The 55,827-nt window shown below is 66.7% G+C and carries 52 protein-coding genes, 2 tRNA genes and 1 pseudogene (1 of these 55 only partly in view); 25 read left to right on the top strand and 30 right to left on the bottom strand.

Going from position 1 to position 55,827, the window contains the following annotated elements; translation table 11 throughout:
* The 8 genes in view from ACU0BR_RS03730 to ACU0BR_RS03695 are tightly spaced (each overlapping or abutting the next) and all read right to left on the bottom strand, a layout consistent with a single transcriptional unit that may run on beyond the window.
* Positions 1-501 carry the 5' portion of a TIGR04290 family methyltransferase gene (locus tag ACU0BR_RS03730; RefSeq protein WP_446155499.1) on the bottom strand. 255 nt of this gene lie to the left of the window's left edge, so 501 of the gene's 756 nt are visible here — the first part of the coding sequence; its start codon is at positions 499-501; its stop codon lies beyond the left edge, outside the window.
* A complete protein-coding gene (locus ACU0BR_RS03725) occupies positions 498-1,496 on the bottom strand; it encodes a UDP-glucuronic acid decarboxylase family protein (protein ID WP_446155498.1) in 999 nt (332 codons plus the stop codon). The genes ACU0BR_RS03730 and ACU0BR_RS03725 overlap by 4 nt, the downstream gene beginning before the upstream one ends.
* The gene (locus ACU0BR_RS03720; protein WP_446155497.1) at positions 1,493-2,578 is read right to left on the bottom strand and encodes a CgeB family protein; all 1,086 of its coding nucleotides are present in this window, start codon (positions 2,576-2,578) and stop codon (positions 1,493-1,495) included. The genes ACU0BR_RS03725 and ACU0BR_RS03720 overlap by 4 nt, the downstream gene beginning before the upstream one ends.
* Positions 2,575-3,663 (bottom strand): CgeB family protein, encoded by a 1,089-nt coding sequence (locus tag ACU0BR_RS03715; protein WP_446155496.1) that lies wholly within the window; start codon positions 3,661-3,663, stop codon positions 2,575-2,577. The genes ACU0BR_RS03720 and ACU0BR_RS03715 overlap by 4 nt, the downstream gene beginning before the upstream one ends.
* The gene (locus ACU0BR_RS03710; RefSeq protein WP_446155495.1) at positions 3,663-4,769 is read right to left on the bottom strand and encodes a CgeB family protein; all 1,107 of its coding nucleotides are present in this window, start codon (positions 4,767-4,769) and stop codon (positions 3,663-3,665) included. Before ACU0BR_RS03710 ends, ACU0BR_RS03715 begins: the two co-directional genes overlap by 1 nt.
* Complete coding sequence (locus tag ACU0BR_RS03705) at positions 4,766-5,962, bottom strand: glycosyltransferase (RefSeq protein ID WP_446155494.1); 1,197 nt, start codon at positions 5,960-5,962, stop codon at positions 4,766-4,768. The genes ACU0BR_RS03710 and ACU0BR_RS03705 overlap by 4 nt, the downstream gene beginning before the upstream one ends.
* Complete coding sequence (locus tag ACU0BR_RS03700) at positions 5,959-7,947, bottom strand: NAD-dependent epimerase/dehydratase family protein (protein WP_446155518.1); 1,989 nt, start codon at positions 7,945-7,947, stop codon at positions 5,959-5,961. Before ACU0BR_RS03700 ends, ACU0BR_RS03705 begins: the two co-directional genes overlap by 4 nt.
* Positions 7,941-9,056, bottom strand: a complete 1,116-nt coding sequence (locus ACU0BR_RS03695) for an NAD-dependent epimerase/dehydratase family protein (RefSeq protein WP_446155493.1) — start codon at positions 9,054-9,056, stop codon at positions 7,941-7,943. The genes ACU0BR_RS03700 and ACU0BR_RS03695 overlap by 7 nt, the downstream gene beginning before the upstream one ends.
* Before the next feature lie 384 nt (positions 9,057-9,440).
* On the opposite strand from ACU0BR_RS03695, the gene ACU0BR_RS03690 reads away from it, so the two are divergent.
* Positions 9,441-10,424 carry an MDR/zinc-dependent alcohol dehydrogenase-like family protein gene (locus tag ACU0BR_RS03690; RefSeq protein ID WP_446155492.1) on the top strand — a complete coding sequence of 328 codons (984 nt, stop codon included), beginning with the start codon at positions 9,441-9,443 and terminating at the stop codon, positions 10,422-10,424.
* On the top strand, positions 10,421-11,446 hold the full coding sequence (locus ACU0BR_RS03685; protein WP_446155491.1) for a Gfo/Idh/MocA family protein: 1,026 nt from the start codon (positions 10,421-10,423) through the stop codon (positions 11,444-11,446). Before ACU0BR_RS03690 ends, ACU0BR_RS03685 begins: the two co-directional genes overlap by 4 nt.
* A gap of 137 nt (positions 11,447-11,583) precedes the next feature.
* Here ACU0BR_RS03685 and ACU0BR_RS03680 read toward each other — a convergent pair whose 3' ends face one another.
* Positions 11,584-12,072 carry a YciE/YciF ferroxidase family protein gene (locus tag ACU0BR_RS03680; RefSeq protein WP_446155490.1) on the bottom strand — a complete coding sequence of 163 codons (489 nt, stop codon included), beginning with the start codon at positions 12,070-12,072 and terminating at the stop codon, positions 11,584-11,586.
* Positions 12,073-12,365: 293 nt separating this feature from the next.
* Between ACU0BR_RS03680 and ACU0BR_RS03675 the strand changes: the two genes are divergently transcribed.
* The 4 genes from ACU0BR_RS03675 (at position 12,366) to ACU0BR_RS03660 (ending at position 20,514) form a co-directional block, all read left to right on the top strand.
* Positions 12,366-12,815 carry a hypothetical protein gene (locus ACU0BR_RS03675; protein WP_446155489.1) on the top strand — a complete coding sequence of 150 codons (450 nt, stop codon included), beginning with the start codon at positions 12,366-12,368 and terminating at the stop codon, positions 12,813-12,815.
* Positions 12,812-13,363 (top strand): HWE histidine kinase domain-containing protein, encoded by a 552-nt coding sequence (locus ACU0BR_RS03670; RefSeq protein WP_446155517.1) that lies wholly within the window; start codon positions 12,812-12,814, stop codon positions 13,361-13,363. The genes ACU0BR_RS03675 and ACU0BR_RS03670 overlap by 4 nt, the downstream gene beginning before the upstream one ends.
* A gap of 133 nt (positions 13,364-13,496) precedes the next feature.
* A complete protein-coding gene (locus ACU0BR_RS03665) occupies positions 13,497-14,348 on the top strand; it encodes an SDR family oxidoreductase (RefSeq protein ID WP_446155488.1) in 852 nt (283 codons plus the stop codon).
* 319 nt (positions 14,349-14,667) lie between these two features.
* The gene (locus ACU0BR_RS03660) at positions 14,668-20,514 is read left to right on the top strand and encodes a GEVED domain-containing protein (protein ID WP_446155487.1); all 5,847 of its coding nucleotides are present in this window, start codon (positions 14,668-14,670) and stop codon (positions 20,512-20,514) included.
* Between the two features lie 96 nt (positions 20,515-20,610).
* Here the strand turns inward: ACU0BR_RS03660 and ACU0BR_RS03655 are convergent.
* Positions 20,611-20,685, bottom strand: a tRNA-Asn gene (locus ACU0BR_RS03655).
* A gap of 79 nt (positions 20,686-20,764) precedes the next feature.
* A complete protein-coding gene (locus ACU0BR_RS03650; RefSeq protein ID WP_446155486.1) occupies positions 20,765-21,664 on the bottom strand; it encodes an MBL fold metallo-hydrolase in 900 nt (299 codons plus the stop codon).
* Positions 21,665-21,677: 13 nt separating this feature from the next.
* On the opposite strand from ACU0BR_RS03650, the gene ACU0BR_RS03645 reads away from it, so the two are divergent.
* On the top strand, positions 21,678-23,030 hold the full coding sequence (locus ACU0BR_RS03645) for an ATP-binding protein (RefSeq protein WP_446155485.1): 1,353 nt from the start codon (positions 21,678-21,680) through the stop codon (positions 23,028-23,030).
* Positions 23,031-23,071: 41 nt separating this feature from the next.
* Here ACU0BR_RS03645 and ACU0BR_RS03640 read toward each other — a convergent pair.
* Positions 23,072-23,148 (bottom strand) — tRNA-Ile (locus ACU0BR_RS03640).
* Between the two features lie 134 nt (positions 23,149-23,282).
* On the opposite strand from ACU0BR_RS03640, the gene purM reads away from it, so the two are divergent.
* From purM to rnd, 3 genes are all read left to right on the top strand, one after another.
* Positions 23,283-24,365, top strand: a complete 1,083-nt coding sequence (gene purM / locus ACU0BR_RS03635) for a phosphoribosylformylglycinamidine cyclo-ligase (RefSeq protein WP_446155484.1) — start codon at positions 23,283-23,285, stop codon at positions 24,363-24,365.
* Positions 24,362-24,988, top strand: a complete 627-nt coding sequence (purN, locus tag ACU0BR_RS03630; protein ID WP_446155483.1) for a phosphoribosylglycinamide formyltransferase — start codon at positions 24,362-24,364, stop codon at positions 24,986-24,988. Before purM ends, purN begins: the two co-directional genes overlap by 4 nt.
* A gap of 73 nt (positions 24,989-25,061) precedes the next feature.
* Positions 25,062-26,219, top strand: a complete 1,158-nt coding sequence (rnd, locus tag ACU0BR_RS03625) for a ribonuclease D (protein ID WP_446155482.1) — start codon at positions 25,062-25,064, stop codon at positions 26,217-26,219.
* Positions 26,220-26,227: 8 nt separating this feature from the next.
* On the opposite strand, the gene ACU0BR_RS03620 is transcribed toward rnd, so the two are convergent.
* Complete coding sequence (locus ACU0BR_RS03620) at positions 26,228-26,710, bottom strand: hypothetical protein (protein WP_446155481.1); 483 nt, start codon at positions 26,708-26,710, stop codon at positions 26,228-26,230.
* 156 nt (positions 26,711-26,866) lie between these two features.
* On the opposite strand from ACU0BR_RS03620, the gene ACU0BR_RS03615 reads away from it, so the two are divergent.
* Positions 26,867-27,295: a SufE family protein gene (locus tag ACU0BR_RS03615; RefSeq protein WP_446155480.1), complete on the top strand. Its 429-nt coding sequence runs from the start codon at positions 26,867-26,869 to the stop codon at positions 27,293-27,295.
* Here ACU0BR_RS03615 and ACU0BR_RS03610 read toward each other — a convergent pair.
* The 5 genes from ACU0BR_RS03610 to ACU0BR_RS03590 form a co-directional block, all read right to left on the bottom strand.
* Positions 27,280-27,882 (bottom strand): DUF1638 domain-containing protein, encoded by a 603-nt coding sequence (locus tag ACU0BR_RS03610; RefSeq protein WP_446155516.1) that lies wholly within the window; start codon positions 27,880-27,882, stop codon positions 27,280-27,282. The two genes, ACU0BR_RS03615 and ACU0BR_RS03610, sit on opposite strands and share 16 nt — an antisense overlap.
* Before the next feature lie 171 nt (positions 27,883-28,053).
* Entirely contained in the window at positions 28,054-28,758 is a 705-nt protein-coding gene (locus ACU0BR_RS03605; protein WP_446155479.1) for a corrinoid protein, read from the bottom strand.
* A gap of 157 nt (positions 28,759-28,915) precedes the next feature.
* The gene (gene bmt, locus ACU0BR_RS03600) at positions 28,916-29,926 is read right to left on the bottom strand and encodes a betaine--homocysteine S-methyltransferase (RefSeq protein ID WP_446155478.1); all 1,011 of its coding nucleotides are present in this window, start codon (positions 29,924-29,926) and stop codon (positions 28,916-28,918) included.
* Between the two features lie 176 nt (positions 29,927-30,102).
* Complete coding sequence (locus ACU0BR_RS03595; protein WP_446155477.1) at positions 30,103-30,645, bottom strand: Hint domain-containing protein; 543 nt, start codon at positions 30,643-30,645, stop codon at positions 30,103-30,105.
* 197 nt (positions 30,646-30,842) lie between these two features.
* Complete coding sequence (locus tag ACU0BR_RS03590) at positions 30,843-31,157, bottom strand: DUF1476 domain-containing protein (RefSeq protein WP_446155476.1); 315 nt, start codon at positions 31,155-31,157, stop codon at positions 30,843-30,845.
* Positions 31,158-31,335: 178 nt separating this feature from the next.
* Between ACU0BR_RS03590 and purC the strand changes: the two genes are divergently transcribed.
* The 6 genes from purC to ACU0BR_RS03560 are packed head-to-tail and all read left to right on the top strand — an operon-like array spanning position 31,336 to position 37,088.
* Positions 31,336-32,097 (top strand): phosphoribosylaminoimidazolesuccinocarboxamide synthase, encoded by a 762-nt coding sequence (purC, locus tag ACU0BR_RS03585; protein WP_446155475.1) that lies wholly within the window; start codon positions 31,336-31,338, stop codon positions 32,095-32,097.
* Positions 32,098-32,121: 24 nt separating this feature from the next.
* Positions 32,122-32,367: a phosphoribosylformylglycinamidine synthase subunit PurS gene (gene purS / locus ACU0BR_RS03580; RefSeq protein WP_446155474.1), complete on the top strand. Its 246-nt coding sequence runs from the start codon at positions 32,122-32,124 to the stop codon at positions 32,365-32,367.
* A 48-nt stretch (positions 32,368-32,415) separates the two neighbouring features.
* Positions 32,416-33,084, top strand: coding sequence for a phosphoribosylformylglycinamidine synthase subunit PurQ (purQ, locus tag ACU0BR_RS03575; protein ID WP_446155473.1), 669 nt, complete (start codon positions 32,416-32,418; stop codon positions 33,082-33,084).
* Between the two features lie 32 nt (positions 33,085-33,116).
* A complete protein-coding gene (locus ACU0BR_RS03570) occupies positions 33,117-34,874 on the top strand; it encodes a sensor histidine kinase (RefSeq protein WP_446155472.1) in 1,758 nt (585 codons plus the stop codon).
* A gap of 7 nt (positions 34,875-34,881) precedes the next feature.
* Positions 34,882-36,210 (top strand): sigma-54-dependent transcriptional regulator, encoded by a 1,329-nt coding sequence (locus tag ACU0BR_RS03565; RefSeq protein WP_446155471.1) that lies wholly within the window; start codon positions 34,882-34,884, stop codon positions 36,208-36,210.
* The gene (locus tag ACU0BR_RS03560) at positions 36,207-37,088 is read left to right on the top strand and encodes an alpha/beta hydrolase fold domain-containing protein (protein WP_446155470.1); all 882 of its coding nucleotides are present in this window, start codon (positions 36,207-36,209) and stop codon (positions 37,086-37,088) included. Before ACU0BR_RS03565 ends, ACU0BR_RS03560 begins: the two co-directional genes overlap by 4 nt.
* Before the next feature lie 115 nt (positions 37,089-37,203).
* Here the strand turns inward: ACU0BR_RS03560 and ACU0BR_RS03555 are convergent, their stop codons facing one another.
* The 3 genes from ACU0BR_RS03555 to ACU0BR_RS03545 all read right to left on the bottom strand — a co-directional run bounded on the left by ACU0BR_RS03555 (position 37,204) and on the right by ACU0BR_RS03545 (position 39,087).
* Complete coding sequence (locus ACU0BR_RS03555) at positions 37,204-38,040, bottom strand: arginyltransferase (RefSeq protein WP_446155469.1); 837 nt, start codon at positions 38,038-38,040, stop codon at positions 37,204-37,206.
* A 79-nt stretch (positions 38,041-38,119) separates the two neighbouring features.
* The gene (locus ACU0BR_RS03550) at positions 38,120-38,581 is read right to left on the bottom strand and encodes an RDD family protein (protein WP_446155468.1); all 462 of its coding nucleotides are present in this window, start codon (positions 38,579-38,581) and stop codon (positions 38,120-38,122) included.
* Between the two features lie 101 nt (positions 38,582-38,682).
* A complete protein-coding gene (locus tag ACU0BR_RS03545; RefSeq protein ID WP_446155467.1) occupies positions 38,683-39,087 on the bottom strand; it encodes a DUF2852 domain-containing protein in 405 nt (134 codons plus the stop codon).
* Positions 39,088-39,232: 145 nt separating this feature from the next.
* On the opposite strand from ACU0BR_RS03545, the gene ACU0BR_RS03540 reads away from it, so the two are divergent.
* Together ACU0BR_RS03540 and ACU0BR_RS03535 are read left to right on the top strand one after the other, a co-directional pair.
* Entirely contained in the window at positions 39,233-42,061 is a 2,829-nt protein-coding gene (locus ACU0BR_RS03540; RefSeq protein WP_446155466.1) for a [protein-PII] uridylyltransferase family protein, read from the top strand.
* The gene (locus tag ACU0BR_RS03535) at positions 42,058-42,354 is read left to right on the top strand and encodes a hypothetical protein (protein WP_446155465.1); all 297 of its coding nucleotides are present in this window, start codon (positions 42,058-42,060) and stop codon (positions 42,352-42,354) included. The genes ACU0BR_RS03540 and ACU0BR_RS03535 overlap by 4 nt, the downstream gene beginning before the upstream one ends.
* Positions 42,355-42,418: 64 nt before the next feature.
* Here the strand turns inward: ACU0BR_RS03535 and ACU0BR_RS03530 are convergent, their stop codons facing one another.
* Both ACU0BR_RS03530 and edd read right to left on the bottom strand, forming a co-directional pair.
* A complete protein-coding gene (locus ACU0BR_RS03530; RefSeq protein ID WP_446155464.1) occupies positions 42,419-43,060 on the bottom strand; it encodes a bifunctional 4-hydroxy-2-oxoglutarate aldolase/2-dehydro-3-deoxy-phosphogluconate aldolase in 642 nt (213 codons plus the stop codon).
* A 23-nt stretch (positions 43,061-43,083) separates the two neighbouring features.
* Positions 43,084-44,898 (bottom strand): phosphogluconate dehydratase, encoded by a 1,815-nt coding sequence (gene edd / locus ACU0BR_RS03525; RefSeq protein ID WP_446155463.1) that lies wholly within the window; start codon positions 44,896-44,898, stop codon positions 43,084-43,086.
* 318 nt (positions 44,899-45,216) lie between these two features.
* On the opposite strand from edd, the gene ACU0BR_RS03520 reads away from it, so the two are divergent.
* Positions 45,217-46,413 carry an RSP_2647 family RNA methyltransferase gene (locus ACU0BR_RS03520; RefSeq protein WP_446155462.1) on the top strand — a complete coding sequence of 399 codons (1,197 nt, stop codon included), beginning with the start codon at positions 45,217-45,219 and terminating at the stop codon, positions 46,411-46,413.
* Positions 46,410-46,955, top strand: a complete 546-nt coding sequence (locus ACU0BR_RS03515; RefSeq protein ID WP_446155461.1) for an RSP_2648 family PIN domain-containing protein — start codon at positions 46,410-46,412, stop codon at positions 46,953-46,955. Before ACU0BR_RS03520 ends, ACU0BR_RS03515 begins: the two co-directional genes overlap by 4 nt.
* Positions 46,956-46,964: 9 nt before the next feature.
* On the opposite strand, the gene ACU0BR_RS03510 is transcribed toward ACU0BR_RS03515, so the two are convergent.
* The 6 genes from ACU0BR_RS03510 to ACU0BR_RS03485 all read right to left on the bottom strand — a co-directional run bounded on the left by ACU0BR_RS03510 (position 46,965) and on the right by ACU0BR_RS03485 (position 52,016).
* The gene (locus ACU0BR_RS03510) at positions 46,965-47,660 is read right to left on the bottom strand and encodes a M48 family metallopeptidase (RefSeq protein ID WP_446155460.1); all 696 of its coding nucleotides are present in this window, start codon (positions 47,658-47,660) and stop codon (positions 46,965-46,967) included.
* 160 nt (positions 47,661-47,820) lie between these two features.
* Complete coding sequence (locus ACU0BR_RS03505) at positions 47,821-49,005, bottom strand: vWA domain-containing protein (RefSeq protein WP_446155459.1); 1,185 nt, start codon at positions 49,003-49,005, stop codon at positions 47,821-47,823.
* A gap of 3 nt (positions 49,006-49,008) precedes the next feature.
* Positions 49,009-49,173: a hypothetical protein gene (locus ACU0BR_RS03500; protein ID WP_446155458.1), complete on the bottom strand. Its 165-nt coding sequence runs from the start codon at positions 49,171-49,173 to the stop codon at positions 49,009-49,011.
* Positions 49,174-50,538 (bottom strand): DUF2927 domain-containing protein, encoded by a 1,365-nt coding sequence (locus tag ACU0BR_RS03495; RefSeq protein WP_446155457.1) that lies wholly within the window; start codon positions 50,536-50,538, stop codon positions 49,174-49,176.
* Between the two features lie 4 nt (positions 50,539-50,542).
* The gene (locus ACU0BR_RS03490; RefSeq protein WP_446155456.1) at positions 50,543-50,998 is read right to left on the bottom strand and encodes an N-acetyltransferase family protein; all 456 of its coding nucleotides are present in this window, start codon (positions 50,996-50,998) and stop codon (positions 50,543-50,545) included.
* A gap of 178 nt (positions 50,999-51,176) precedes the next feature.
* Positions 51,177-52,016 carry an AAA family ATPase gene (locus tag ACU0BR_RS03485; RefSeq protein ID WP_446155515.1) on the bottom strand — a complete coding sequence of 280 codons (840 nt, stop codon included), beginning with the start codon at positions 52,014-52,016 and terminating at the stop codon, positions 51,177-51,179.
* A 178-nt stretch (positions 52,017-52,194) separates the two neighbouring features.
* Here ACU0BR_RS03485 and dksA point away from each other — a divergent pair, with 178 nt between their 5' ends.
* The 4 genes and pseudogenes from dksA to ACU0BR_RS03465 all read left to right on the top strand — a co-directional run bounded on the left by dksA (position 52,195) and on the right by ACU0BR_RS03465 (position 55,610).
* Positions 52,195-52,617: an RNA polymerase-binding protein DksA gene (dksA, locus tag ACU0BR_RS03480; RefSeq protein WP_446155455.1), complete on the top strand. Its 423-nt coding sequence runs from the start codon at positions 52,195-52,197 to the stop codon at positions 52,615-52,617.
* Between the two features lie 484 nt (positions 52,618-53,101).
* Positions 53,102-54,487 (top strand): cytochrome ubiquinol oxidase subunit I, encoded by a 1,386-nt coding sequence (locus tag ACU0BR_RS03475; RefSeq protein WP_446155454.1) that lies wholly within the window; start codon positions 53,102-53,104, stop codon positions 54,485-54,487.
* A 24-nt stretch (positions 54,488-54,511) separates the two neighbouring features.
* Positions 54,512-55,515, top strand: a pseudogene (cydB, locus tag ACU0BR_RS03470) (cytochrome d ubiquinol oxidase subunit II).
* Positions 55,515-55,610 (top strand): DUF2474 domain-containing protein, encoded by a 96-nt coding sequence (locus ACU0BR_RS03465; protein ID WP_446155453.1) that lies wholly within the window; start codon positions 55,515-55,517, stop codon positions 55,608-55,610. The pseudogene cydB and the gene ACU0BR_RS03465 overlap by 1 nt, the downstream one beginning before the upstream one ends.
* Position 55,611: 1 nt before the next feature.
* Here ACU0BR_RS03465 and ACU0BR_RS03460 read toward each other — a convergent pair.
* Positions 55,612-55,827, bottom strand: a 216-nt coding sequence (locus ACU0BR_RS03460; RefSeq protein WP_446155452.1) for an endonuclease/exonuclease/phosphatase family protein, incomplete at its 5' end; no start/stop codon positions are given.

Here is a 55,827-nt window from a genome sequence, read left to right as displayed (position 1 = left end):
CACGCCGTCGCTGCCGCGCTGCATGGACTGGAACAGCATCATGTCGCCCACCGCATGTTCCCACAGCAGATCGAGCGCCAGAAGCGGGTGGCGCAGGTGGTAAAGCACCCCCATGAAGATCACGAGGTCGAACCGCCGTCCCAGCCGCGCGATGTCGTAGACCGACATCCGGTGCAGCTCCAGCCGGGTGCCGCTGACCTCGGCGGCCAGCCGCGCCTGTGCGAGGTAGCGCGGATCGCTGTCGATTCCCACCACCTGCGCCGCGCCGCGCCGGGCCATCTCGATCGCGTAGAACCCCGCGTTGCAGCCGACGTCCAGCACGCTCAGCCCGGTCAGATCCTCGGGCACGGCGTGGCGGAATCCCTGCCATTTGAAGCGGGGATAATCGCCCAGCGGATGCTCGGGCGCGGTATCGATCCCGTTCAGCGTCATGTTCTGGAACCAGGGCGCAAGCTCGGCGATGCGCGCGCTCAAGGCGGGGTTCGGTCCGGGGGCACTCATTCCGCGGGCCTCGCGAAACTGTCTTCCCCTGTGCGGGCGCGCCCGCCCTGCGCGAACCACGCCGCTGTCCGGGCCAGCCCGTCGTCCAGCGGCACCGCCGGGCACCAGTCGAGCAGGCTGCGCGCACGGCTGATGTCGGGGCGCCGCCGCTTCGGGTCGTCGGAGGGCAGGGGCAGGAACACGATCCGCGACGGCGTGCGCATCGTGTCCCTGATGCGCTGCGCGAGGGCCAGGATGCTGACCTCGTCAGGGTTGCCCAGGTTGACCGGCCCGTCCGGTGTCTTTTCGACTTCCATCAGCGCCATCAGCCCGCGCACGAGGTCGGAGACGTAGCAGAAGCTGCGCGTCTGGCTGCCGTCGCCATAGACGGTCATCTCGCGCCCTTCCTGCGCCTGCACCAGCAGGTTCGACACGATGCGCCCGTCGTCGGCGCGCATCCGGGGCCCGTAGGTGTTGAAGATCCGCGCGACCCGCAGGTCGAGCGCCTCGGCGCGCATGTGGTCGTAGCACAGCGCCTCGGCCGCGCGCTTGCCCTCGTCATAGCAGGCGCGGGTGCCGATGGGATTGACGTGCCCCCAGTAATCCTCGCGCTGCGGGTGCAGCTCGGGGTCGCCGTAGACCTCGCTGGTGGAGGCCTGAACGAAACGCGCGCCGTGCCGCGCGGCCAGCGCAAGCAGGTTCTGCGTGCCCAGCACATTGGTCATCATCGTGCGCACCGGATCCGCCTGGTAATGCGGCGGCGAGGCGGGCGAGGCCAGGTTGAAGACCCAGTCGAGGCGTTCCTCGGGCAGCGGATCGAAGGCGATGTCGGCTTCCAGCAGGCGAAAGCGCGGATCGTTCCGGTGGCGCCGCAGGTTGCGCCGTCGTCCGGTATGGAAACTGTCGACGCAAAGCACGCGCATCCCCCGCGCCAGCAGCGCGTCGCAAAGGTGGGAACCCAGGAAGCCCGCGCCGCCGGCGACGAGCACTCTTTTCGGTAGTTGATGGGTGGTCATGCCATGATCTCCGTTCTGGCGGTCAGTTGGCCGAGGTATCCGGCGAGCGTGCGCGCCCGCGCGCGCCCGGTATGATGGTCCAGCACGATCTGTCGTGCGGTGCTTGCCAGCGTTTCGCGGCGGTCGTCGGGCATCAGCAGCGCGCGCTCGACATCCTGCGCCCCGGTTGCGGCCAGGATCGCGCGGCCCGGCGTCAGCACCTCCTCGAGGCCCGGCCAGCGGTCCGAGATGATCGCGGTGCCGCAGGCGGCGGCCTCGAACAGGCGGACCGACGGCGAATGGCCCGACGCCCGCATCGCCGCGCGGGTGATGTTGAGCGTGAAGCGCTGGGCATTGTAGAAGGCGGCATGATCGGGCGGGGCGACATGCTCGATCCGCTCGACGTTTTCGGGCCAGTCGATGTCCTCGGGGAACTGCGCGCCCGCTACGACGAAACGGCGATGCGGCAGACGTCGCGCGGGTTCCAGCAGCAGCGCGTCGAGGCCGGGCTGCCGGTCGGGGCTGTAGGTTCCAAGATAGCCCAGATCCCACCGCTTCTCGACCTTGAGCGGGCGATAGCGCTCGGGATCGACCGCGCAGTAGAGCGGCCGCGCCTGGCGCGCGCCGAGCGCGTGCAGCCGCTCCAGCGCCGCCCCTCCGGCGAAGGAAAGGTAGAGGTCGACCGCCGAAAGCTGGCGCCGCGCGATATACTCCGCATCGCCCTGTTCCAGCGCCTGCAAGGTGACGGGCGTGTCGATGTCGTAAAACGCGAGCCGCCCCGGCACCCAGTCCGCCAGCATGTCCAGCAGCATGATCGCGTCGGGAACATAGGACCCCAGGATGACGGCATCGGCGCGGCAGATGCGGTCGCGCCAGCGGTCCAGATCACCGCGCGCGCCATAGAGCGTGAAGTCGCAGAAATCGGGCTCGGGCAGGTCGCGGTTGTCGGCGTACCACGGCACATCGCGTTCCAGAAAGAGGACGCGGTGTCCTTCCTGCGCCAGCCCGCGCAGCAGTGCGCGATAGGTGGTGGCATGGCCGTTGCCCCAGGAGGAGGAGAGGGACAATCCGAGTATGACGATATCGAGCGGTCTGCGGCTCATGGATGAAGCTCCCTTTGCGCCAGGCGGCCGAGCAGGGCGGAGACCTCCTCGGCCCGGTTGTGATAGGTGTGTGCGGCGAGGATGCGCGCGCGCGCCGCGCGCCCGATGCGCCGCGCCTCCGCCTCGTCGAGAGTGCCGAGGATTTCGGCGACCTCATGCCCGTCGCGGGCGACGAGAACCTCTTGGCCGGGCGCCAGGAACAGCTCGATCCCCGCCCAGGCGTCGGTGATGAGGCAGGCACCGGCGCCCGCCGCTTCGAACACGCGGGTCGCGGGCGAAAAGCCGTTCTGCGCCATGCTGTCGCGCGCGATGTTCAACACCGCGCGGGGGGTGACGTTGAAGGCGTTGTGATCGCCGGTGCCGACATGGCCGATGGCGCGGACATTCTCCGGCAGCGCGCGCTGGTCCCAGCCGGAGCCGCCGATCAGAAAGCGCCGCGCGGGCAGCGCCCGGGCGGGGGCGAGGAAGAACTCCTCCACGCGGGCTTCGCGGTCGGGCAGACGGTTGCCGAGAAATCCCAGATCGGCCGCGAAGCGCGGATCGGGTTCGACCGGAAAATGGGTCTGGGGGTCGAGCGCGTTGTAGACCGGCACGCAATCACGCGCGCCCAATGCGCGGTAGCCGTCGATCACCGGCTGCCCGCCGCCATAGGTGAACACGATGTCGAACCGGGGCAGATCGCGGCGCAGCGGATGATCCGGCGCGCCGCGCATTTCCGCCAGCGTGGCGGGCGCGTCGACGTCCCACCAGATGCGCAGCGCCTCGGGACGGGCGCGTTCCAGCACCGCCCGGCGCAGCGCGTCATCGCAATAGCCGATCCCCGACGCCACCACCACCACATCCGCATGGCGCGCATGATCCGCCGCGCGGCGCAGCCCCTCCGTGCTGCCCTCCCACACCGCGACGCGGCACCATTCGGGCGGCTCGATGTCCCGGTGCGCCTGACGCTCCCAGACGTCGGGTTCATGAAAGGTCACATCCCAGCCGCGCGCGGCCAGGGCGCGGATCAGGCCGCGATAATAGGTCGCCGCCCCGTTCCAATAGGACGACAGGAGGCTCGATCCGTAAAACGCCATGCGCTGCATCAGGCAATCTCCCTCTTGGGCAGGTCCATGCGCTGCACGATGTCGAGCAGCTCATCCGCGCGGTGGCGGCAGCTGTGGCGCGCCGCGATCCGTTCCAGCCCGTTCGCGGCCAGCGCGCGCGACAGGGCCGGGTCCGACAGCACATCGGTCAGTCGGCGCGTCATCTGCGCGCCATCCTGCGCGACGAGATAATCGTGGCCGGGCCGGAACAGCCCTTCCGCATCTTCCCAGGGGGCGCAGATCAGCGGGATGCCGCAGGCCAGCGCCTCGAACGGGCGGATGGTGGGAATGCCCGGCAGCGCGCTGACATAGGGCCGGCGTGGCACATGCACGGTGACCCGGTGCCGGGCGAAGACCTGCGGCACAAGTGCATTGGCCACCGAGCCCGCAAATTCGGCGCCCGCCCGTTCAAGCGCGGCGATGGCCGTCGGGGGATAGCGCACGCCGTGGATCGTGGCCGAGAGCCCCAGCGCCTCGACGGGGCGCACCAGAAATTCCATCAGCTCGGCCGAACGCTCGCCATCGCCCCAGTTGCCGACCCAGACGAGATCGCGTTCCGGGCGGATTTCGGGGTGCGGGCGGAACAGGCTGTCGTCCGCGGCCTCGTGCCAGACATGCACATCGCGGCCCCAGCCCGTGGCGAGATAGCGCTCGCGCAGCGCCGCGCCGAAGGCCAGCACGCCATCATAGGCCGACAGGTCGAGCGCGCGGATCTCGGCATCGGCCGAGACGGCACGGTGGTGCGTGTCGTGAAACAGCAGCCGGAACCTGCCGCCCGCCGCCCGCGCGCGCCCGATGGCCGAGACGATGTCGGGATCGGTCCATTCGTGCACGATGACCACATCCGCACCGTCGAGCGCGGCCAGCGCGGCGTCGGTGCTGTCGTAGCTGTCGGAACGAAGATCGGGGAAGATGCGGTGAAATTCCCCGATCGCGGCCTCTCCGCGTTCGGCCAGCAGGTTGCGCCGCGACCAGCCGTCGGCGGGTTCCAGCGCGCGGCAGGCGTGTCCCTTGCCCTGCAGCGCGCGCATCACGCCGCGCAGGAAATGGGCATTGCCGTGGTTCCAGTCGGAGATGAGCGAATGTGTGAAGAAGAGAAAATTCATGAAGCCCTGCGCACCGCCGCTTGTGCGGTGACCTCCCTGTAGATGTCGATCATGGTGTTGGCCTGCCGCGACAGCGCGTAGCGGCGCGCCCGCCGTTGCGCGGCCGCGCCCAACGCGCGCCTGTCGCGGGGTGTGTGCATCAGGCTCTTGATTGCCCAGGCCAGCCCGTCGGGGTCGCGCGGGTCGAAAAACCGTGCCGCGCCGTCCCAAAGCTCGCGGTAGACCGGAATATCCGCCAGCAGCAGCGGGCGCGCGGCGCGCGCGGCTTCCAGCGCCGCGAGGCCGAAGGGCTCATAGAGCGAGGGCGACACGAAAAGACTCGCCGAAGCGATCCGCGCCAGCGTCTCGTCATGCGGCAGCGCGCCCGCGGCGCGCGCGCGGGCGGGGGCCCAGCGCTGGCCGCCGGGGCCCTCGCAGCTGCCTAGCAGGATTACCGGCCAGCGTATCTGTGCGGCGGCGCGGTCGAGGGCGTCGCCGTTCTTGGCCTTGTCCCACCAGCGCGCGGCGGCGATGACGCGGCCGTCGCCCTCATCCGGTGTGCCAAGCGGGGACCGGCCGGCGTTATGCGCGACCGCGATGTCCACCCTGTCTGCGCCCCGCTTTGCACCCCGGTTTGCGCCCCAGTCCGCACCCCGGTCCGCTCCCGGGCGCGGGCTTTCATTCAGACCGTAGGCGGTCCGCGTCAGCGCGGCATGGGCCGCCGAAGGCGCGACCACGCGGTGCGCGTTGCACAGACCCGTGCGGGTCAGCCGGGTCTGCCAGGCCAGATGGTCGGGCGGGGCGGAGCCCTCCATCGCGCGAAACCAGCTGGCCAGGCAGGAATGGGTCACGACGACGCGCGGCGGACCGGCCCATGCGTCCGGTTGCGCGCCGGACTGCCGCGGGTCGGCCGCCTGGCTGGGCAGGTTCAGGTGCAGCAGATCGGGCCGGTGCGTGCGGGTCAGCGTCTCCAGCCACGCGGGCACATCCGACAGCGCCCCGGGGCGGTCGGCCATCCAGTCGAGCGGCGCGGCGCCCCACTCCAGAATGCCGCGCGCCGCCGCCTCCTGTCGCTGCGCGGGCGAGGGGGCGGGGCCCAGCCCGGCAAAGATGACCCGATGTCCCCGCGCGGCCAGCGCGCCGCCCAGATCCATCGCATAGCGCCAGACACCGCCCACGGCATCCAGCGTCATCAGGATGCGCAGCGGCCTCATGCGGTCAGCCTCCATTGTTCAGCCTCGACGCGGTGCCGGACGAGCCAGTCCGCCAGACGGCCGATCCCGTCGCGCCAGCCGGTGGCTGCCCGCCAGCCCGTCGCATGGGTCAGCGCGGCGGTGTCGGCGACGAACCACGGCTGATCCCCCTGACGCCAGTCCTCGTATTCCACCTGCGGCGGCTTGCCGGTCAGGCGCGCGATCTCGGCCAGCACCTGACGCAGGCTGACCGCATTGGCCGGTCCGCCGCCCAGGTTGAAGGCGCGCCCCGACAGCGTCTCGATGCGCTCATGCACGAGGCGGTAGGCGGCGACGGCGTCCGAGACCTCGCAAAGATCGCGCACCTGACGGCCGCTGCCGAAAATCGTGATCGGCCGCCCCCGGAGCGCGCTGATCAGAAAATGCGCGACCCAGCCCTGATCCTCGGTTCCGAACTGGCGCGGGCCATAGATGCACGACATCCGCAGCACCGCGGCAGGCAGGCCGTAGCTTTTGGCGTAATCCAGCACATATTGGTCCGCGACCCCCTTGGAACAGCCGTAGGGCGTGCAGAAGTCGAGCGCGCGGCCCTCATCGATGCCGCCCGCGCGGTCCGGGTCGGCAAGTTCTACCCGGTCGCCCTGTTCGCGCACCTCAAGATCGGCCAGCGCGCCATAGACCTTGTTGGTCGAGGCGAAGAGCACGGGAATGCGCCGCCCCGTGGCGCGCACGGCCTCCAGCACGTTCAGCGTGCCGCGGGCATTGACCTCGAAGTCGTCGACCGGCGCATCCAGACTGGTGGTCACCGCGGTCTGCGCGGCAAGGTGGAACACCGCCTGCGCATCGCGCATCGCATCGGCCACGCCATGCGCGTCGCGCAGGTCGGCGGGCACCGGATGCACGAGATCGCCATAGCGCGCGCTGAGCCAGCCGAGGTTATCCTCCACCCCCTGCCGCGACAGGTTGTCGAGAATGACCACGTCGCGCCCGTCGGCGAGGAAGCTTTCGGCGAGGTTCGAGCCCACGAACCCCGCGCCGCCGGTCACCACGACGGGCCGGGCGCCGCTTGCGAGGGCCGGGGCGCAGAGCCGCGTCACCTCGCGCAGCCGCTCGATGCCGCCGTCGCTCAGCACGCGGGCCAGCAGCTTCGGCTGTCCCTTGGTGTCGACCGCGCCCAGGTGATAGTGGCGGGGGTCGAACCAATGGCCTTCCTGGATGACCGTCTCGGGCTGAAGATCCTGCCAAGCGTACCAGTACATCCGCGCCGCCGGTGCGTCGAGCGCGCGCAGAAACCGCTGCACCTGTGCCATGTCGTCCCGGCGCCAGGTGGAATAGCCGGTTTCGGTGATCCAGATCTGCGCCTCGGGCGCATGGCGCTCGAGGATCGCCTGCAACTCGCCCAGATGGCTTTCCCACCCTGCCCAAGATCCTTCCTCGCTGTCCCATGTGCCGGGAAAGCCGTGAATTCCGACCGCTTCCATGTATGACAGCAGCCCGCGCTCGCCCATCAGCTCGACCCAGCTCGGGTCGAAGGGGGCGGGGCCGCCCAGAACCGGCTTCCAGCCGCGGTGCCTGATCCAATGGGCGGCCATGCCGATCATCTCGCAGAACGCCTCATACCCCGGATCGGCGCGCCAGTCGTAGTCGAGCAGGTTGTTGGGTTCGTTCCACAACTCGATATGCTCGAAATGCGCGCCGTGGCGGGTCATGATCAGGTCGGTGAAATCGGCGAAGTCCTTGAGCACCCTCGGCGCCCCCGAGGATCTGCCGGTGCGCGACAGCGACGGCGGCGTGTAATGGATGCAGGGCAGCAGCTCCAGGTTGCGGGCCAGCCGCGGCAGCAGCCAGTCGTACCATTGCGCGCCGCCGGGGGCGTGGTAATCCGCCCAGGAGATATGCGTGCGCAGCCAGGACGCGCCGGTGCGCTCCAGCGCGGGCAGAACGGCCTCCACCCGCGCGCGGTCGCCGGGGCGAAACCACTCGACAAAGCCGAAGTCGTTCATGATACCAGGCCCCGCACCTCGAGTTCGTTGCGCATGTCGGCGCCGCGATCGGCCGCGGGGGTGTCGCGCACCCAGTCGACAAAGGGGCCGAGCGAGGTCTCGAGCCGGTGTTCCGGCTCGAACCCCAGCCAGGCGCGCGCCTTGTCGATATTGGCAAAGCAGTTGCGGATGTCTCCGGCGCGGAACCGTCCCAGGATCTCGGGCTCCAACCCGCCCAGATCCAGCGCTTCGGCAAGCAGCCGCGCGACCTTGTCTATGGAATAGGCCCGGCCCGAGCCGATGTTGAACACCTCGCCCTGCACGTCGGCCTCCAGCGCCAGCCGGAAGGCGCGGGCGACGTCGCGGACATGGACGAAATCGCGCTGCTGCCGCCCGTCTTCGAAGATCGTCGGCCGCTCGCCATTGGCCAGCCGCGCGGCGAAATTGGCCAGCACGCCGGTATAGGGGTTCGACAATGCCTGCCCCGCGCCGAAGACGTTGAACAGGCGTAACGCGACCGTGGGCACGTCATAGGCCGCGCCGAAGATCAGCGCCGCCTGTTCCTGCTGGTATTTGGTCAGCGCATAGATCGAGGCGAGGTCGGGGCGCTTGCTTTCGTCGGTGGGGACCGCGCGCAACGGCTCTCCATCCGGGCCGGTGGGCTGCCAGCGGCCCGCGCGCAGGTCGTCCTTGCGTCGGCGGGCGCCGTCGAAGAGTTGCCCGGAGGGCAGGGCGTAATAGCCCTCTCCGTAAATGCTCATGGAGGAGGCGACGACCAGCCGCTGCACCGGCTGGGCGGCGACGGTTTCCAGCAGGATCGCGGTGCCCAGATCGTTCGCGCCGACATAGCGGGCGATCTCGTACATGGACTGGCCCACGCCCACCTCCGCGGCGAGGTGGATCACGGCGTCGCATCCGCGCATCGCCTCGGCCAGTCTGTCGGCGTCGCGCACGTCGCCCCGGATTACCGCGGCTTCGGCGGGGATGTCGCTTGCGGCGGGGGTGTCCGCGTCGCCATGGACCTGTTCGATCATCGCATCGTAAAGTCGGACGCCGTAGCCCGCGCCGATCAGTTCTTGCGCCACATGCCGGCCGATGAAGCCGCATCCTCCGGTGACAAGGACAGTTGCCATGGTTGTTTCCTCCGATGTTCCATAGCCACCAAGAACAGGGACGGATCGGGAATGTTCCCAAGATCTTAGCGCGATCGCCCGCGTCGCGATGCCGACCGCAGCTTTTGCCGCAGCATCAATGACTTCCGGCCTGTGCCCCGGCAGCGCGATGTCCGAAATCACGCGATCGCCCGGCAAGACCCTGGCTCTGACGCGGCGCCGGGCGGCTGGGGCAGCCCGGCCCGTGCGGGCGTCCGTGCGGGCATCCGTGCGGGTATCCGGGCCGACGTTGGGGCGGGCGTCCGGCAGGGCGTCGGGCAGGGGGCAGCATCTTCTTCAGGAACAAATCCGCCCCCCTCCTGTTTGCGGTGCAGTTCGAACGAAGGAGATCGAAGGAGACGACGCATGGATGGTACACGTCCCCAAACACGATTGAGCGCCGCGCGCATCACCGGCGCGGGCCGCGTCGAGATGGTCGAGCTTGCCCTGCCGGAGCCTGCGGAAGGTGAGCTGCGGGTCCGGCTGGAGGGCTGCGGCGTCTGCGCGTCGAACCTGGGCCCATGGGCCGGGCCGGAGTGGATGGACTTCCCGCTCGCGCCGGGGGCGCTCGGGCATGAGGGCTGGGGTGTCGTCGACGCGGTGGGCGGCGGCGTGGATGCCGCGCGCCTGGGTCAGCGCGTGGCGGTCTTCGGCAGCCACGGTTTTGCCAGTCACGAGGTCGTGGCACAGGATGCCGCCCTGCCGATACCGCCTGCATTGGGCGCGCGCGTCATGCCGGCGGAGCCGCTGGGCTGTGCCGTCTCGATCTTCCGCGCGGCACGGGTGCAGCCGGGCGATGTGGTCGCGATCATCGGCGCCGGGTTCCTCGGCGCGTTGCTCAGCAAGCTTGCGGCGCGGCAGGGGGCAACGGTCATCGCCATCTCGCGGCGCGACGAAAGCCTGTCACGGGCGCGGGACATGGGCGCGCGCCACACGGTGCCGCTGGCCGATCACCACACGGTCCTGGCGGAGGTGGACCGGCTGACCGGCGGGCGCGGCTGCGACATCGCGATCGAGTGCACCGGGTATCAATGGCCGCTTGACCTTGCCGCCGAGATCCTGCGCGAAAGCGGGCGGCTGGTGATCGCGGGCTATCATCAGGATGGGCCGCGCCAGGTGAACATGCAGCTGTGGAACTGGCGCGCGCTGGAAATCGCCAACGCCCATGTGCGCGACCGGGCGACCAACCTGGCCGCCATGACGCAGGCCATGCAGCTGGTGGAGGAGGGGGTGATCGACCCCGACCCCCTGCTGACGCACCGCTTTGCGCTGTCGCAGCTGGCCGAGGCGCTGGACGCGACGCGCGACAAGCCCGCGGGTTTCGTCAAGGCCGTCGTGGTGATGCCATGAAGGACACAGACTCTTCCGCACGCCCCCGGCTGGGGTTCCTCGGGCTTGGCTGGATCGGGCGCCACCGGATGGACGCGCTGGCGGCAAGCGAGTTCGCGCAGGTCGTAGGTCTTGCCGATTCCGACGCGCAGGTGCTCGCGCTGTCGGCGGCGGCCCACCCGCTAGCCGCGCAGGGCAGCACGCTGGACGATCTGCTTGCATTGCAGCCCGAAGGCGTGGTGATCGCCACGCCCTCGGCGCTGCATGCGGCGCAGACCATTGCCGCGCTCGATGCGGGTGTCGCGGTGTTCTGCCAGAAGCCGCTGGGCAGGAACGCCGCCGAGACCGCGGCCGCCGTGGAGGCCGCGCAGCGGGCCGACCGGCTGCTGATGACCGATCTCTCCTACCGATACACCGCCGCCGTGCGCGCCGTGGCCGACGAAATCCGCTCGGGCCGCCTGGGCGAGGTTCAGGCGGTGGATCTGACATTTCACAATGCCTACGGGCCCGACAAGCCCTGGTTTCGCGACCGCGCCCTCGCGGGCGGCGGCTGCGTGATCGACCTTGGCGTGCATCTGGTCGATCTGGCGCTGTGGCTGCTGGGCTGGCCCGCGGTGCGCTGCACGGCGTCGCATCTCAGGGCCGGCGGGCGCGCCCTGGCCGAGGACGCCGCGGCGGTGGAGGATTTCGCCTTCGCCACATTGGAAACCCGCGCCGGCGTGCCGTTGCGCCTGGCCTGTTCGTGGAACCTGCCCGCAGGCTGCGACGCGGTGATCGGCGTCGATGTCTACGGCACCGGGGGCGGCGTGGCGGTCAGGAACGTGGGCGGGTCGTTCTACGATTTCGAAGCCTACCGCTTCGACGGCTGCGACCGGCACCGCATGAGCGCCCCGCCCGACGATTGGGGCGCTAGGGCGGCGCTCGACTGGGCCGGTCGGCTGGCGCGGGGCGCGGGCTATGATCGCGACTGCGCGCGGCTCGTGGAGGTCGCGCATGTCCTCGACGAGATCTACGCGCGGGGGGGCGCGAAGCCGCACGATTGACCGAAAACAAAAGATGCAGGCGACGCCAATCCGCCGCCCGCATCCCCCGTCACACCCCCCAGCCGTCACACCCCCCAGCCGTCACACCCCTCCGTCACTCTGAGGTCATGCCGCCCGGAGGGGCCGTCATGCTGCCGTCAAGCCGCCTTGTTGAGACGGCTTTCGGCCACGCTCGTCAGCTTCTCATCGGCGGCCTTTTCTTCGCCCAGCGTCTCCTCGAAGAGGCTGGCGCATTGGTCGTGCCCCATCTCGCGCGCCCATGCGACAAGCGTGCCGTAGCGCGCGATCTCATAATGTTCGACCGCCTGCGCCGCCGCGGCGAGCGCGGCATCCAGAACGTCCTTGTCTTCGACCTCCTCGGCGATTTGCTCGGCCTCCTCGATGATGCCGTTGATTGCCTCGCACTCAACACCCTTCGGCTCTTCGCCCAGGGCGCGGAAAGCCTCTTCCAGGCGTTCGACATGGCCGTGCGTCTCCTCCAGATGGGAGGTGAAGCCGTCGCGCAGCATCTCGTTCGAGGCCTTGTCGATCATCTTCGGCAGGGCCTTCTCGATTTGTTTCTCGGCGTAGTAGATGTCCTGCATGGTGTGCAGGAACAGATCGTGGAGCGATTTGATGTGGGCCATCGTGTTGTCCTTTCTCATGTGATCCCCGCTCATCGGTCGGAGAGGAGATCACAGAACCGGGCCGAGTCCGGTTTGTTCCACCGAATGTCGGCGCGTTTGCTCGTCCGGTCCCAATGTCGGGATCCGTACACAACGCCCGTCTCGCGCTTGGGGGCTGGCCACAATCAGAAGGATCGGCAATGATGCCGTTGTCCACCCTTCGGTTGCGCGGGAAGGTCAGCTTCTTCATCCCTCGCGGAACCGTCGATTGGCGCAGAAGTTGATTTTGGGCGATTGTGGAAATGAGGAATTCGATGCGACGGAATGCCAGAACCGTTCTCGTCGTCGAGGACGATTATTTGCAGGCGCAGGAAATCGGGCGTTTCATACGGGGCACGGGCGGAGAGGTTCTGGGCCCCACCGGCACGGTCCGTCAGGCCGCATCGCTGATCCCCCATGCGCAGGCGGCGGTGCTGGATATCGACCTGTCGGGCGAACTGGTGTTTCCGCTGGCCGACCAGCTGGTCAGCCGGGGCGTGCCGATCGTTTTTTACACCGGATGGACAAACACGGCGCAGATGCCCCGCCGGTTCTGGGGGGTGCCGCTGGTGCGCAAGCCGATCCAGAACATCAAGGACGCCGCCATCGTGGCGCTGACCGCAAATACCGTCGGCACAAACGAAGACATCAAGACCATCCTGCCCAAGCTGCGCGTCGCCGCGCGGCTGATCTTGCGAAGGCCGAGGAACATCAGAAGGTTCTGATCGCGGAGCTGAACCACCGCGTCAAGAACATGCTTGCGGTGATCATCACCATCGTGCGGACCTCGCTTTTCAGCGGCGACGTGCAGTCCGAGGTGCTGGAAACGCTGGTCAACCGGCTTCATGGCATGGCGCGCGCCTATTCCCTGCTGTCCGAACGGTCCTGGAACACCGTGGGCTTGCGCGACATCATCCAGGAGGAATTGGCCCCCTTTGCGAACGAACGTATCCGCCTGAGCGGACCCAATGTCGATTTGCAGCCGTCGCAGGCCCTGGCCGTCAGCATGGTGGTGCATGAGCTTGCCACCAACGCGAGCAAATACGGTGCCCTGTCGAATGATGGGGGCATTCTGGACGTGCGCTGGTCAAGCAGCGAGGGGCGGCTGTCGCTCGACTGGAGCGAACGTGATGGTCCGCGCACCGATGCGCCCAAAGAGGACGGTTTCGGCTATGCCCTGATCAGGGGCCAGATCGAACGGCAGCTCGCCGGCACGCTGGAGGCCGAGTTCAAGCCGGAAGGGCTGAGCCTCAGGATGGCGTTCTCTCTCTAGCACAACGGGTCGGCCGAGCAACGGCCGCAGGGGGGTGCAGGGGGACGCCGGGGGGAACAAGTCTGCCTGTCTGCTGTTTTCACTCGATGCGACATGGAACGCGAATGTCGATGAAAGCGTGAAGGAGACAGGAATGAGCGAAGACTTTCACTCCATGCAAAGCCCGCAGCGCCAGCCGGGACTGGAGCATGAGATGGACCCGGCCCCGGATTACGCGCCGCGTTATCCCGGCTCGGGGCGGTTGTCGGGCAAGGTCGCCCTGATCACCGGCGGCGATTCCGGGATCGGGCGGGCGACGGCGGTGCTTTTCGCGCGCGAGGGCGCCAAGGTGGCCATCGTCTACAAGGATGAGGATCGGGACGCGGAAAAGACCAGGGAGCTGATCGAAGGCGAAGGGTCCGAGGGGCTTCCGATCCGGGGGGATGTCGGGGACAAGGCGTTCTGCCAATCCGCCGTCGAGCAGACGGTCGAGGCCTTCGGCAAGCTCGACATCCTCGTCAACAACGCGGGCGAGCAACACGCCCAAGAGGACCCGCAGGATATCGAGGAGGCGCAGATCGAGCGCACCTATCGCACCAATATCTTCGGCACGATTTTCATGACGCAGGCGGCGCTGTCGCATCTGAAAAAGGGGGCGCGGATCATCTGCGTCACATCCATCACCGCCTATAAGGGTCAGGATCTGCTCATAGATTACGCCTCGACCAAGGGGGCGATCCTGTCCTTCCTGCGCGCGATGGCCAGCAAGCTCGCGCCCGAGGGCATATTGGTGAACGGCGTGGCGCCGGGCCCGATCTGGACGCCGCTGATCCCTGCGTCCTTCCCCGAGGACGCGGTGAAGGACTTCGGCAAGAGCGCGCCGCTGGGGCGTCCGGGCCAGCCCAACGAGGTCGCGCCGTGCCTGTTGTTTCTCGCCTGCGAGGATTCCTCGTATATCTCCGGGCAGGTCCTGCATCCGAACGGTGGAACGCCGGTCGGCGGTTAAGTGGCGTGGGTCCGGGTTTGGCCGGGTCCCGCACCGGGTGACAGGCGCATCCGCCGGTCCCAAAGCCGCTCCTTCCCCTTGGGCGGGGGTGGCGTCCCCTGCCACGCCAACCCGAAAACCTATACTTTCGATCAGCCGGTGCTGCCTTTGCAGGCTGCGCCGATACCGACGCGCATCTATTTGCATCGGGCTTTTCAGTTAATCTGACCGGGCCATGCCCCCCGCGGCGGTGACTTACCCATTGCGCCCGTTCTTGTCACCTTTCATCGCCATAGCCTGGGCAGGGCGCTGATGATGTCGCGGATCGGGGTTCGACAACATGAAAATATGCAGGTGCCTGATTGCCGCTCTCGGCGCTGTGCTCGGCTGTCTGGCGTTTCTCGCGTCTCCCGCGTTGGCGCATGGCGCCTGGCTGGGCGGCGGCAGCATCGGGTTGAGCGAGGCAAGCCGCACACAGATGGCGGCGAACATCCAGGCGGGGCAGCCTGCGGTGACAAACGGCGATACGGTCGATGTGATCGCCGATTTCCCCGTCATTGCCGAGGGAACCCTGGATGGGCCGGGCGGCTACGCCACCTTCTACGTGCCGGAGGGGCTGGCGGTCGCGGGTGTCTGGATCACGGACGCGGCCGGCAACCCGCTCAACGCGCGGCCCGCGCGCGCCAGCACCGGCAGCGGCGTGTCGAAAGGCTGGGGGCCGAAGGGGCAATTGGCGTTCGATGTCACCGCCAACGGCTGGCAGCCGTCCTCGACCGCGGAATGCTCTCTCGCGGGATTTGCCACCGCCGATTGCAACAGCGGGCTTGCCTATGTCTATGGCGATACGGGCATTTTCTACTCCACCCGCGCCGACACGGCGCTGTTCGCGAATGGCTCCGACGTCGCGACGCTGGAAAACGGCTATCTGGTCGATCCCACCAACGGCAGCCCCTGGGGCAGCGTCGGCGGAACCGGGACGGCGCGGGTGCACAACAAATGGGACGCGGTGCAGCTGAACGCCTTCGGCTCGGGCGGCAGTATCTTCGACAACGGGTTTTCCGCTGCCGAGCAGACCACCATCACCGGGGGGCGCGGCACCACGCCCTATCGCGCAGGCAGTCCAGTCGCGGGGCCCGAATCCGGTGCGGATTGGGACAGATACGGCACCACCGGCCCCTGGAACCGCATCCAGTACGACGGATCGTGCAGGGCGGATGACCCCCTGTTGCCCGGACGTGACGGTCCGGCGAACGGCGACGGGTCCGTCTCGCCCGAGACGACCGATCCCGGCGTCAACTCCGCCGACGTATGCTCGGTCACGAACGAAGGCTACGCGCTCAACATCTCGGACGACGTGAGCCTGCCCGCCGATACCAACGCCGTGCGCTTTGCCTTCGGCGGCATCGCGGACGGAGAGACCTTTTACGCCATCGTGCGCTACAAGATCACCGATCTGGAGGCGATCGGCCCCGTGAACGCCGAAGGCCACGGCGGCGATTCGGCCCAGGGCGGTTCCGCGGGCAACGACAATCCGTGGCGCTACTGGGTCGCGGGCTCTTCCACGATCCGCGTGGCTCAACCCGATGATCTGATCGTCGGCATTTCCATCGTGGCGGTGAACGGCGCGCCCTATGCAGGCGGCGACATTCCGCAGGCCGCGACGCTGCGCTATCGCATCGTCTATGCAAACGCATCGCTTTCGGCGCTCAGCGACGCGGTGCTCAGCGCCACGCTGCCGTCGCAGGCGACCGGCACCGGGAATTTCTCGGTCATCAACGGGCCCGACATCCTGCCCGACACGAACCCCATCTCCGGCACCTTCGGCTTCAAGCCGATCGGCGAGCTGCGCGGCCTGGCCAGCGGCGCGATCGAGTTCGACGTGACCACCAACGCCACCTCCGGGCAGAGCGTCACAGCCTCCACCCAGATCACCACGACCGAAATCGGCCCCGTCACCGACAGCGTCTCGACCAATGTGGATGACGCGGTTCTCGACGATCTTCCGGGCTGTACCGGGCAGCGCATTCCGGCCGTTGACTGGCTCAACGACATCCCCGGCGGCTTCAACACGCCGCAACCCTTCTCGCGCGTGGGCATCAGCGGCGACGTCACCATCAGCGAAAACGGCAGCACCCTGCCGCCGCGCACGCCGAGCTTCAGCAGCGACGTACTGTTCTTTCCCGAGAGTTTCGGTGAAAATCCGGTGCTGAACATGCAATACGCCCGCATCGACGCGCGTTTCGATAGGCCCTTGAACGCGGTGCGCTTTCAGGTCGCGGATCTGGAGGCCGATGAAAGCACCATCCTCTACGGGATGGACGGCGCGCAGATCGTCACCCCTTCCATACGCGATCGCACCGGCTCGGGCGCGCTGCTCAAGCAGACGCGTGCGGATGGTACCGTGCTCGTCGAACGTCTGTCGGCCCTGGATCTTCCTTCGATCGATGATGCGTTCGCTTTCACCGTAGGTTTCAACAGGCCGGTCGACCGCGTGGTCATCATCCATGGTCGGCGCCAGAGCCACGATCTGGGCGTTGCCGACAGCGCGAAATTCACCGATCTGCTGACCTGCGCGGATTTCACCGATGCGCCTAGTGGGCTGGGCGACACGTTCCACAACATGATCGCCAGCCTTCCGCTCTATCTGGGGGACAATGCCACCGGCGATCTGGGGCCATACAACTCCGCCAATGCCGACGGCGACGCGGATGGCGGCGTGTCGATCCCGCCTCTGACGCAGGGGTTCCTGGCGACCATCGTGGCCGATGTCTCGGGCGAGGGCGGGCTGTTGCAGGGCTGGATCGACTGGAACGGGGATGGCAGCTTCGACGGGGCGAGCGCCGATGTGATCGCGGCGGATCTGCGCGATGACGGCACCGGCGCGGATGAGCTGGCCAACGACGGGCAGATCCAGATCCAGGTCACCGTGCCGGGCGATGCGGTGCTTGACCAGACCTTTGCCCGGTTCCGCTGGTCGCGGCAAGGCGCGCTCGACCCCACGACGCCCGCTCCCGACGGCGAGGTGGAGGATTACGCCGTCACCATCGCCGCCGCGCCCCTGGTCGACCGGGGGGACGCGCCGGTCAGCTATGGCGATCCGCAGCACATCATCGCGGATGCGGTGGTGGCGGGCACCTACCTCGGCACCGTGGCGCCCGACGCCGACACGCCGCAACACAGTGCCGACGCGACCGGCGACGATGCCGACGGCGGCCTGCCGAACGATGAGGACGGGGTGGTCATGCCGGTTCTCTATCCCGGCACCACACAGGAAATCACCGTTACCGTCAGCGAGATCATCGGCGTACTCGGTCCGCTCGCTTATCTGCAGGCCTGGATCGATTTCGACGGCGACGGCAGCTTTGACCAACCGGGCGACATGATCGCCGCCGATCTTCAGGACGGGGGCGCCGCCGACGCGGACGGCACCGTGAACGGGCAGATCGTGCTGCAAGTCAGCGTGCCCGCAACGGCCACCACGGGGCCGACCTTCGCGCGGTTCCGCTGGTCGACGACCTCGGGCGTGGTGCAGGTGGCTCTCGACGGGGAGGTCGAGGATTACCAGGTCACGATATCCTCCGGCACGCCGCCGCTGGCATGCGACCGGAACATCTTCGCCACCGCAGGCAAACCCACCGATTTCTTGCGGATGGACCTGGAGGAGGGCACGGGGAGCTATACCCTCGATCTGCCGAGGCTCGGGCTCTCCGGCGAAGACATCAGCGGCGCCTATGGCTACAGCGACGTCGACAATTACGTCTACGGTGTGGAAAACGGCGGCAAGACCCTCTGGCGCATCGACGGGGCGGGCGATTTCATCGATCTGGGGCAGATCCCGGGTGTGGGTGACGCAAAGGATGCGGGCGATGTCATGCCCGGCGGCATCATGGTTTACGAACGCAGCGATGACAGTTGGCAGCTTGTCGATATCTCCGCGCCGACGGCACCCGTCGCACTCGGAGAGCTGACGCTGTCGCGCAAGGTGGATGTGGCCGACATTGCCTATAATCCGCTCGACGGCCGCCTGTGGTCGATCGATCGCGACAGCGCTCGGCTGATTTCGGTTTCGGCCAACGGCGGCACCGCGGGCGCGGTCGCCGTGCAGGAAACGGGACCCGCAAGCTTCACCGGCACCTATGGCGCCCTGTGGTTCGATCAGGACGGCGATCTTTTCGCCTATGAAAGCGGCAGCAACCGCCTTTTCCTGATCGATACCGCCACCGGCAGCGCGACCTTCCTCGCCACCAGTAGCGCGGAGGAGGGCGACAGGATCGACGGCGCCTCCTGCCGCGGCCCGTCCCCCCTGGACACCAGCGGGATCGCGGGCAACGTCTATGTCGATCAGAATGCATCCGACGAGAAGGACGCGACGGAACCGAACCTCGGCGGCAATATCGCCATCTCCGTCTTCAATGACGCGGGCACCCGCGATGACACCTCTGACGATCTGCTTGTGGCGACCGGACAGACGGCTGCCGATGGCACCTACGCGGTCGAGGGGCTTTTGACCGGGTTCACCTATCGCGTGGAGGTCGACGAGGCCGATCCCGACCTGCCGCCCGGCTCGACCATCGGCACTTCGAACGCGTTGCTTGTCATTTCCGTGGCCAGGGGCGCGCTGACGAGTGAGGTGAACTTCGGCTTTGACCCGCAGCAGGCGGATCTGGCGATCACGAAAACCGCGGTGCGCGCCGCCGACGGCACGCCCTTGACCGCCGCCGCGGAGGGCGATGTGATCGACTGGATCATCTCCGTCACCAACAGCGGCCCCGGCTCGCCCTCCGGCGTGAAAGTGAAAGATCTGATCCCCAGCGGTTTCACCTATATCTCTGACACCGCGCCTTCGACCGGCGATACCTACGATCCGGGAACGGGGCTGTGGTTCGTGGATGAGATCTTGTCGAGCGCGACGGAAACACTGGTGATCCGAACCCGGGTGGAGGCGCAGGGCCAGCGCACGAATGTGGCCGAGATCACCGAAACCTCGCTGCCGGACATCGATTCAGACGCGGGCGCCGGCCCCTTGGTCGACGATTTCGGCGACGGTCTGGTCGATGACGATGAGGCGACCTACACCGTGGTGCTCGACAACGGCACTGCGACCTTGTCGGGGCGCATTCTGGTCGATACGGGCAGCGGCGGCGGTATCGCCCATGACGCCCAGCTCAACGGAGAGGAGCGCGGCACCGCCGAGAGTGCTCTGTCCATCCTCGACAGCGGTGGCGGCTTGATCGCGCAACCGAAAATCGCGGCCGATGGCAAGTGGTCCTACACTTTGGGCCGTGGCACATCGGGGCAGGTCACCCTGGCACTGACGGCCGCGGAAGGCACGATCCCGGTGTCGGAGGCCACGAACGGCCTGCCGTCGCTCGTCAATGCCGACCCGCATGACGGCGCGTACAGTTTCACCCCGGCGGAAGGGGCGGATTACGCGGATCTGAACTTCGGCGTCATCGGCCTGCCTGAGCTGACACAGGACCAGTCCGCATCGATCGAGCCCGGCCAGATCGCCACCCTGCTGCACAGCTACACCGCCAGTAGCGCGGGCAGCGTCACATTTGCGATCCGCAACGCCAAACAGGCAACGCCGGACAGTTTCTCCACCGCGATCTTCATCGACACCACTTGCAACGGCGAGCCTGACACCCCCTACGACGCAAGCCCGATCGCGGTCGTCGCGGGGCAGGGAATTTGCCTCGTCACGCGGACGTCATCGTCTTCCGGGGCGGGGCAGGGCGCGCGCTACAGCTATGACATCACGGCGCTGACCAATTTCGCGGCGACCACCTTGAGCCATACGGCCGGCAACACCGACAGCTTCAACGTGGGCGCGGGGCTGGGCCAGCTCATCCTGAGCAAATCGGTGCGGAACGTGACGCTCGGAACCCCCGAGGGCGCGCAGAATTCGGGCAGTCCGGGCGACGTGCTGGAATACCGCATCTATCTCTCGAACCCGAGCGCCTCCGCCGCGCACAGCGTGATCATCTACGACCGCACCCCGGCCTACACCGTTCTGGCCGAGCCGGTGCAGACGCCCGTCCTGCTCAGCCCGGAAATGAGCTGCGACCTCGTCGTGCCCACCAGCAACATCGCGGGCTACGACGGCCCGGTCCGCTGGAACTGCACCGGCCGCTATCTGCCCGCCTCAAACGGATCGGTCGCCTTCCGGGTCCGCATCACCCCTTGAACGGCATGCGAGAGTGGGGATGAGCGAAGAGATCACAGATGGCCCCGACGACGAGGTTGTCGAGCCTGAGCCAGGATATTTACTTTGCCAGTATTTTGGCTCCGGCGGTAGGGATCGAACCTACGACCAATTGATTAACAGTCAACTGCTCTACCGCTGAGCTACGCCGGAACACGGGGGCGATATAGCAACAGGGATCGGGGGCGTCCAGAGCGTTTCTGGGAAAATCGAAAAACTTATTTCGCGGCCTTCAGATCAGGGCGAAGACGCTGTCGGGGGTCAGGGGCTCATTGCAGTCCACCATGTTTCTCGATTGCAGATCAATGAGATGCGCAAGGATGTTGCGGCGGGCCATCGGGTGCAGATGGGCAGGGGTGTCGGTATAGATGATCCCGGTCAGCGCGGCGGCGGTGGCGGGTCCGGGGGCCAGGGCCGCGAGGATCTGGCGCTCGCGGGTCTCGCGGTGGGTAATCAGCCAGTGGAGCCGCTCTTGCGGGGTCGCGACCGGCGCGCCGTGGCCGGGATGATAGATGCGCGCATGGCGCGATTGCAGCCTGCGGCAGGACGCCATGAAGGCGGTCAGATCCCCGTCGGGCGGCGACACCAGAGAGCTGGCCCATCCCATCACCAGATCGCCGGTGAAGAGGCGGTCCCCGAAGGCAAAGCACATGTGATTGCTCATATGGCCGGGGGTCCAGAGCGCCTCGAGTTGCCAGGTGTCGGCGGCGACCGTATCGCCGTCACGCAATTCCCGGTCGGGACGGAAGGCGCGGTCGACGCCTTCGCCGCCCTCCAGCCCTCCGGCCGCGGCAAGCTGGCGCATCCGTGTGCTCATCCCGGCGTCCCACGGGCCGAACCCCAGCACCGGCGTGTCGAATTCCGCGCCGAGCGCGGCCGCCAGAGGGGAATGGTCGAGATGGCTGTGTGTGACCAGAATATGGGACACCCGTTCCCCCGGGGCCAACGCGGCCTTGATCGCCTGGCGGTGCGCCGCGCTGTCGGGGCCGGGATCGATCAGCGCCACATCGCCGGTGCCGACCAGATAGGTGTTCGTCCCCCAGAAGGTCATGGGCGAGGGGTTGGGCGCGAGGATGCGCCTGACGCCGGGTTCGAGCGTGACGCATTGGCCGACGGGGGGTGTGTCTTTCACGGAAACCTGCAAGATGTCATTGTTCACTGTTCTGGGGTCGTTATACGCGATGGTCTTTGCCTGGCTCAAACAATACCTTCCGCGCAGCCTTTACGGCAGGGCCGCGCTGATCCTGGTCGTGCCGATCCTGACGCTGCAACTGGTTGTCAGCGTCACCTTCCTTCAGCGCCTGTTCGAGGATGTGACCCGCCAGATGGTGCGCAATGTCGCGTTCGAGATCAATTTCATGATCGATGAGGTCGAGCGCGCGCCGGACCGTGCGACAGGGCTTGAGCGGGCACAGGCGCTGGCGGACCCGCTGGCCTTTGACGTCAGCGCCGAGCGGCGGCGCCAGTTCACCGACACCCGGCTGTTCTACGACATCTCGGGCATCACCGTGTTTCGCACGCTGCACAGCGAAGTGCCCGAAATCGATTGGATCGATCTGGCCAGCGACATCAAGATGGTGCGCGTCGGCGTGCAGACGAGCCACGGCCCCTTGACGCTTGGCTTTGACCGGCGGCGGGTGTCGGCGACGAACCCGCACCAGCTGCTGGTGCTGATGCTGTTCACCGGCATTCTTATGACGGCCATCGCCTATATCTTCCTGCGTAACCAGCTGCGCCCGATCAAGAAGCTTGCGCTGGCGGCGGAGGCGTTCGGCAAGGGCCAGCGGTTGAGCTATGCGCCGTCGGGCGCGGTCGAGGTGCGCGTGGCGGGGAATGCCTTCATGGACATGCGCAACCGGATCGAGCGTCAGATCGAGCAGCGCACGATGATGCTGTCGGGGGTCAGTCACGATCTGCGCACGCCGCTGACCCGTCTGAAGCTGGGGCTGTCGATGCTGGATGGTCAGGACGTGAAGGACCTGGAAGCCGACGTCGAGGAGATGCAGAGTCTGCTGGACGCCTTCCTCGAATTCGCCCGGGGCGATGCGCTGGACGCGCTGGAGGATGTCGATCCGGCCGCGCTTGGCCAGCGCGTGCAGGCGCGTGCGGCACGGGGCGGGCGCGGGGTCGACTGGGTCGGGCCTGCGATGGCGGAGCAGGTTCCGCTGCGCCCGCATGCAGTGGAACGCGCCCTCGACAACCTTGTCGGCAACGCGCTGCGCTACGGCACGCATTGTCGGATTTCCATGACGCTTTCCGACCGGATGGTGCGGTTTTCGGTGGAAGACGACGGCCCCGGCATCGCGCCCGAAGACCGTGAAGAGGCGCTCAAGCCGTTTGCCCGGCTTGAGCCCGGCCGCAATCAGAACCGCGGTTCGGGCATGGGGCTGGGGCTGGCAATCGCCACCGATATCGCCCGGCAGCATGGCGGCAGCCTGCGCCTGGGCCAAAGTGCGGATCTGGGGGGCTTGCAGGTCGATCTGGTTCTGCCGCGGTGATCGGGCGGATCGCGGACAAGGCAGGGGACAGGGCGGGGCGATGGTAGGCCCGGCAGGACTTGAACCCGCAACCAAAGCGTTATGAGCGCTCTGCTCTAACCAATTGAGCTACAGGCCCGCCGCCACAGCCATTAGCATACCGATCACAGGCGTCAAGCGGGCAGGCGGCGGCGCGCGCCGGGCGGCGCTGGGGCGTTTACAAATCGGCCCCGCTGCTGCTAGCAGACCTGCAAACATCACCGGAGCCCCGCCATGACCGAATCCCGTACCGCAATGACCTATGCCCAGGCTGGCGTGGATATCGACGCGGGCAACGCCCTGGTCGACCGGATCAAGCCCGCCGCCGCCGCGACCCGCCGGGCCGGGGTGATGTCGGGGCTGGGCGGGTTCGGCGCGCTCTTCGATCTCAAGGCCGCGGGCTATGACGATCCGGTGCTGGTCGCCGCGACCGATGGTGTGGGCACCAAGCTGCGGATCGCCATCGACACGGGCATCACCGATACGATCGGCATCGACCTGGTGGCGATGTGCGTGAACGACCTGATCTGCCAGGGCGCGGAGCCTCTGTTCTTTCTGGATTATTTCGCGACCGGCAAGCTGGATGTCGCGGCCGCGGCGCGCATCGTCGAGGGGATCGCCAAGGGGTGCGCGCTGTCCGGCACCGCGCTGATCGGCGGCGAGACGGCGGAAATGCCCGGCATGTACGCGGGCGGCGATTTCGATCTGGCCGGTTTCGCGGTGGGCGCGATGGAACGCGGCCGGGCCCTGCCCGCAGGCGTGGCCGAGGGCGACGTTCTGCTGGGGCTGGCCTCCGACGGGGTGCATTCCAACGGCTATTCACTGGTGCGGCGCATCGTGGAGGCAAGCGGCTTGGGCTGGGACGATGCCGCCCCCTTCGCCGCGCCCGCCGACCCGGACCAGGGCGAGGAGGCCGGCGCCACCACGCTGGGCCGCGCGCTGCTGACCCCCACGCGGCTTTACGTGCGGCCGCTGCTCGAGGCGATCGGCGCAGGCGGGGTTCATGCGCTGGCGCATATTACCGGCGGCGGGCTGACGGAAAACCTGCCGCGCGTTCTGCCGGAGGGGCTGGGCGCGCAGGTCGATCTGGACAGCTGGGAATTGCCGCCGGTCTTCGCCTGGCTCGGCGCCCAGGCCCATCTGGCCGAAGCGGAACTGCTGAAGACCTTCAACGCGGGTATCGGCATGGTTGTCGTCGTGGCCCCCGACCGCGCCGAGCCCATCGCCGAGCTGTTGCGCGGTGCGGGGGAAACGGTGCACAGGCTCGGCCGGATCACGTCGGGCAACGGCGTCAGCTATCGCGGCGCGCTTCTGTGACACGCCGGGTCGCCATCCTGATATCTGGCGGCGGATCGAACATGGTGCGGCTTGTCGAGGCCATGCAGCAGGACCCGGATCACCCCGCCGCCCCGGTTCTGGTTCTGTCGAACGTCCCACAGGCGGGCGGGCTGGAGCGTGCGCGCGCCCTGGGCGTGCCGACGGATGTGCTTGACCACACACGCTTTGAGGAACGCGCGTCCTTCGAGCGGGCGCTCGCGGAGCGGCTGGATCGTGCGGCGCCCGACATCATCTGCCTGGCGGGGTTCATGCGGGTGCTGGGCGCGGACCTCGTCGAGCGCTGGCAGGGCCGCATTCTGAACATTCACCCCTCGCTGCTGCCGCTTTACAAGGGGCTCAACACCCACGCGCGCGCGATCGCGAACGGCGATGCCTGGGCGGGCTGTTCGGTTCATGTGGTCACGCCCGCGCTGGACGACGGGCCGGTTCTCGGCCAGGCGCGCGTGGCGATCGACCGGGATGAGACCCCCGGGACGCTGGCGCGCAAGGTGCTGGCGCAGGAGCATCTGCTCTACCCGGCGGTGTTGCGCCGCTTCGCGCGGGGCGATCGCACGCCGCTGCTTGTCGAGGCGGGCCGGGGTTTTCTTTCTCGCGGGGATTGATTAACACTCTTACGATCCCAGGAGCGCGCAGGCCGGCCCTCGGCCGCCAACAACAACAGAAGACGCCGCATTCATGCAGACACTGACCACGACCGAGGCGTTGGCCCGGTTTTGCGAGGAGGCGAGAAGCCATCCTTATGTGACGATAGACACCGAATTCCTGCGGGAACGCACCTATTACGCGAAGCTCTGCCTGGTTCAGCTGGCCATGCCCGGCACCGACGACAGCACCGCGGTGCTGGTCGATCCGCTGGCCGAAGGCATCTCGCTCGATCCGCTTTACGCGCTTTTGCGCGACAAGTCCGTCGTCAAGGTCTTTCATGCCGCCCGCCAGGATCTGGAGATCTTCTTCGTCGACGGCGGGGTGATCCCCGAGCCGCTGTTCGACACCCAGGTGGCCGCGATGGTCTGCGGCTATGGCGATCAGGCCGGCTATGAGACGCTGGTGCGCAAGATCGCCAACAAGAGCGTCGACAAGACCTCGCGCTTCACCGACTGGAGCCGCCGACCGCTGACCGAGGCGCAAAAGGCCTATGCGCTGGCCGATGTGACCCATCTGCGCGTGATCTACGAACATCTCTCGGCGGAACTGGCCAAGACCGGCCGCCAAAGCTGGGTTGAGGAAGAACTGGGCGTGCTGACCGATCCGGCCACCTATGTCGTGACGCCGGAGGACGCGTGGCGGCGGGTCAAGACGCGGACCTCCTCGGGCAAGTTCATGGCTGTGGTGCGCGAACTGGCGCGGTTTCGCGAAACCTATGCGCAGGCGAACAACGTGCCGCGCAACCGGGTGTTCAAGGATGACGCGTTGCTGGAGCTGGCCTCGAACAAACCGACGAGCCACGCCGACCTTGGCCGTTCGCGCCTGCTGCTGCGCGAGGCCCGCAAGGGCGAGATCGCGGACGGTATCCTCAAGGCCATCGAGGACGCGAAATCGGTTCCCGCGCAGGACATGCCGCGCGTGAGCGATCCGCGCGACAAGCTTCAGGTCAACCCGGCGCTGGCCGATCTGTTGCGCGTGCTGCTCAAGGCGCGCTGCGAAGCCTCGGGCGTCGCGCAGAAGCTGATCGCCTCCGCCTCGGAACTGAACGACATCGCCGCGGGCGAGCGGGACCTGCCGGTGCTGAAGGGTTGGCGGCGCGAGGTCTTCGGCGAGGCCGCGTTGCGGCTGTGCAATGGCAAGATCGCCCTCGGGGCCAAGGGCAACGACATCAGCATAATCGAGCTTTAGCGGCGCGCTCAGCGGCGGCGGATCGACTGGCGGATTGACTGGCGGTTCGCCGCCGCGATCACCTCGATGCTGGTGGTCGCGTTCAGCACGGCGCGCGGAATGTCCGCGCCCGCGACGATTTCGCGTGACCGGATGGGGCCGACCGGCGCGTCCGCAGGCGGCGGCGAGGCGCGGAATTCGTAGCGCAGCACGCCGTCCACCGGGCGGCCGCGGTTCAGCGGCACCAGCGCAGCGTCGTAATAGCCCTGCGTCGGGGGCAGGCCGCGGGCGTAGACGATCCCGCCCGCCGGGGCGCGGTCCAGTCGCAAGGCGGTTATCTGGGCGATCAGGGGGCGCGGGTCGGGCGTCGCCGCCGGTACCGCGCCTGACGCCGTCTGGGCGGGGGGCTTGCTGCCGAACCAGTTGAACGGATTGGCGCTGCTGTCGCGCAGGGTGGTGCAGGATGCCGTCAGGCCCGAGATCGCCACGACAAGAAGGATCTGCTTTTTCATCTGGTTCACTGTCCCCTACGGCTGTTGCTTCGGCTTTTGCGCCTTTTATGCTGGGGTAGCCGAAACCGGTGCAGTTGAAAAGATCGCAGTTGCGCGGGGCTGGACCTCGGGGCCGCGAAGATCTACCTCGGGGGCAGCGGAAAGGGAGCTGCGCGCATGGCCACCGAAGCCTTTGAAGACATCGTCGACACCTTTGAATTCCTGGACGACTGGGAGGACCGCTATCGCCATGTGATCGAGCTGGGCAAGGCGATGGACCCGCTGAAGGACGCCTTTCGCGTGCCCGCCACCAAGGTCGAGGGCTGCGCCAGCCAGGTCTGGATCGTCCCCAAGGTCGAGGGCGAGGGGCCGGAGGCGATCTTCAGCTTTCACGGCGACAGCGACGCGATGATCGTGCGCGGGCTGATAGCGATCCTGCACGCGCTTTATTCCGGGCTGACGATGCGGCAGGTGTTGGACGTCGATGCGCCCGCCGAACTGGCGCGGCTGGGTCTCAACGATCACCTGTCGGCGCAACGCTCGAACGGGCTGCGCGCGATGGTCGAGCGCATCCGTCTGCTGGCGGCGGCTCAGGTGCCCGCCTGATCGGCCAGCGCGCGCGCCAGATCGCCGTAGCCTGTGAACCGCCGCTCGAAGGCGAGGCCAAGCCTGTCGGCGCAGGCGCGCGCCTTTTCGGTCAGCGCCGGATCGTCGGTCTGCGCCTGATAGACCAGCGTTTCGTAGTTCCCGAAATACATGTCGCGCAGCTCGGGGTGCCGGTCCAGGCCCAGCGGACGGGTGACGAAGGCATCGAACTGGCGCACCAGGAAATCCGTCAGGAAAAAGGTGGTGACCTCCTCCTTGAGGGCGAATTCCTCCACCCCTTCAAAAAACGCGTAGCAATGTGGACCTGCGACCATTTCCACCCCCAGATCGGCGCATTTCGCGGCGAGCCGGCCGCCGGTGCCGCAATCGGCATAGACGACGAAGATCCGGTCGTAATCCGCGCGGTGCGCGGCAATGGCCGCTTCGACGGCGGGAGTGATCTTTTCCGGGCGGACGTGCAGGATCGCGGGCAGGCAATGCAGATCCATGTGATCCCAGCCGTTGATCTGTTTCAGGGCCAGAATCTCGCGCGCCAGCGCACCGCACGCCAGCAGCAGGATGCGCCCCTCCCGCCGTGCCTGCGACATCCCCTGACGCGTCAGCGCCTCATCTGAGGGCAGGGCAGGCGTGTGCTCCGGCGGCGCGGGCGTCGGGTCGCGGTCTGCGGGCGCGGTATCGGATCGCTTTTGCATCGAAACCCTCCTTCATCGCGCGGCGGGCATCGCGCGGCAGGCATCGCGCAACAGACGGCGATAGGCTCAGCCCGCGGCGCGCTGGTTGTGCTTGCGCAGCATATAGTCCTTGGCCGTCTCCACCGCCACGGCGGCATCGCGGCAATAGGCGTCGGCCCCGATCGCGCGGCCGAACTCCTCGTTCAGGGGGGCGCCGCCGACCAGCACGACATAATCATCGCGGATGCCTTTTTCGATCAGCGTGTCGATCACGACCTTCATGTAGGGCATGGTCGTCGTCAGCAGCGCGGACATGCCCAGGATATCGGGCTGCTCGCTTTCCAGCGCGTCCATGTATTTCTCGACCGAATTGTTGATGCCGAGGTCGACGATCTCAAATCCCGCGCCTTCCATCATCATCGACACGAGGTTCTTGCCGATATCATGGATGTCGCCCTTGACCGTGCCCACGACCATCTTGCCCATGCGCGGCGCGCCGGTTTCCGCCAGCAGCGGCTTGAGCACGCCCATGCCGCCCTTCATCGCGTTGGCCGCCAGCAGCACCTCGGGCACGAACAGGATCCCGTCGCGGAAATCGTTGCCCACGATCGTCATGCCGCCGACCAGCGCCTCGGTCAGAACCTTGTAGGGCGCCCAGCCACGTTCCAGCAGGATGTTGACGCCCTCGATGATCTCGTCACGCAGGCCATCGTAAAGGTCGTCGAACATCTGCTGGACAAGCTCGTCGTCATCCAGTTCGGACAGGATGATCTCTTCTTCTTCGTCAGCCATATCGCCATTCCGTTTGCTAAAGGAGCGTTTTCAATTCGACAGATGATCTTTCGCCCGCGCCGCCGCTGCGCGAATTGCGACATCAGCGGCACCGGCACCGACCTGGGGCCCGGCGGCGGGTCCCCTGCGCGGGCCGTGGCCCGCGCGGGAGGCCGCGTCAGCCGCCACGGCGCCGGGTGCGCCGCGGGGCGGGCACATCGTCGCCCGTGCCGTCCGAGGCCGAGGAAAACCCGCCGAGCGTCGCGGTTATCTGATCCAGTGTCGGTCGCTCGCCGCGCGGGCGCGTCTCGAGCGCGGCGCGCATCGCCTTGAGGTGTTCGGGCATCGTGCCGCAGCAGCCGCCGATGATGGTGGCGCCGCAGTCGCGCGCCATGACCGCGTATTCGGCCATCAGCTCGGGCGTGCCGTCGTAGTGGATGTGTCCGTCCACATATTTCGGAATGCCCGCGTTGCCCTTGGCGATGATCGGCATCTCGGGGCCCGCCGCGACAAAGCCCAGCACCGTGCGCAGCAGGTCGGAAGAGCCCACGCCGCAGTTCGCGCCGAAGGCCATCGGCGCGTGCGGCAGCCCGGTCGCCAGCGCCACCATGTCGGATGACGTCAGGCCCATCATCGTGCGTCCGGCGGTGTCGAAGCTCATGGTGCCGCACCAGGGCATGTCGGCCAGGCGGCAGGCCTCGGCGGCGGCGCGGTATTCCTCGGCGGCGGAAATGGTCTCGACCCACAGGACATCGGCGCCGCCGGCTTTCAGCCCCTCGGCCTGTTCATGGAACATCTCGACGGCGTTTTCATGCGTCAGGCTGCCCATCGGCTCGAAGATCTCGCCGGTCGGCCCCATCGAGCCCGCGACGACGATCTTGCGTCCCGAGGCGTCGGCCACGTCGCGGCCCAGTTCCGCCGCCATGCGCGACAGCTCATGCGCGCGGTGCGCCGCGTCGTGCAGTTTCAGCCGCGAGGCGTTCGAGCCGAAACTGTTGGTCAGAAAGATATCGCTGCCCGCGTCGGCGGCGCCGCGGTAAAGCTGGCGGATGCGGTCGGGGTGCTGTTCGTTCCACAGCTCGGGCGCATCGCCCGAGGTCAGCCCCATGTTGAAAAGATTCGTTCCCGTCGCGCCATCGGCCAGCAGCCAGTCACGCGTTTCAAGCATCTGCGCGAGCGCATTGGTCATAGATCGGCCTTTCCCTACCGCAATGCGCGGCATGTGCCATCTGCGGGGGCAGGAGGCAAATTCATAATTCTCATGTAGATGATGAATTTTCGGGAGCAAGGGTCGAATGCGACCCCTGGATCACCGAAACGCCCCGCGGGCCGGGCGCGGATGATTCTTTCACGGCGCGCCGGGCATCAGCGACGCGCGGGACAGCTCATCTGAATGTCTTCGATCTGCAAGACGGCATCCTGCGCGAACGTCAGTTGCACCACATCCGACGGGGCCTCGCAGTAATGGGCGGGAACGCCACGGGCCTCGGCCAGGGCGCCCGCGGAGAGGGTGTCGCCGCCCGGTGCAAGGAAAATCCGCTGGCTCGCGGGCACGCGCAGGTCGTCGAGCGGCCGGTTTTCCCCCAGCGCACCGGCCGGGATCAGGACGAAGGGGATCTGCTCGACCTCGGCGCGGGCAGGGCGGATGACGGCCTGCACCTTCTGCACGCCGCGACGGGTGATGACGCGCTCTCCCGCGGCCAGATGGTCTGCCCGGACCAGGCCGCGCAGCGTGGCGACACGCATCGCGGGCGCGATCAGCGTTTCCTCGGTGACGGCGGTGACGGCGGTGACGGCGGTGACGGCGCGCGACAGGGGGAACGGAACGACATTGCCCGCCCGAGCGGTCCGCGATGCGAGGCCGGTGCGTGTGTTGCGTTCCATCGTCTCATCCTTCCGCTGGTTCATCGTCCCTCATTCAGGGTTCCCGCAGCAGGCAGGTGCATTGCGGCGAAAATAGGGCGCTGAGCAGGCAGGTTCCGGGCGCGTCCCCCGCGATCGAGCCCCAACGCCCAGGCCCAATGGCCTCCGGTCGATGGCGGCGGACCGGATGCAGGGCCGGCGGGCCGATCGGGTCGAGTGCAATGCGGCGCAAGGCACCGCGCCTACAGCTCTTCCATCACCTGCGCCTTGGCCTGCGCCATCTTTTCATGCATCTGCGCGCGGATGGTCACCTCGTCGGCCAGCGGACCCAGATCGTCGCGCAGCTTGCGAAACACGTCCTCGTCGCCCGGGTGCTGGAAATCGGCGCGGATCACCTCGGTGACATAGGCGGCGGCCTCGTCGCCGGTGCGTCCCATCAGCTCCGCCGCCCACAGCCCCAGCAGGCGGTTGCGCCGCGCCTCGGCCCGAAAGAGCATATCCGCGTCATGCGCGAACTTGTTCTCGAATGCCTTCTCTCTGTCCTGAAAACCTGTCATTGCGTCCTCCCGCAGGAAAATTTGCATATTATCAATATGGAAACCCGGCTGTCCCATCGCAAGCGGAGCACTGCGCGCATCCAAGGGGTAAGTCGCCTTGCCCCCCTCCTGGGGTTGGCCTATACGGACGCAAATGATCGGGTCCTTCGGGGCCCCTTGACGCATATCGGAGCTCCGAATGGCACGCCGCAAGAAAATCTACGAGGGCAAGGCCAAGATCCTTTACGATGGCCCGGAGCCGGGCACTTTCGTGCAGTATTTCAAGGATGACGCGACCGCGTTCAACGCCGAAAAACGGGAAATCATCGAAGGCAAGGGCGTGTTGAACAATCGCCTGAGCGAGTTTTTCATGACCGGGCTGACGAATATAGGCGTGCCCACCCATTTCATCCGCCGGCTGAACATGCGCGAACAGCTGATCCGCCAGGTCGAGATGATTCCGCTCGAGATCATCGTGCGCAACTTCGCCGCCGGATCGCTTGCCAAGCGGCTGGGGCTGGACGAGGGCGCCGCGCTGCCGCGGCCGATCATCGAATTCTGCTACAAGGACGATGCGCTCGGCGATCCGTTGGTCTCCGAGGAGCATGTGATCGCCTTCGGCTGGGCCAGCCAGCAGGATCTCGACGACATCATCGCGCTGTCGCTGCGGGTCAACGACTTCATGTCGGGCGTCATGTTCGGCGTGAACATCAAGCTGGTCGATTTCAAGATCGAGGTCGGCCGCGTCTGGGATGGCGATTTCCAGCGCCTGATCGTGGCGGATGAGATCAGCCCCGACAGCTGCCGCCTGTGGGACATCGAGACCGGCCAGAAACTCGACAAGGATGTCTTCCGCCGGGATCTGGGCAATCTTGCCGACGCCTATACCGAAGTCGCGCGGCGTCTGGGCGTGCTGCCCACGAACACCACGCACATCATGAAACCGACGCTGATCAACTGACAGCGACAACAGTGGGATCTGCCGATGAAAGCCCGTGTGCATGTCATGTTGAAGGATGGGGTCCTCGACCCGCAGGGCGAGGCCGTGCGCCATGCGCTCGGCGCGCTTGGCTTTGACGGGGTGAACGGCGTGCGCCAGGGCAAGATCATCGAACTTGATCTGGCCGATGCCGACAGCGACCGGGCGGAGCAGGACGTGCGCCGCATGTGCGAACGCCTGCTTGCCAATACCGTCATCGAAAAATTCGACATCGAGATTGTCCAGGGCTAGGCGCGGCGGCCACACGCCGCCGCCGCCCGCGTTGAGAGGAGACCCGAGATGAAGGCTGGTGTCATCGTCTTTCCCGGCTCGAACTGCGATCGTGACATGATCGTCGCGCTGCGCGCCGCCGGGTTCGAGGTCGTGCCGGTCTGGCACAAGGAAACGCGGCTGCCGGACGGGCTCGACATGCTGGGCGTGCCGGGGGGGTTTTCCTTCGGCGATTACCTGCGCTGCGGGGCGATCGCCGCGCAATCACCGGTGTGCCGCGCGCTTGCCGATTTCGCCGATGGCGGCGGCTATGTCCTGGGCGTGTGCAACGGGTTCCAGATCCTGACCGAAACCGGCATCCTGCCCGGGGCGCTGATGCGCAACGCGGGGCTGAAATTCGTCTGCCGCACCGAGGGGCTGGAGGTCGCCACCGCCGACAGCGCCTTTACCGGCGGCTATGAGGCAGGCGCGCGCATCGACATCCCCATCGCGCATCATGACGGCAATTACCTGGCCGACCCGAACCTTCTCCAGCGTCTCGACGCCGAGGATCGCGTGGCCTTCCGCTATCTCGACAATCCCAACGGATCGTCGGGCGATATCGCGGGGGTGCTGTCGGCCAACCGGCGGGTGCTGGGGATGATGCCCCACCCCGAACGCGCCGTCGACCCGGCGCAGGGCGGCACCGACGGCTCAAGGCTGTTCCGCGCCCTGCTGGACAGCGTCGTTCCCGCTTGAGCCCCGCCTGAGCGCGGCCTAGGCTTTTCGCCATGACGCAGCAGACAGACGCCAGCGAACTGGAGATCGCGCGCACCAATTCCTGGGTTCTGCGCGGGATCGTCTTTTTCCTGATGGTGATCGCGGGGATCACCATATGGATGACCAACGCGCTGCTGACCGAGCGTTATTCGATCAACGCGCTCAACCGGGCCGAGCTGCGCCTGGCGCTCTACTCCGGCAATATCGTCAGCGAATTGCAGCGCAATTCCGTGGTGCCTTTGCTGCTGTCGCGCGATCCCGCGCTGATCGGGGCGCTGAACTCGGGCGATTACCTGGCCACCTCGCAGCGGCTGATTTCCTATCAGGGGGAAATCGGCTCGGCCTCGCTGATGCTGCTGGACGAAGGCGGGCGTGTCGTGGCCGCCACCGACCGCAGCCGACTGGGTGCTGCGCATCGCAACGATCCCTATTTCGTCGAGGCGCTGCGCGCCAACGACACGGTGTTCACCTCTCAGCAGCTGGACACGGGGGCCTACAACTTCGCCTATTCGCGCCGGATCGAGTCGGAAAAGCGCGGCATCGGCGTGATCGTGGTCGAGGTCGATCTGAAAAAGCTGGAAAACCGCTGGCGCGGCACGGCCGACGCCGTCCTGGTCGCGAACAGCGAAGGTCGGGTGATCCTGTCCACCGAAAGCCGGTGGCGCGGCCGCACCGTCGAAGAGGCGCTGAAATCGACCAGCCCGCCGTCGGCGGTGGTGCGTGCGATCCAGGCGACCGCGGACTGGAGCAGCCTGCCCGACGAGTCCTATTTCGGCCATCAGACGGTGCTGCGCCGCGACGGGCGGATCCCCTTCCAGGGCTGGAAGCTGTCGCTCTTCAGTTCCTACGCCTCGGTGCGCGAACGGGTGAATGGCGTGCTGGCGCTGGAAATCATGGGGTTCGCGCTGTTGCTGGCGCTGACCTTTTACCTGTTCAGCCGCCGCGCGGTGTCGCGGTCGCTGCTGTTCCAGCGCGAATCCGCCGGTCTGCGCCGCCTGAACGAGCGGCTGGAGCGGGAGATCGCAGAACGCGAGCGCGTGGAAAAGACGCTGGAGGTCGCCGAGCAGACGCTGGCGCAATCGTCGAAACTGGCCGCGATGGGCGAGATGTCGGCCGCCGTCAGCCATGAGCTGAACCAGCCGCTGGCCGCGATGAAGACCTATCTGGCCGGCGCCAAGCTGCTGCTGCAACGCAAGCGCCCCGAGGAGGCGCTGTCGTCGTTCCAGCGGATCGACGATCTGATCGAACGCATGGGCGCGATCACGCGGCAGCTGAAATCCTATGCCCGCAAGGGCGGCGACGCGGTCGAGCCGGTGGACATGCGCGCCTCGGTTTCCGCCGCGCTCGCGATGATGGAGCCGCAGCTCAGGCTGCGCCACGTTGAAATCGTCAGTACCATGCCCCGGCATGAGGTCTATATCATGGCCGACCGCATCCGGCTGGAACAGGTCATCATCAACCTGTTCCGCAATGCGCTGGATGCGATGAACGAGCAGGAGGAGCCGGTGCTCGACATCTTCCTGTCGGCGGGGAAATTCGCGACGCTGACTGTGCGTGACAACGGGACCGGCATCGCCGATCTGGATGCGCTTTTCGACCCGTTCTACACCACGAAAAAGCCGGGCGAGGGCGTGGGACTGGGGCTTGCGATCTCGTCGGGGATCGTGAACGACCTAGGTGGTAGGCTGACGGCGCGAAACGCCGAGGACGGTGGGGCTGTATTCGAGGTGCAGATCCCCATATTGAAGGAAACCGCGGCCGCGGAGTAGGAGAGACATGCCGGACGCCATGAAGATTGCGATCGTCGACGATGAACAGGACATGCGTCAGTCCATCAGCCAGTGGCTGGCGCTGAGCGGCTATGACACCGAGACATTCCCCAGCGCCGAGGAGGCCTTGAAAAAGGTGGGCTCCGACTGGCCCGGCATCGTCGTCAGCGACATCAAGATGCCCGGCATGGACGGGATGGCCTTTCTGAAACGCCTGATGGGGATGGACAGCGCGCTGCCCGTCATCATGATTACCGGCCACGGCGACGTGCCGATGGCGGTCGAGGCAATGCGCGTGGGTGCCTATGATTTCCTGGAAAAGCCCTTCAACCCCGATCGGATGACCGAACTGGCCAAACGCGCCAGCCAGACGCGGCGGCTGACGCTCGACAACCGGGCGTTGCGGCGCGAGCTGTCGGACGGCACCGTGCTGATGCGCAAGCTGATCGGCTCCTCGCCGGTGATGGATCGCCTGAGAGAGGACATCCTGGATCTGGGGCAGGCCGACGGCCACGTGCTGATCGACGGGGAAACCGGCACCGGCAAGACGCTGGTGGCCCATGCGCTGCACGCGGTCGGCCCGCGCGCGGGCAAGAAATTCGTCTTTCTCAGCTGCGCGGCCTATGGCGAGGACGATCTCAACGAAAAGCTGTTCGGTCCCTCGCGCGACGGCTCTATCCCGCTGGTCGAGGAGGCCCGCGGCGGCACCCTGCTGCTGGAGGATATCGACGCGCTGCCGCAGACCCTTCAGGCGCGCCTGTTGACCTTCATCAATGAACAGGGCACCCCGGCGGAAACGCGCATCGTGGCGATCTGCAACCTGCAGGAGCCCGACAAGACCTGCGAGGATGCGATGCGCCCCGATCTTTACTATCGCCTCGCCGCGATGAAGATCACCATGCCGCCGCTGCGCACGCGCGGCGAGGACATCCTGACGCTGTTCAACCGTTTCGGCCAGCAATTCGCCGAGGAATACGGCACCGACGCCCCCGAGGTCGCCGCGCAGGAGGCCGCGCAGCTGTTGCAGGCGCCCTGGCCCGGCAACGTGCGCCAGCTGATCAACGTGGCCGAGCGCGCGATCCTGCAAAACCGGCGCGGCTCGGGTTCGATCGCGTCGCTGCTGATGGCCGACAACGCCGAAATGCAGCCCACGCTGACGACCGAAGGCAAGCCGCTCAAGGAATATGTCGAGGCGTTCGAGCGGATGCTGATCGACAACACGATGCGCCGTCACAAGGGCTCTATTTCCTCGGTGATGGATGAACTTTGCCTGCCGCGCCGGACGCTCAACGAGAAGATGGCGAAATATGGGCTCAGCCGGTCGGATTACCTGTGAACGCCTCGGCCAATCCCAATATCAGCCTCGACTGGCAGGCCGGGGATGTGGACGCCCTGCGCGCGACCTATGCGCGCGAGCGCGAAGCCTTCAACGCCGATCTGCCCGCCGACGTGGGCGTCACCGAACTGGCGGCGCTCGGGGCGGAGGGGCTTTTGTTCACCCCGGCCGATATCCTGCACGCGGTGCCCATCCTCTATTTTCACGGCGGCGGCTGGATGGTCGGGTCGCCCAGCACGCATCGCGCGCTTTGCGCGGTGCTGGCCCGCGAGACCGGGCGTCAGGTTCTGTCGGTGAAATACAGATTGGCGCCCGAGCATCCGTTCCCCGCGCAAAAGGTCGATGCCGTGACGGCGGTGAACGCCGCGCTTTCGGGGCGGATCAACGCGCTGCGCCGTCCGCAATCGCTCATGCTGGCGGGCGACAGCGCCGGGGCGGCGGTCGCGCTCTGGGCGGAGGCGGGGCTGTTGCCCTCGACCGCGGCGCGGATAGAACGGATCATCAGCTTTTACGGCGCTTTCGGCCTGCGCGAGAGCGACAGCATGCGCCGGTTGGGCGACAGCGCCGACACGCTGTCCGCCGCAGATGTGGCCGCGATGTACGCCCGCTTGGGCCCCGCGCTGCCCGAGCGGATGTTCGACAGCTTTCGCGGGACGGGGGCGCCGCTGACGCTGCTGGTCTCGGGGCGCGACTCACTTGCCGATGACAGTCGCAGGCTGGCGCAATGGGCCACGGCGCAGGGGCGCGACGTCACATTGGTCGAGGCCGAGGGCATGCCCCACGGCTTCATGCACGGCGCCGTGCGGTCCGACGAGGCCCTGTCATGGATGCGCCGCACCGTGCGCCCCGGGCCGCTGAGCGCGGGCAACGGACCCTGACGCGACGCGTGAAGGCGACGCGGATTTTCATGCAAAGCCTTGCTCCCGCGGGCCTTGAAGCGCGCCTTGGCCGCTGTGCCGGGCGTGGGGAGGGGACCGGCGGCGCCGTGCCTGCTCAGGCCTTGGTCGGCCGTGTGTCGGGCAGGTCGATCCGCGCCACCTGTTCGGCGATCGGATCGGTCGACAGCGGGTGCAGATCGGCGCGATAATCCGCCGGATCGCCCAGCGGTTGCCATTCGCTCTGTTTGTAGACCTCGACCGCGGTGAAATTTGCCTTGTAGTCCATCTTGGGGCTGCCGGGCACCCAATAGCCCAGATAGACATAAGGCAGGCCTGCCTCTTCGGCGATGCGGATGTGATCCAGGATGATGTAGGTGCCCATCGACAGCCTGCTGCGGGCGGGCTCGAAAAACGAATAGACCATCGAAAGCCCGTCATCCAGCACGTCGGTCAGGCAGACGGCGGACAGGATGCGTTCCGTGGGGTTTTCGGGATCGGTGCGGCTGTATTCGATCACACGCGATCTGACCGGGGTTTCCTCGATCATGGCGGCGAATTCGAAGATGTCCATGTCGGCCATCCCGCCCGCCGCATGGCGCGCATCGAGGTATGCGCGGAACAGCGCATATTGTTCCTCTGTCGCCCAGGGTGAGGTCGCATCGCGGCGCAGGTCGGCATTGCGCTTGAGCGCGCGACGCTGGCTTTTGCTGGGCCGGAAATCCGCCACCTTGATCCGCGCGGACAGACAGGCCGAGCATTCCGAGCAGGAAGGGCGGTAAAGCACGTTTTGCGACCGGCGAAACCCCTGCTTGGAAAGCGAGTCGTTGAGCTTTCCCGAATGCTCGCCCTGCAAGGCAGTGAACAGCTTCCTTTCCATCCGGCCCTCGAGATAGGGGCAGGGCTGGGGAGCGGTTACATAGAACTGCGGCGCAATCGGCAGAGTGTGTCGCATGGGTTATCGTCTGTCCTGGGTCGCCATAAGGGTAGCAAGACCGCGATTGATGTCCAGTGGCGATTTGAGCGGATGTGATTCAAACAAGGTCGCTCGCCTGTGCCTTGTTGATGGCGGCGCTGCCCAGGATCAGATCGCTCAGGCCCTGGCGGCGCGGCCCGGTCATCATCAGGCCCACCGAAAGGACCTGCGGGATCACCATCGCCATCGAGACGCTGTAGCCGATCGTGTGCAGCAACGCGGTGCCCGCGTCGAAACGCTCGGCCATGCGGGTGCGGAACTCGATCCCGGCCAGGCGCATGCCCCAGGTGGCCGACCTGCCCGACAGCGTCGCCCAGCGGTAGAGAAACCCGACCGTCAGATAGAGAAGCGGCAGGTAGAACAGCGCCGTGAACAGCGTGAAGGGCACCAGCAGCGCGGTGATCGTGCCGGTGATGATCACATCGACGATCCAGACGAACAGGCGCTTGGAGGGCACATCGCGGTAGAATTCCGCATGGCGCTCGGGATCGGGCAGGGCTGCGTAATATGTATCGTTCATGGTCATGCTCATGGCTTTCAGATGTGGCCTGCGTGCCGTTTTGAAAAGGGCGGGCCGGGAAATTCGATCCCGGCCCGCGCCCCGCATCCGCTGAAAGGATGTTACTGGGCCTCGGCGTCCACGGTCACGCGCTCCTTGCCATCCTTGGCCCGGTCTTGCATGAATTCGTCGAACTCGGCCTTGTCCTTGGCTTCGCGCAGGCGCTTGAGGAAGCTTTCGAACGCTTGCTGCTCGTCTTCCAGGCGGCGCAGGGTTTCGGCCTTGTAGGCGTCGAATGCCTGATTGCCGGTGCTGGCAAAGCCGTAACCCTTCGAGACGCTGCGCATCTTGCGCCAGTTGCGGCTGCGCGAAAACAGTCGGCCGCTCCAGATGCTGTAGGCCAGCAGCGCCAGACCCAGCGGCCAGGCGAAGATCAGGCCCAGAACGGTGGCGGCGATCCAGGCCGCGCGGCCCCGGTCATCAAGCCAGGTTTCCGCGATGCCGGGCCATGTGGTGATTGCAGACATTGAGGGATACTCCGTTTTGCATGTGAATGTTGTTTACATTTACATAGGTGGGAGGGCGTCCGGCCTCGTTCAAGGCCGTTCATGTCGAATTTTGAGCGCCGCCGCCGATATTGACCCCGTCGGCAAAGCCTGACCAGTTTACGCCATGAAGTTGCTTCGTGACATCTGCCGCACACCGATTCCGTACGACGCCGAAATCGGCGCCGAAGTGGCCGCCGGTTTTGCAGCCTTCCCCGCGCCCGCGCGCGAATTGATCGCGGGCGCGGCCGGGTGCAGCCCCTATCTGCAAGGGCTGCTGCTGCGCGAGGCGGATTGGCTGCACAGCGCAGCCGACAGCAGCGCGGATGAGGCGATGGCGTCCATGCTGCGCGCCACCGCCGCGCTGCGCGGTGCGGATCTGAAGGGCGCGCTGCGCCGCCAGAAGCGGCGCGTCGCGCTGCTGACCGCGCTGGCCGATCTGGGCGGCATCTGGAAGCTGGAACAGGTGACGGGCGCGCTCGGCGATTTTGCGGATGCGGCCGTCGATGTCGCCTTGCGCGATCTGGTCGCCGCCGAGGTGCGCCGCGACAAGCTGCCGGGCGTCACCCCCGCCATGCTGGAGGACGATCCCGCCGGGGTGGCGGGGATGAGCGTTCTGGGGATGGGCAAGCTGGGCGCGGGAGAATTGAATTATTCCTCCGACATCGACCTGATCTGTCTGTTTGACGATACCCGCTTCGACGGCCCCGACGTGGCCGAGGCGCGCGCCGTCTTCGTGCGCGTGACCCGGCGCATGGCGGCGATGCTGTCGGACATCACCAACGACGGCTACGTGTTCCGCACCGATCTGCGGCTGCGCCCCGATCCTTCGGTCACGCCGGTGTGTCTGTCGACCACGGCGGCCGAGCGCTATTATGAAAGCGTCGGGCGCAATTGGGAGCGTGCCGCCTACATCAAGGCGCGCGCCTGCGCGGGCGATCTGGATGTGGGCCGTGCCTTCCTGCGCGCGCTGACGCCTTTCGTCTGGCGCAAGCATCTGGATTTCGCCGCGATCCAGGACGCGCACGACATGCGGCTGCGCATTCGCGAACACAAGGGACTGCGCCGCGACATCGTGCTGGCCGACCACGACATGAAACTGGGCCCCGGCGGCATCAGGGAGATCGAATTCTTCGTGCAGACGCATCAACTCGTATCGGGCGGGCGCGATCCGGGACTGCGCGCGCGCGGCACGCTTGCGGGGCTGCATGCGCTCAGCGCGGCGGGATGGATCGCGCCCGATTGCGCCGACGCGCTGCACGGTCACTACCTCGAACACCGCGAGGTCGAGCACCGCCTGCAGATGATCAACGACGCGCAGACGCACCGTCTGCCCTCGGGGCCGGAAGGGTTCGATCGGCTCGCGCGCTTCATGGGCGAAGCCGACACGCAGAGGTTTCAGCACAGGCTGAAGGATCGGCTTTTGTCGGTGGCCGCCTGGATGGACCCCTTCTTTGCGCCGGACTCCAAGAACGTTCCACAAGAAGTTGAAATAACGCCGGAAATGAAAGCAATCGTCGAGCGGTGGCCAACCTATCCGGCGCTGCGATCCGAACGCGCGGCCGAGATTTTCGAATGGCTGCGCCCCGAAATCCTGGACCGGTTGGGCAAGGCTGCCCGCCCGCAAGAAGCGCTGATCCAGTTCGACCTGTTCCTTCAGGGCCTGCCCGCCGGCGTTCAGCTTTTCGCGCTGTTCAAATCGAACAGCCAGCTCGTCGACCTGCTGGTCGACATCTGCGCGACGGCGCCGGGGCTTGCGCAATATCTGTCGCGCAACGCGGCGGTGCTCGATGCCGTGCTGGGCGGCAGCTTTTTCGAGGATTGGCCCGGCGTGGGAGAGCTGAGCGCGATGCTGACCCGGCAGCTGGACGCGATCGAGGATTATGAAAAACAGCTCGATGAGGCGCGACGCTGGTGCAAGGAATGGAATTTCCGCATCGGGGTGCACCATCTGCGCGGGCTGATCGACGCGGGCCAGGCCGGGCGCCAATACGGCGATCTGGCCGAGGCGGTCGTTGCCGCGCTCTGGCAGCCGGTGCAATCCATGTTCGCCGCCCGCCACGGCGCTCCCCCCGGCAAGGGGGCCAGCGTCATCGCGATGGGGTCGCTCGGGGCGAGCCGGTTGAACGCCGCGTCCGATCTGGACCTTATCGTCATATATGATGCGGACGGAGTTGAAAATTCCGATGGAAAACGGTCCCTTGCGTCGCGCAGCTACTATGCCAGGTTAACCCAGGCCCTGGTGACGGCGCTGTCCGCGCCAATGGCGCAGGGGCGGCTTTACGAGGTCGACATGCGGCTGCGGCCGTCGGGGCGGCAGGGTCCTGTCGCGACCTCTCTGGCGTCGTTCGAGGCCTATCAGAGGGACGAAGCCTGGACGTGGGAGCATCTGGCCCTGACGCGGGCGCGCCCGGTGGCCGGATCGGCCGAGCTTGGCGCGCGGATCGACGCGTTCCGGCGCGACCTGTTGTCGGACCCCCACGACCCCGGTAAGATCCTGCGCGATCTGGCCGATATGCGCCGCAGACTGGCAGAGGCCAAACCCGGCGGGGGTGTCTGGGATCCAAAGGCGGGGTCGGGCCGGATGCAGGACATCGAGCTTTTCGGCCAGGGGATCGCCCTGCTGGCGGGATCGCCCGATCGCACCGTCCACGGCCAGGTCATGGCAGGCGTCGCGGCCGGGCTGATCGCGCAGACGGATGCGCAAGCGGTGCTGAGCGCCTATGACGTTTTCGTCAAGGTGCAGCAGGTCGTCCGGCTGGTGACCCATGCGATCGTGCCGGTCGCCGATCTGGGTCGGGGCGCGGTGGAATTTCTGCTGCGCGAGACGGGCAGGGACGGAATTGAGGATCTGGCGTCGCATCTGAGCCAGCAACAACATATCGCCACGCAGATCATAGAAGGGTTTCTGACGTCCGTTCAGGAACAGACCGCCGCGAAAGGATCGCTCCCATGACCACGCAGACCGCAGACATAGACAAGAAGGGCCTCATCGCCGAATCCTACCGGATCGAAGGGATCGGCGCGCCGGAATGCCGGTCGATCTTTCTGGATTGGGCGATGAGCCTGCCCGAGGGTGTCACCCCGGAACGGGCCGCGGCCGAATTGCTGGCGAAATACGGCGCCGGGCATCCCGATCACCCGATGACCGCGGTGCTGCGATCGACGCAGGGCGAGGGCGCGGCCAAAGGGCAGGGCGCAGGGCGCAGGGGCGGGCGCGCCGCGCGCATGGGGCAGCACGGCTCCTGAGCCGCCGCCATCCGCGCGGCGACGGACCCGCGCCCTGCGGCCTTGCGCCGACCTGTTGCGGCGATCACCGCGGCAGTGTGGCGGCCTCTCGGGCAAGGGTCTCGATCCCCGCCCAGTCCTTTCCGGCGATCAGATTTTGCGGGGCCACCCATGATCCGCCCGCGCAAAGCACGTTGGGCAGGCTCAGGTAATCGGGGGCGTTGCGCATCGTGATGCCGCCCGTCGGACAGAAGCACACGGCCGGGATCGGCCCGCCGATGGATTTCAGCGCGGGCGCGCCGCCCGAGGCTTCGGCGGGAAAGAATTTCTGCACGGTATAGCCGCGCTCCAGCAGGTGCATCACCTCGCTCGCGGTCGCGGCGCCGGGCAGCAGCGGCAGGCCGGCCTCCTCGCAGGCGTCGAGCAGCCTGTCGGTCGCCCCGGGCGACACGCCGAAGGTCGCGCCTGCATCGACGGCGTCGGCGACGTCCTGCGGGCTCAGCAGCGTGCCTGCCCCGACGATGCCGCCCCGCGCGCGGCTCATTTCCCGGATGGCGTCCAGCGCCTGCGGCGTGCGCAGCGTCACCTCCAGCACCGGCAGCCCGCCCGCAACCAGCGCCTCGGCCAGCGGCAGCGCGGATGCGGCGTCATCTACAACAAGAACGGGAATGATCGGGGCCTTGGCGCAGATTTCCTCGGCGCGTGCGCTTGCCTGATTTGGGGTCATGGGATGTCCTCGTGTAACAGGGGTCAAAGCAATGCCGAGGCGCCTTCGGTCGACAGCCCGACGTTCTGGCGAAAGACCTCGAACAATTCCCGGCCAAGCCCGTGGGAATTGGCCGAAAGATCCGCCGTCGCGGCGGGGCGGTCGGCGAACCCTTCGCTCAGCACCTCGATGCGGCCAGTATCGGCGTCCAGCCGCACGATGTCGCCGTCGATCAGCCGCGCGATCGGCCCGCCCACGGCGGCCTCGGGGCTGATGTGGATGGCGGCGGGCACCTTGCCGCTTGCACCCGACATGCGCCCGTCGGTGATCAGCGCGACGCGCAGCCCGCGTTCCTGCAAGATCGACAGAACCGGCGTGAGGCCATGCAATTCGGGCATTCCGTTGGCCTTGGGGCCCTGGAACCGCACCGCGACGATGGTGTCGCTGGTGAATTCGCCGGCGCGAAACGCCTGTTTCACCGCGTCCTGGTCATGGAACACGCGCACCGGCGCCTCGATGACGTGGCGGTCGTCCTTGACGGCGGAAATCTTGATCACGCCGCGGCCCAGGTTGCCCGACAACTGCACCAGCCCGCCGGTGGGCTGGAAGGGATCGCCCACGGGCCGCAGGATCTTGTCGTTGAGCGTGCCGCGGGCGCCGTCGGGCCAGCTATCCTGCCAGCCGAGCGCGCCGTCCGTCAGTTTGGGATCGCGCGTGTAGGCCCGCAACCCGCCGCCCGCCACCGTGCGCACGTCCTCATGCAGCAATCCCGCTTCCAGCAGCTCGGCGATCATATAGCCCAGCCCGCCCGCGGCATGAAAATGGTTCACATCCGCCAGCCCGTTGGGATAGACCCGCGCCATCAGCGGGACGGCGGCGGAGATGTCCGAAAAATCCTGAAGATCCAGAAGGATACCGGCAGCCTTGGCCATGGCCGGCAGGTGCAGTACCAGGTTGGTCGACCCGCCGGTCGCCATCAGCCCGACCATGCCGTTGACGAAGGCGCGCTCGTCCAGCACCTCGCCCACCGGGGTGAACTCATTGCCGAGCGCGGTGATGCGCAGCGCGCGTTCGGTGGTGGCGCGCGTCAGCGCATCGCGCAACGGCGTGCCGGGGTTGACGAAGGAGGCGCCGGGCAGGTGCAGCCCCATGAATTCCATCAGCATCTGGTTGGTGTTGGCGGTGCCGTAAAAGGTGCAGGTTCCGGGGCCGTGATAGCTTTCCATCTCCGCCTGCATCAGGCGCGCGCGGTCGACTTCCCCGCTGGCGAACTGCTGGCGGACGCGGGATTTCTCGTCGTTCGGCAGGCCGCTCAGCATGGGGCCCGCGGGCACGAAGATGCCGGGCAGATGGCCGAAACTGGCGGCGGCGATGATCAGCCCCGGCACGATCTTGTCGCAGACCCCCAGATAAAGCGCCGCGTCGAATGTATTGTGGCTGAGCGCGACACCCGCGGCCATTGCGATGACATCGCGCGAAAACAGGCTCAGCTCCATCCCGGTCTGGCCCTGCGTGACGCCGTCGCACATGGCGGGCACGCCGCCTGCCACCTGCGCGGTGCCGCCCGCGGCGCGGGCGGTCTGCTTGATCATGTCGGGAAAGCTCTGGAATGGCTGATGCGCCGAAAGCATGTCGTTATAGGCGGTCACGATCCCGATGTTGGGCGCGCGTTCCGCCGCCAGCGCGTCCTTGTCGGCGCCCATCGCGGCATAGGCGTGGGCCTGATTGCCACAGGTCAGATGCGCCCGACGCGGTCCCTCGTCGGCGGCGCGCGCGATCCGGTCGAGATACGCGGCACGGCTGGGTCGACTGCGCTGCCGGATACGTTCCGTGACAGCCTCGATCACCTTGCTCACCATCCTGCAACCCTTCTTTCGCCATCTTCGTCGGACGCGGTGTAACACGCCACGTTAGCGCTACCAAGGGGGCGCCGGAGATTCGCGCGAAATTCTGCGCGCGCCTTCGGATGCGCGTCGGATCTGGTACCGAGCGGTCCCCGAACGGCCCCGACCCCGAATAGCGACCTCCATTGTCAGATGAGCAGGATTGCCGCCGCGTCAAGGCTGTCCGCGCGGAAACCGGCCCGGCAAGGGCAACCACCGCGCAAGCTGCATATTCACGCGCAGCGCGGTCGCGTAGCGCTTTCCACCGGCCGCGGGCTCGGGTAAGGGATCGGCATGATGTCCTCTCCTTATCCCGTCGTGCGGCTGAAGCCGAAATCGGACGACCGCGCCATACGGCACGGTGCGCCCTGGGTCTTTGCCGATGAAATGGTCGTCGATCGGCGCACCAAAGCGCTGGCGCCCGGCACGATCGCGCAGTTGCAGGATGCCGAACGGCGCCCGCTGGCGGTGGTGGGGGTGAACCCCGGCTCGCGCATCTTCTGCCGCATTCTGGATCGCGACCCCGAAGCCACCGTCGACCGCGACTGGCTGGCAGCGCGGATCGACAGCGCGCTGGCCCTGCGCGAACGGCTTTTCGACGCGCCCTTCTACCGTCTCGTCCATGCGGAGGCCGATGGCCTGCCGGGCGTGATCGTCGACCGTTTCGGCGATACCGCCGTGGTGCAGCCCAATGCCGCCTGGGCCGATGCGTTGATGGACGATATTTCCGCCTGCCTTCAGGCGCGGGGCATGGGAAACGTGATCCGCAACGGGCAGGGGCGCGCCCGCACGCTGGAGGGGCTGGAGGAGCTTACCCGCGTCGAAGCGGGCGCGGTGGATGGCCCGATACAGGTGCCGATGAACGGCGCCACCTATGTGGCCGATGTTCTTGGTGGCCAGAAAACCGGCCTGTTCTACGACCAGCGCCCCAACCACGCCTTTGCCGCGCGGCTGGCGCGCGATGCGCGGGTGCTGGACGTGTTCTCGCATGTCGGCGGCTTTTCCCTGGCGGCGCTGGCCGGGGGCGCCACGCAGGCGCTGGCGGTCGACGGATCGGCCCCGGCGCTGGAGCTCGCCCGCCGGGGCGCGCAGCTGAGCGGCGTGGCCGAGCGTTTCGAAACCCGCCAGGGCGATGCCTTCGACACGATGACCGCGCTTTCGCAGGAGGGCGAGAGCTTTGATCTGGTGATCTGCGATCCGCCCGCCTTCGCACCCAACCGGCAGGCCGCGGATGCGGGCCTGCGCGCTTATGAGCGTGTGGCGCGACTGGGGGCGGCGCTGGTGCGGCCGGGGGGGTATCTGGTGCTGTGCTCCTGCTCGCACGCGGTCGATCTGCATAAATTCCGCAGCGCGTCGACACGCGGCATCGGCCGCGCGGCGCGGCGGGGGCAGCTGATCCACACCGGCTTTGCCGGACCCGATCACCCGATGCACCCCCATCTGGCCGAAAGCGGCTATCTGAAATCCCTGGTTTACCGGCTGGTCGATTGAAAATCCTGCTCGACGCCTGCGTGCTTTACCCGACGGTGATGCGTGAGGTGCTGTTGAAGACCGCCCAGGCCGGGGCCTTCGCGCCGCTGTGGTCCGAAAGAATCCTTGAGGAATGGGCCCGCGCTGCCCGCAAGCTGGGGCCGGAGGGCGAGACCATCGCGCGCGGCGAAATCGCGCTGCTGCGCGCCGCGTTCCCCGCCGCCGCGGTCGATCCCGCCCCGCGGCTCGAGGCGCGTCTGCATCTGCCCGATCCCGACGATGTTCATGTGTTGGCCGCCGCCGTCGAGGGCGGGGCGGATGCGCTGATGACCCTCAATATCCGCGATTTTCCGCGCGCGACGCTCAGCGGCGAAGGCATCGCGCTGCTGACGCCGGACAGTTATCTGTGGCAGCTTTGGTCGGATCGGCCGGAACTTGTCGAGGTGGCGGCGCAAAGCGTGCGCGCCCGTGCCGAAGCGATCTCGGGGTCCGAGCAGCCGTTGCGCGCGCTGCTGAAAAAGGCGCGACTGCCGCGTCTGGCCAAGGCGCTTGCGGCCAAATAAACGGCCCATTCAGGTTTCGCTGACGGATTTCCAGCGCGACTCCAGCGCTTCGATCGCGGCGATGCGTTCCTGCGTTTTCGGGTGGCTCAGCAGCCACGCGGGGGTCGTGGCGCCGCGCGCGCCGGTCAACGCCTCCAGTTTGCGGAACAGCGATTTCTGCGCCTCGGTGCCGATTTCTGCGCGGGTGAGCAGCGCCGCCGCGTAGGCGTCCGCCTCATATTCATCCTGGCGCGACAGCCGCGCGGCCAGCAGCGACGCCAGCGCATTGGCGATCCAGATCCCGACACCCGGCAGAATGCGCCCCAGGATCATCGCCAGCGCGGTGCGCATCGCGTTCTGGCCGGAAAAGTCGATCATGCGCCGCCGCGAATGGCCAAGCGCCACATGGCCCAGCTCATGCGCGATGACGCTGGCCATCTCATCGCCCGACACCTCGCCCCGGCGATATTTGTCGTAAAACCCCCGCGTGATGAAAATGCGCCCGTCCGGGGCCGCCAGCCCGTTGACCGGCGTGATGTCGTAGATGTGCACCTTGATCCGCGGCAGATCCAGCGCCTGCGCCAGCCGTGCACAAAGCCGCAGCAGATCGGCGTCGGCAAGCTCGGTCGATCTGGCGTCGAGCTCCTTGCGGGTCCGCCATGCGGAGAAGTGATACATCGCCAGCGCATAGAGAACGGCAAGCAGGATCGGCGTGAATTTCAACATGGATCAGATATGGCAATGCCGCGCGGTCGTGTCATCCGACCGGACAGATTTATCGGCCTTCTGCCGGAGACGCGGACGGCCCGGCGGCAGATCGCGGGGCCGAACGCCGGACCGAACGCCGGACCGAACGGGGGGCCGAACGGGAGGCGGCAGGCGCGCTTCATCGGCCCAGATCGCGCATCGCCTGCGAAATGCCGTCGAGCGTCATCGCATACATGCGGCCATCGAACAGCTGGCGGATCATCTGCACGGATTGCGTGTGCTGCCAATGCGTTTCGGGCAGTGGGTTGATCCACACGGAATCGGGCCAGTGCCGACGTGCGCGGGTTAGCCAGGTCTCGCCGGATTCCTCGTTCCAATGTTCGTTCGCGCCGCCGGGAAAGGCGATTTCATAGGGCGACATCGACGCATCGCCGACGAAAAGACATTTGTAGTCGGCGCCAAAGGTGTTGAGCACATCCCATGTCGCGCGCACATCGGTGCGGCGGCGGCGGTTATCCTTCCACAGCCCCTCATAGAGGCAGTTGTGAAAGTAGAAATGCTCCAGATGCTTGAACTCGCTGCGCGCCGCCGAAAAAAGCTCCTCCACCACCTGCACATGCGGGTCCATCGAACCGCCCACATCGAGAAACAGCAACACCTTGACCGCGTTGCGCCGTTCCGGGCGGGTCTGGACATCGAGATAGCCATGTTCGGCGGTGGCGCGGATCGTACCGTTGAGGTCGAGTTCCTCGGCGGCCCCGTCGCGTGCCCATTGACGCAGGCGCTTCATCGCGACCTTGATGTTGCGTGTGCCCAGTTCCACGCTGTCGTCGAGATTGCGGAACTCGCGCCGGTCCCAGACCTTGACGGCGCGCCGATGGCGCGAGTCCTCCAGGCCGATCCGCACGCCCACCGGGTAGTAGCCAAAGGCGCCGAACGGCGAGGTGCCGCCCGTGCCCAACCATATGTTGCCGCCCTGGTGGCGCGCTTGCTGCTCTTTCAGCCGCTCCCTCAGGGTGTCCATCAGCTTGTCGAACCCGCCCAGCGCCTCGATCGCGGCCTTGTCCGCGTCGCTCAGCTGTTTTTCGGCCATCTTCTCCAGCCAGTCGCTCGGCAGGTCCACCGCGTCCAGAACCTGTTCGGCGCCGATGCCCTCCAGCCCGCCGAAGGTTTCGGCAAAGGCGCGGTCGAAACGGTCGAGGTGGCGTTCGTCCTTCACCATTGCGCTGCGCGCGAGATAATAGAACCCCTCGGGGTCGTAGGTGACAAGATCAGCCGTCAACGCCCTGAGAAAAACCAGGTATTCGCGTAACGACACAGGGATGCCCGCGCCCCTGAGCCTGTCGAGGAAGGGCAGGAACATCTGTTAGATCAGGTAATCGACGAAGATGGTCACAAACAGCCCCGCCAATCCGAAGGCGATGGCGAAACTGCCGCCGTACTGAAGCTTGTCCAGCCGGTTGCCGCCGCGTCGGCTGGCCAGCCCGTAGCCCCAGACGGCGCCCAGAAGTATTCCTGCGATTATGATCATCTAACGTCCTGACCCTTTGGGCGACAAGGCGGCGATTTCCATCACCCTGTCGCGCACTTCGTTTTCCGAGCCGAAGCCATATCGCGCCCATCCCAGGCTGTCGACCCGCAGCGCCCGCGCATCCGACAGCTGCCCCTCGTCGCCCAATGCCGCCGCCTTGATCATCAGAAGCGTCGACAAAAGCGCCGCGTTTTCCGACGCGCGCGCGGCGGGCAAGCTCTCGTCGGCCAGCCGGATCGCCACCTCCGGGCGGCCGGCCGACAGCGCGAAGGCGGCCAGCTGCATCGAGGCATGGGCCGATTGCACCGCGTGATCCGGCAGGGCGCGATAGATGCGCGCCGCCTGCATGAACGACTCCACCGCCAGCTCGGGGTCGATGTTCATCGAAAGCTTGCCGAGGGCGAAATAGCCGAAGGCGCTGCGCGTGTCGTTCCACCCCTCGCGGCGCGCGATCAGGACCGCGCGCTTGGCGGCGGACTGGCGCGCGGCCGCGCCGTTACGCGGCCCGAGCGCGCTTTCGACGGCGTCGATCCAGGCGCGCGGCGTGCGCGGCAGCGGGTTCGGCGCGATACGCTCGCCTGCCGGGTTCAACCGTGCCAGAACGCCCGGCACCACGGCGGCGGCCTGCGCGCGCGTCATGCCGTTGCGCAGCGCGGGGTCGTAGTAGACGCGCAGCATCAGCATGTCGAAGCCGGTCAGAACGGTATGGAAATTGTCGTCGTTGAAGACGCTGTCGCTCAGCCGGTAGAGGTCGTTCAACGGCCCCAGCGCCTGCGCGAGTTCCTCATGCAGGCAATCGCGCACCTCTTGCGGGCTGACGTCGTTGGGGATGAACACGGAAATCGCCTGCCGCGCGCGCAGGGTGGACCAGTCGGTGCGCGGCCCCCGCCGGTTGCGCCGGAAATCGGCCCAGCCGGTGACGCGCGGCACCACGAAACAGGCGGCCTGCGGCACGTAGCGTTGCAGATCCTGCCGCGCCACCGTCTCGATCCAGATATTTGCGGCACCGCCGGGCGCAGCGCGGCGGATATCGATGCGTGCCTCGTTGCGGAACCGCGTCAGCACCTTGTCCAGATCACTGCCGAGCGTGCCCGGCGCCCCGGGCGCCACTGCGATGGTGATGGGCCCTGTGAAACGGGTCATATAGGGCAGGGTGCGGCCGCTCTCCATCTGAAAGCTGAGATCCAGAAAATCGCGCGCCAGATCCCGGTTGCTGCGCCGCACCGGCTGCCCCTTGCCGACGGGGAACACCTTCATCGGCGGCAGATCCATGGCGATCGGCGCGCGCCGCTCGGGCACCTCGATGGAGGGGGCTGCGGTGCAGGCCGACAAGGCAAGCACGGCCAGCAACAGGGGTTTCATCATGAACTCATGCCCGTATGTATTTGATGAACGGCGTCTTCGACCCGATCCGGTCGTAGAGCTTTCTCGCATCTTGATTGAAGTCCTGCGTCATCCAATACACATCGGGCGCGCCTGCGGCGTCGGCGGCATCGTAGACATATTCGATCAGCTTGCGCCCTATGCCACGGTTGCGCAACCGTGCATCGGCAAAGAGATCCTGAAGATAGCAGACGTTTTCCAGCTTCCAGCCGTGGCGATGAAACAGGTAGTGCACCAGCCCCACCGCGCGGCCGTCGTGAATTGCCAGCGCGCCGCTGTATTCATGCGGATCGCTGCTCAGCATCCGCGCAAAGGACGACCGCTCGATCGTCTCGCTCACGCCGCTGTCGTAATGCGCCAGATACTGGCGCCACAGCCCGCGCCATTGCTCGAAATCATCCGCCACAAGCGGTCGGATCTGCACATCGTCAATCTTGGTCATCGCCCGTTCACTCGTCTTGGTGTCGCTGAGCCGGGAGGGTACGTCGCGAAACCACGGAGTCCAGCGGGAATGGCATCTCGGCCCGGGCTCAGTCACGGTCTCGGCAGATCCGGTCGTCGTGGTCCGCCCTCGTCAGGATCGGCCCCCGCACCAGGGGGCAGGTCGCGGCGCGCGCAAGCTATCTCTGACGCCGCGCGAGAAACGCGAGGCGCTCGAACAGATGGACGTCCTGCTCGTTCTTGAGCAGGGCCCCATGCAGACGCGGCAGGGCGGAGGCGGCGTCCGCCCTCAGGTCTCCGGCCGTCAGATCCTCCGCGAGCAGCAGTTTCAGCCAGTCCAGAACCTCCGAGGTCGAAGGCTTCTTGCGCAGCCCCTCGGTCGCGCGCAGCTCGAAAAATTGGGTCAGCGCGGCGCTCAGCAGCGCCTCCTTGATGTCGGGGAAATGGACCGCGACGATCTTGCGCATCGTCTCCTGGTCGGGAAAGCGGATGTAGTGAAAAAAGCAACGCCGCAGAAAGGCGTCGGGCAGCTCCTTCTCGTTGTTGGAGGTGATGATCACGACGGGACGCTGGCGCGCGGTGACGGTCTGCCCGGTTTCATAGACGTGAAACTCCATCCGGTCGAGTTCCTGCAACAGATCGTTCGGAAACTCGATGTCCGCCTTGTCGATCTCATCGATCAGCAGAACGCAGCGGCCCTCGGCCTCGAACGCCTGCCAGAGCTTGCCGCGCCGGATGTAGTTCGAAACCTCGTTGACCCGCGGATCGCCCAGCTGACTGTCGCGCAACCGGCTGACGGCGTCATATTCGTAAAGACCCTGCTGCGCCTTGGTCGTCGATTTGATGTGCCATTCCAGCATCGGCAGGCCCAGCGCCTGCGCCACTTGCCGCGCCAGTTCCGTCTTGCCTGTGCCCGGCTCTCCCTTGACAAGAAGCGGGCGTTCCAATGTGATCGCCGCGTTCACGGCGACCGTCAGATCGGGCGGCGCGACGTAGCTGTCGGTGCCGGAGAATTTCATGGTGTTCATACGCGTCCCTAACCCAGGTCGAGCGGGACTGTATCAGGAACACACAAACCTTCAACACACCCTGATCAACTAGTGACAACAGGCCTTCCTTCGGTTACTGGAACCGCATCGGCGGGGGCGATGGAGCATCATTCCGATCCGCGGCCCGCCCACTAAAACGGAGAAGGTCATGAAAGCCGAAACTTTCCTCCCGGACGACTATTATCCGGCCGAGAACGAACCATTCATGAACGACCGCCAGACGGAGTATTTCCGCCGCAAGTTGCACGCCTGGAAAAACGAGCTGCTGGACGAGAGCCGCGACACCATCGAGGGCCTGCAGGACGGCACGCGCAATATTCCCGATGTCGCCGACCGTGCGTCCGAGGAAACCGACCGCGCGCTGGAACTGCGCACCCGCGATCGCCAGCGCAAGCTGATTTCCAAGATCGACGCGGCGCTGCGGCGCATCGACGAGGGCGAATACGGCTATTGCGAGGTGACGGGCGATCCGATCTCGCTCAAGCGTCTGGATGCGCGGCCCATCGCCACCATGAGCCTGGAGGCGCAGGAGCGTCACGAGCGGCGCGAGAAAGTGCACCGCGACGACTGAACGCGGCCCGAGCGGCCTGGTATTCCCAGCATTTCAACGCCGCCGCGCTTGCGCGTGGCAAGGCGGCGCGCGATTTCCGGGCCTTTGGCCGACAGGACCTGACGCATCGGGATCCCGGTGCGTTTTTTGTGAAAGCGTGCTGATCGGTCATTCCTGCTGCCCCGGGAGGGGGCGGGCAGTCTGTCGCTTCTTCTTGGAAGAAATACTCCGGCGCTGCCCTCGGCGGTCACGCTGTCCCGATGGGATCGCCGTGAGTATTTGGACCGTGAAGAAGCCGCCAGCGCCTTCCGTAAAGCCCGTTGATCTCCGCATGAAGGCGAAAGCGTGCGCTGCGTCTGCTTCGCCAGAACCGCGCCGATGCTCCCCATGAGGCCGCCATGAGGCTACGTGCCGCACCGCAGCATCGCAGTTAGATGCTGAGCCGACCTTTGTTTCCCGTCGCCGCGCCGTTAGATTGAACCAAACGCAATTGGCGGAGGCATCGATGTTTGCAGACTTCTCGGCAGAGGTTCTCGCCCGGTCCCAGTTCGCCTTCACCATGGCGTTTCACATCGTGTTCCCCGCCTTTTCGATCGGGCTTGCCAGCTATCTGGCGGTTCTGAACGCGCTTTGGTTGCGCACCAAGGATCAGACCTATCTGATCCTGTTCAACCACTGGAAGAAGATCTTCGCCGTCGCTTTTGGCATGGGCGTGGTGTCGGGCATCGTGATGTCCTATCAGTTCGGCACGAACTGGAGCGTGTTTTCGGACAAGACCGGGCCGGTTCTGGGGCCGCTGATGGCCTATGAGGTGCTGACGGCGTTTTTCCTGGAGGCGGGGTTTCTGGGGATCATGCTGTTCGGGCGCGAACGGGTGGGCGACGGGCTGCATATGGTGGCGACGGCGCTGGTGGCGGTGGGCACGCTGGTGTCGGCCACCTGGATCCTGTCGGTCAATTCCTGGATGCAGACGCCCGCGGGCTTCGGCCGCAACGAGGTGGGGCAGTTCATTCCGCTGGACTGGTGGACGATCGTGTTCAACCCGTCGTTTCCCTACCGGCTGGTGCACATGGTGCTGGCGGCCTATCTGACCACCGCTTTCGTGGTGGCGGGTGTCGCAGGCTGGCATCTGCTGCGCGACAGCGCCAACCCCGGCACGCGGCGCATGTTTTCCATGGCGATGTGGATGGCGGTGCTGGTCACGCCCTTGCAGATTTTCGCAGGCGACATGCACGGGCTGAACACGCTGGAAAACCAGCCGGTCAAGATCATGGCGATGGAGGGACATTATCAAAGCCACCCCGACGGCGCGCCGCTGATCCTGTTCGGCATTCCCAACCCAGAGGAAAAGCGTATCGATTATTCGATCGAGATTCCAAAGCTTTCCAGTCTGATCCTCAAGCATGACCTGAATGCGCCTCTGGCCGGGCTCGACACGGTGCCCGACAAGGATGAGCCGCCCGTCAGCATCGTGTTCTGGAGCTTTCGGATCATGGTCGGCGTCGGCTTCGCGATGCTGGGCGTCGGCCTGTGGAGCCTCTGGCACCGCTGGCGCGGCACGCTCTATCAGGCGCGCTGGCTGCATCGCATCAGCCTGCTGATGGCGCCGAGCGGTTTTCTGGCCGTGCTGGCGGGCTGGGTCACGACCGAAGTGGGGCGCCAGCCCTTCACCGTCTACGGGCTGCTGCGCACCGCGGAGTCGCATTCGCCGATCGACGCGCCTGCGGTGGGCACCTCGCTGCTGGCGTTCATCGTGGTCTATTTCTTCATCTTCGGCGCGGGCGTCTTCTACATCCTGCGGATGATGGGCAAGCCCGTGGGCACCAAGCGGCTGGGGCTGCGCGACGGGCCGATCCGCACCGCGGGCATCACCCAGGCGCAGGCCGACTAGGATCAAGCAAGGGAGACGGAGCAGATGGGCATAGAGCTGGACTTCATCTGGGCGGGGCTGATCGCCTTTGCCGTGCTGACCTATGTGATCCTGGACGGCTTCGACCTGGGGTTGGGGATCCTGTTTCCGCTGGCGCGTCAGGAACAGGAACGCGACGTGATGATGAATTCCGTGGCGCCTGTCTGGGATGGCAATGAAACCTGGTTGGTGCTGGGCGGCGGGGGCTTTTCGCGGCGTTTCCGCTGGCCTATGCGGTGGTGATGCCCGCGCTCTACATGCCGCTGATCGCGATGCTGCTGGCGCTGGTGTTCCGCGGCGTGGCCTTTGAATACCGCTGGCGCACGAAGCGCTGGAAACGCGTCTGGGATTACGCTTTTTTCGGCGGCTCGACCGTCGCCGCGCTCAGCCAGGGCATCGCCCTGGGGGCGCTGGTGCAGGGCATCAAGATCGAGGGGCGCGCCTATGCGGGCGGATGGTGGGACTGGCTGACGCCGTTTTCCGTGCTGACGGGCGTGGCGGTGCTGATCGGCTATGCCTTGCTGGGGGCGACGTGGCTTGTGCTCAAGACCGAGGGGTCGATCCAGGCGCAGATGCGTGCGCTGGCGTGGAAACTGGCGGTGGGGACGCTGGGCTTCATCGGGCTGGTCAGCCTGCTGACGCCGTTTCAGGATCCCGAATATTTCCGCCGCTGGTTCGCCACGCCCGGCATCTTCTTCAGCTTTTTCGTGCCCGCGCTGGTGGCGCTGGCCGCGTGGCAGCTGTTCCGCGGCCTGCGCGGCGGCCATGACGCGCGGCCCTTTCTGGCATCGCTGTCGCTGTTCATCCTCAGCTTCATCGGGATCGGCATCAGCTTTTACCCCAATATCGTGCCGCCCGCCCTGACCATCGAGGAAGCGGCCGCCCCCGACGCCAGCCTGAAATTCCTGCTGGTCGGCGCGGTGATCCTGATCCCGATGATCCTGAGCTATACCGCCTATACCTACTGGGTGTTCCGCGGCAAGATCGACCCGTCGCAGGGCTATCACTGATGTGGGTGCGGCTGGCGTGGTTCATCGGTCTGTGGATCGCGGGCGTCGCGCTGCTGAGCGTGGTGGCCTATGGGATCCGGGCGTTGATCCTGTAGCTTACGCGTCAAGCTCGACCCAGACCGGCACGTGATCCGACGGCTTTTCGCGGCCGCGCACCTCGGCGTCGATGCGGCAGTCGACCAGCAGGTCGGCGCATTGCGGGGTCAGCAGGAAATGATCGATTCGGATGCCGTTGTTACGCTCCCAGGAATTGGCCTGATAATCCCAGAAACTGTAATGCCCGCCGCCTTGCGTGCGGGCGCGGAAGGCATC

This window comes from Brevirhabdus sp., assembly GCF_052826345.1.
Note: the sequence above shows the minus strand (reverse complement) of the source record. Positions and strands in the feature narration are given on the sequence as shown.

Bases quoted from the DNA above. Each gene is read 5' to 3' on its own strand.
- ACU0BR_RS03725 (WP_446155498.1), bottom strand. From the start codon at position 1,496: ATGACCACCCATCAACTACCGAAAAGAGTGCTCGTCGCCGGCGGCGCG.
- ACU0BR_RS03720 (WP_446155497.1), bottom strand. From the start codon at position 2,578: ATGAGCCGCAGACCGCTCGATATCGTCATACTCGGATTGTCCCTCTCC.
- ACU0BR_RS03715 (WP_446155496.1), bottom strand. From the start codon at position 3,663: ATGCAGCGCATGGCGTTTTACGGATCGAGCCTCCTGTCGTCCTATTGG.
- ACU0BR_RS03710 (WP_446155495.1), bottom strand. From the start codon at position 4,769: ATGAATTTTCTCTTCTTCACACATTCGCTCATCTCCGACTGGAACCAC.
- ACU0BR_RS03705 (WP_446155494.1), bottom strand. From the start codon at position 5,962: ATGAGGCCGCTGCGCATCCTGATGACGCTGGATGCCGTGGGCGGTGTC.
- ACU0BR_RS03695 (WP_446155493.1), bottom strand. From the start codon at position 9,056: ATGGCAACTGTCCTTGTCACCGGAGGATGCGGCTTCATCGGCCGGCAT.
- ACU0BR_RS03690 (WP_446155492.1), top strand. From the start codon at position 9,441: ATGGATGGTACACGTCCCCAAACACGATTGAGCGCCGCGCGCATCACC.
- ACU0BR_RS03685 (WP_446155491.1), top strand. From the start codon at position 10,421: ATGAAGGACACAGACTCTTCCGCACGCCCCCGGCTGGGGTTCCTCGGG.
- ACU0BR_RS03680 (WP_446155490.1), bottom strand. From the start codon at position 12,072: ATGGCCCACATCAAATCGCTCCACGATCTGTTCCTGCACACCATGCAG.
- ACU0BR_RS03675 (WP_446155489.1), top strand. From the start codon at position 12,366: ATGCGACGGAATGCCAGAACCGTTCTCGTCGTCGAGGACGATTATTTG.
- ACU0BR_RS03665 (WP_446155488.1), top strand. From the start codon at position 13,497: ATGAGCGAAGACTTTCACTCCATGCAAAGCCCGCAGCGCCAGCCGGGA.
- ACU0BR_RS03660 (WP_446155487.1), top strand. From the start codon at position 14,668: ATGAAAATATGCAGGTGCCTGATTGCCGCTCTCGGCGCTGTGCTCGGC.
- ACU0BR_RS03645 (WP_446155485.1), top strand. From the start codon at position 21,678: ATGTCATTGTTCACTGTTCTGGGGTCGTTATACGCGATGGTCTTTGCC.
- purM (WP_446155484.1), top strand. From the start codon at position 23,283: ATGACCGAATCCCGTACCGCAATGACCTATGCCCAGGCTGGCGTGGAT.
- rnd (WP_446155482.1), top strand. From the start codon at position 25,062: ATGCAGACACTGACCACGACCGAGGCGTTGGCCCGGTTTTGCGAGGAG.
- ACU0BR_RS03620 (WP_446155481.1), bottom strand. From the start codon at position 26,710: ATGAAAAAGCAGATCCTTCTTGTCGTGGCGATCTCGGGCCTGACGGCA.
- ACU0BR_RS03615 (WP_446155480.1), top strand. From the start codon at position 26,867: ATGGCCACCGAAGCCTTTGAAGACATCGTCGACACCTTTGAATTCCTG.
- ACU0BR_RS03610 (WP_446155516.1), bottom strand. From the start codon at position 27,882: ATGTCGCAGGCACGGCGGGAGGGGCGCATCCTGCTGCTGGCGTGCGGT.
- ACU0BR_RS03605 (WP_446155479.1), bottom strand. From the start codon at position 28,758: ATGGCTGACGAAGAAGAAGAGATCATCCTGTCCGAACTGGATGACGAC.
- bmt (WP_446155478.1), bottom strand. From the start codon at position 29,926: ATGACCAATGCGCTCGCGCAGATGCTTGAAACGCGTGACTGGCTGCTG.
- ACU0BR_RS03595 (WP_446155477.1), bottom strand. From the start codon at position 30,645: ATGAACCAGCGGAAGGATGAGACGATGGAACGCAACACACGCACCGGC.
- ACU0BR_RS03590 (WP_446155476.1), bottom strand. From the start codon at position 31,157: ATGACAGGTTTTCAGGACAGAGAGAAGGCATTCGAGAACAAGTTCGCG.
- purC (WP_446155475.1), top strand. From the start codon at position 31,336: ATGGCACGCCGCAAGAAAATCTACGAGGGCAAGGCCAAGATCCTTTAC.
- purS (WP_446155474.1), top strand. From the start codon at position 32,122: ATGAAAGCCCGTGTGCATGTCATGTTGAAGGATGGGGTCCTCGACCCG.
- purQ (WP_446155473.1), top strand. From the start codon at position 32,416: ATGAAGGCTGGTGTCATCGTCTTTCCCGGCTCGAACTGCGATCGTGAC.
- ACU0BR_RS03570 (WP_446155472.1), top strand. From the start codon at position 33,117: ATGACGCAGCAGACAGACGCCAGCGAACTGGAGATCGCGCGCACCAAT.
- ACU0BR_RS03565 (WP_446155471.1), top strand. From the start codon at position 34,882: ATGCCGGACGCCATGAAGATTGCGATCGTCGACGATGAACAGGACATG.
- ACU0BR_RS03555 (WP_446155469.1), bottom strand. From the start codon at position 38,040: ATGCGACACACTCTGCCGATTGCGCCGCAGTTCTATGTAACCGCTCCC.
- ACU0BR_RS03550 (WP_446155468.1), bottom strand. From the start codon at position 38,581: ATGAACGATACATATTACGCAGCCCTGCCCGATCCCGAGCGCCATGCG.
- ACU0BR_RS03545 (WP_446155467.1), bottom strand. From the start codon at position 39,087: ATGTCTGCAATCACCACATGGCCCGGCATCGCGGAAACCTGGCTTGAT.
- ACU0BR_RS03540 (WP_446155466.1), top strand. From the start codon at position 39,233: ATGAAGTTGCTTCGTGACATCTGCCGCACACCGATTCCGTACGACGCC.
- ACU0BR_RS03535 (WP_446155465.1), top strand. From the start codon at position 42,058: ATGACCACGCAGACCGCAGACATAGACAAGAAGGGCCTCATCGCCGAA.
- ACU0BR_RS03530 (WP_446155464.1), bottom strand. From the start codon at position 43,060: ATGACCCCAAATCAGGCAAGCGCACGCGCCGAGGAAATCTGCGCCAAG.
- edd (WP_446155463.1), bottom strand. From the start codon at position 44,898: ATGGTGAGCAAGGTGATCGAGGCTGTCACGGAACGTATCCGGCAGCGC.
- ACU0BR_RS03520 (WP_446155462.1), top strand. From the start codon at position 45,217: ATGATGTCCTCTCCTTATCCCGTCGTGCGGCTGAAGCCGAAATCGGAC.
- ACU0BR_RS03510 (WP_446155460.1), bottom strand. From the start codon at position 47,660: ATGTTGAAATTCACGCCGATCCTGCTTGCCGTTCTCTATGCGCTGGCG.
- ACU0BR_RS03505 (WP_446155459.1), bottom strand. From the start codon at position 49,005: ATGTTCCTGCCCTTCCTCGACAGGCTCAGGGGCGCGGGCATCCCTGTG.
- ACU0BR_RS03500 (WP_446155458.1), bottom strand. From the start codon at position 49,173: ATGATCATAATCGCAGGAATACTTCTGGGCGCCGTCTGGGGCTACGGG.
- ACU0BR_RS03495 (WP_446155457.1), bottom strand. From the start codon at position 50,538: ATGATGAAACCCCTGTTGCTGGCCGTGCTTGCCTTGTCGGCCTGCACC.
- ACU0BR_RS03490 (WP_446155456.1), bottom strand. From the start codon at position 50,998: ATGACCAAGATTGACGATGTGCAGATCCGACCGCTTGTGGCGGATGAT.
- ACU0BR_RS03485 (WP_446155515.1), bottom strand. From the start codon at position 52,016: ATGAAATTCTCCGGCACCGACAGCTACGTCGCGCCGCCCGATCTGACG.
- dksA (WP_446155455.1), top strand. From the start codon at position 52,195: ATGAAAGCCGAAACTTTCCTCCCGGACGACTATTATCCGGCCGAGAAC.
- ACU0BR_RS03475 (WP_446155454.1), top strand. From the start codon at position 53,102: ATGTTTGCAGACTTCTCGGCAGAGGTTCTCGCCCGGTCCCAGTTCGCC.
- ACU0BR_RS03465 (WP_446155453.1), top strand. From the start codon at position 55,515: ATGTGGGTGCGGCTGGCGTGGTTCATCGGTCTGTGGATCGCGGGCGTC.